General features: G+C 69.9%; 53 protein-coding genes and 1 tRNA gene (1 of these 54 only partly in view). 23 read left to right on the top strand and 31 right to left on the bottom strand.

Features of this window, described 5'->3' with window-relative positions; translation table 11 throughout:
* Nucleotides 1-1,068 carry the 3' portion of a hydroxysqualene dehydroxylase HpnE gene (gene hpnE, locus VEC03_RS12590; RefSeq protein ID WP_324915691.1) on the top strand. It extends 258 nt beyond the left edge of the window, so the window shows 1,068 of its 1,326 coding nt (coding positions 259-1,326); the start codon falls outside the window, past its left edge; the stop codon is at nt 1,066-1,068.
* On the opposite strand, the gene VEC03_RS12585 is transcribed toward hpnE, so the two are convergent.
* Nucleotides 1,031-1,723 carry an HAD family hydrolase gene (locus VEC03_RS12585; RefSeq protein WP_324915689.1) on the bottom strand — a complete coding sequence of 231 codons (693 nt, stop codon included), beginning with the start codon at nt 1,721-1,723 and terminating at the stop codon, nt 1,031-1,033. The two genes, hpnE and VEC03_RS12585, sit on opposite strands and share 38 nt — an antisense overlap.
* A gap of 18 nt (nt 1,724-1,741) precedes the next feature.
* On the opposite strand from VEC03_RS12585, the gene hemH reads away from it, so the two are divergent.
* Complete coding sequence (gene hemH / locus VEC03_RS12580; RefSeq protein ID WP_324915688.1) at nt 1,742-2,878, top strand: ferrochelatase; 1,137 nt, start codon at nt 1,742-1,744, stop codon at nt 2,876-2,878.
* Between the two features lie 29 nt (nt 2,879-2,907).
* On the opposite strand, the gene VEC03_RS12575 is transcribed toward hemH, so the two are convergent.
* The 7 genes from VEC03_RS12575 to VEC03_RS12545 form a co-directional block, all read right to left on the bottom strand.
* Nucleotides 2,908-3,807 (bottom strand): alpha/beta hydrolase, encoded by a 900-nt coding sequence (locus tag VEC03_RS12575; RefSeq protein ID WP_324915716.1) that lies wholly within the window; start codon nt 3,805-3,807, stop codon nt 2,908-2,910.
* A gap of 76 nt (nt 3,808-3,883) precedes the next feature.
* Complete coding sequence (locus VEC03_RS12570; RefSeq protein WP_324915686.1) at nt 3,884-5,005, bottom strand: branched-chain amino acid ABC transporter permease; 1,122 nt, start codon at nt 5,003-5,005, stop codon at nt 3,884-3,886.
* Between the two features lie 3 nt (nt 5,006-5,008).
* Nucleotides 5,009-5,989, bottom strand: coding sequence for a branched-chain amino acid ABC transporter permease (locus VEC03_RS12565; RefSeq protein WP_324915684.1), 981 nt, complete (start codon nt 5,987-5,989; stop codon nt 5,009-5,011).
* Nucleotides 5,986-6,711, bottom strand: a complete 726-nt coding sequence (locus tag VEC03_RS12560; protein ID WP_324915682.1) for an ABC transporter ATP-binding protein — start codon at nt 6,709-6,711, stop codon at nt 5,986-5,988. Before VEC03_RS12560 ends, VEC03_RS12565 begins: the two co-directional genes overlap by 4 nt.
* Nucleotides 6,712-6,823: 112 nt before the next feature.
* Nucleotides 6,824-7,597, bottom strand: a complete 774-nt coding sequence (locus VEC03_RS12555; protein ID WP_414708493.1) for an ABC transporter ATP-binding protein — start codon at nt 7,595-7,597, stop codon at nt 6,824-6,826.
* A 103-nt stretch (nt 7,598-7,700) separates the two neighbouring features.
* Nucleotides 7,701-8,903 carry a substrate-binding domain-containing protein gene (locus VEC03_RS12550; RefSeq protein ID WP_324915680.1) on the bottom strand — a complete coding sequence of 401 codons (1,203 nt, stop codon included), beginning with the start codon at nt 8,901-8,903 and terminating at the stop codon, nt 7,701-7,703.
* 151 nt (nt 8,904-9,054) lie between these two features.
* The gene (locus VEC03_RS12545) at nt 9,055-10,533 is read right to left on the bottom strand and encodes a sigma-54 interaction domain-containing protein (RefSeq protein WP_324915678.1); all 1,479 of its coding nucleotides are present in this window, start codon (nt 10,531-10,533) and stop codon (nt 9,055-9,057) included.
* Between the two features lie 75 nt (nt 10,534-10,608).
* Between VEC03_RS12545 and VEC03_RS12540 the strand changes: the two genes are divergently transcribed.
* Nucleotides 10,609-11,031, top strand: coding sequence for an RNA-binding S4 domain-containing protein (locus tag VEC03_RS12540; RefSeq protein ID WP_324915676.1), 423 nt, complete (start codon nt 10,609-10,611; stop codon nt 11,029-11,031).
* Between the two features lie 6 nt (nt 11,032-11,037).
* Here the strand turns inward: VEC03_RS12540 and VEC03_RS12535 are convergent, their stop codons facing one another.
* The 10 genes from VEC03_RS12535 to cysS all read right to left on the bottom strand — a co-directional run bounded on the left by VEC03_RS12535 (nt 11,038) and on the right by cysS (nt 22,284).
* Complete coding sequence (locus VEC03_RS12535; RefSeq protein ID WP_324915674.1) at nt 11,038-11,679, bottom strand: aspartate/glutamate racemase family protein; 642 nt, start codon at nt 11,677-11,679, stop codon at nt 11,038-11,040.
* Nucleotides 11,676-14,255 (bottom strand): TRAP transporter permease, encoded by a 2,580-nt coding sequence (locus VEC03_RS12530; RefSeq protein ID WP_324915672.1) that lies wholly within the window; start codon nt 14,253-14,255, stop codon nt 11,676-11,678. Before VEC03_RS12530 ends, VEC03_RS12535 begins: the two co-directional genes overlap by 4 nt.
* A gap of 70 nt (nt 14,256-14,325) precedes the next feature.
* On the bottom strand, nt 14,326-15,306 hold the full coding sequence (locus tag VEC03_RS12525) for a TAXI family TRAP transporter solute-binding subunit (RefSeq protein WP_324915670.1): 981 nt from the start codon (nt 15,304-15,306) through the stop codon (nt 14,326-14,328).
* A gap of 25 nt (nt 15,307-15,331) precedes the next feature.
* A complete protein-coding gene (locus VEC03_RS12520; protein ID WP_324915669.1) occupies nt 15,332-16,666 on the bottom strand; it encodes an aspartate aminotransferase family protein in 1,335 nt (444 codons plus the stop codon).
* A gap of 75 nt (nt 16,667-16,741) precedes the next feature.
* Nucleotides 16,742-16,834 (bottom strand) — tRNA-Ser (locus tag VEC03_RS12515).
* A 76-nt stretch (nt 16,835-16,910) separates the two neighbouring features.
* Nucleotides 16,911-18,179 (bottom strand): aspartate kinase, encoded by a 1,269-nt coding sequence (locus VEC03_RS12510; protein ID WP_324915667.1) that lies wholly within the window; start codon nt 18,177-18,179, stop codon nt 16,911-16,913.
* A 71-nt stretch (nt 18,180-18,250) separates the two neighbouring features.
* Entirely contained in the window at nt 18,251-19,285 is a 1,035-nt protein-coding gene (gene tilS, locus VEC03_RS12505; RefSeq protein WP_324915665.1) for a tRNA lysidine(34) synthetase TilS, read from the bottom strand.
* Nucleotides 19,248-20,225: an acetyl-CoA carboxylase carboxyltransferase subunit alpha gene (locus tag VEC03_RS12500; RefSeq protein ID WP_324915663.1), complete on the bottom strand. Its 978-nt coding sequence runs from the start codon at nt 20,223-20,225 to the stop codon at nt 19,248-19,250. Before VEC03_RS12500 ends, tilS begins: the two co-directional genes overlap by 38 nt.
* Before the next feature lie 35 nt (nt 20,226-20,260).
* Entirely contained in the window at nt 20,261-20,911 is a 651-nt protein-coding gene (locus tag VEC03_RS12495; protein WP_324915661.1) for a DNA-3-methyladenine glycosylase 2 family protein, read from the bottom strand.
* Nucleotides 20,908-22,284 carry a cysteine--tRNA ligase gene (cysS, locus tag VEC03_RS12490; protein WP_324915659.1) on the bottom strand — a complete coding sequence of 459 codons (1,377 nt, stop codon included), beginning with the start codon at nt 22,282-22,284 and terminating at the stop codon, nt 20,908-20,910. Before cysS ends, VEC03_RS12495 begins: the two co-directional genes overlap by 4 nt.
* A 152-nt stretch (nt 22,285-22,436) precedes the next feature.
* Between cysS and VEC03_RS12485 the strand changes: the two genes are divergently transcribed.
* Genes VEC03_RS12485 through VEC03_RS12460 form a run of 6 tightly spaced genes read left to right on the top strand, consistent with a single transcriptional unit; the run spans nt 22,437 to nt 27,463 of the window.
* Nucleotides 22,437-23,495: a tetratricopeptide repeat protein gene (locus VEC03_RS12485; RefSeq protein WP_324915657.1), complete on the top strand. Its 1,059-nt coding sequence runs from the start codon at nt 22,437-22,439 to the stop codon at nt 23,493-23,495.
* A gap of 41 nt (nt 23,496-23,536) precedes the next feature.
* On the top strand, nt 23,537-24,811 hold the full coding sequence (locus VEC03_RS12480; RefSeq protein ID WP_324915655.1) for a L,D-transpeptidase: 1,275 nt from the start codon (nt 23,537-23,539) through the stop codon (nt 24,809-24,811).
* Nucleotides 24,811-25,386 carry a peptidylprolyl isomerase gene (locus VEC03_RS12475; RefSeq protein WP_414708494.1) on the top strand — a complete coding sequence of 192 codons (576 nt, stop codon included), beginning with the start codon at nt 24,811-24,813 and terminating at the stop codon, nt 25,384-25,386. The genes VEC03_RS12480 and VEC03_RS12475 overlap by 1 nt, the downstream gene beginning before the upstream one ends.
* Before the next feature lie 17 nt (nt 25,387-25,403).
* Entirely contained in the window at nt 25,404-25,910 is a 507-nt protein-coding gene (locus VEC03_RS12470; RefSeq protein WP_324915651.1) for a peptidylprolyl isomerase, read from the top strand.
* Between the two features lie 12 nt (nt 25,911-25,922).
* Nucleotides 25,923-26,690 (top strand): UDP-2,3-diacylglucosamine diphosphatase, encoded by a 768-nt coding sequence (locus VEC03_RS12465; RefSeq protein WP_324915649.1) that lies wholly within the window; start codon nt 25,923-25,925, stop codon nt 26,688-26,690.
* The gene (locus VEC03_RS12460; RefSeq protein WP_324915647.1) at nt 26,690-27,463 is read left to right on the top strand and encodes a M90 family metallopeptidase; all 774 of its coding nucleotides are present in this window, start codon (nt 26,690-26,692) and stop codon (nt 27,461-27,463) included. Before VEC03_RS12465 ends, VEC03_RS12460 begins: the two co-directional genes overlap by 1 nt.
* Nucleotides 27,464-27,477: 14 nt before the next feature.
* Here VEC03_RS12460 and VEC03_RS12455 read toward each other — a convergent pair whose 3' ends face one another.
* A complete protein-coding gene (locus VEC03_RS12455; protein ID WP_324915645.1) occupies nt 27,478-30,354 on the bottom strand; it encodes a DUF349 domain-containing protein in 2,877 nt (958 codons plus the stop codon).
* A gap of 716 nt (nt 30,355-31,070) precedes the next feature.
* On the opposite strand from VEC03_RS12455, the gene VEC03_RS12450 reads away from it, so the two are divergent.
* The 3 genes from VEC03_RS12450 (at nt 31,071) to nrdR (ending at nt 33,864) form a co-directional block, all read left to right on the top strand.
* Nucleotides 31,071-31,934, top strand: a complete 864-nt coding sequence (locus tag VEC03_RS12450; protein WP_414708492.1) for a lytic transglycosylase domain-containing protein — start codon at nt 31,071-31,073, stop codon at nt 31,932-31,934.
* Between the two features lie 230 nt (nt 31,935-32,164).
* Nucleotides 32,165-33,409 (top strand): serine hydroxymethyltransferase, encoded by a 1,245-nt coding sequence (glyA, locus tag VEC03_RS12445; protein WP_324915641.1) that lies wholly within the window; start codon nt 32,165-32,167, stop codon nt 33,407-33,409.
* 5 nt (nt 33,410-33,414) lie between these two features.
* Nucleotides 33,415-33,864, top strand: coding sequence for a transcriptional regulator NrdR (gene nrdR, locus VEC03_RS12440; RefSeq protein ID WP_324915639.1), 450 nt, complete (start codon nt 33,415-33,417; stop codon nt 33,862-33,864).
* Between the two features lie 3 nt (nt 33,865-33,867).
* Here the strand turns inward: nrdR and VEC03_RS12435 are convergent, their stop codons facing one another.
* The 7 genes from VEC03_RS12435 to VEC03_RS12405 form a co-directional block, all read right to left on the bottom strand.
* The gene (locus VEC03_RS12435) at nt 33,868-34,299 is read right to left on the bottom strand and encodes a GspH/FimT family protein (RefSeq protein ID WP_324915637.1); all 432 of its coding nucleotides are present in this window, start codon (nt 34,297-34,299) and stop codon (nt 33,868-33,870) included.
* A 231-nt stretch (nt 34,300-34,530) separates the two neighbouring features.
* Nucleotides 34,531-35,088 (bottom strand): GspH/FimT family pseudopilin, encoded by a 558-nt coding sequence (locus VEC03_RS12430; RefSeq protein ID WP_324915635.1) that lies wholly within the window; start codon nt 35,086-35,088, stop codon nt 34,531-34,533.
* The gene (locus VEC03_RS12425; RefSeq protein ID WP_324915633.1) at nt 35,088-38,159 is read right to left on the bottom strand and encodes a pilus assembly protein; all 3,072 of its coding nucleotides are present in this window, start codon (nt 38,157-38,159) and stop codon (nt 35,088-35,090) included. Before VEC03_RS12425 ends, VEC03_RS12430 begins: the two co-directional genes overlap by 1 nt.
* Before the next feature lie 28 nt (nt 38,160-38,187).
* The gene (locus tag VEC03_RS12420) at nt 38,188-38,673 is read right to left on the bottom strand and encodes a hypothetical protein (RefSeq protein WP_324915631.1); all 486 of its coding nucleotides are present in this window, start codon (nt 38,671-38,673) and stop codon (nt 38,188-38,190) included.
* Nucleotides 38,670-39,860: a PilW family protein gene (locus VEC03_RS12415; protein ID WP_324915629.1), complete on the bottom strand. Its 1,191-nt coding sequence runs from the start codon at nt 39,858-39,860 to the stop codon at nt 38,670-38,672. The genes VEC03_RS12420 and VEC03_RS12415 overlap by 4 nt, the downstream gene beginning before the upstream one ends.
* On the bottom strand, nt 39,857-40,402 hold the full coding sequence (gene pilV, locus VEC03_RS12410) for a type IV pilus modification protein PilV (protein WP_324915627.1): 546 nt from the start codon (nt 40,400-40,402) through the stop codon (nt 39,857-39,859). Before pilV ends, VEC03_RS12415 begins: the two co-directional genes overlap by 4 nt.
* Complete coding sequence (locus tag VEC03_RS12405) at nt 40,399-40,806, bottom strand: type IV pilin protein (RefSeq protein WP_324915625.1); 408 nt, start codon at nt 40,804-40,806, stop codon at nt 40,399-40,401. The genes pilV and VEC03_RS12405 overlap by 4 nt, the downstream gene beginning before the upstream one ends.
* 163 nt (nt 40,807-40,969) lie before the next feature.
* Between VEC03_RS12405 and ribD the strand changes: the two genes are divergently transcribed.
* Genes ribD through tolA form a run of 10 tightly spaced genes read left to right on the top strand, consistent with a single transcriptional unit; the run spans nt 40,970 to nt 48,470 of the window.
* Nucleotides 40,970-42,073: a bifunctional diaminohydroxyphosphoribosylaminopyrimidine deaminase/5-amino-6-(5-phosphoribosylamino)uracil reductase RibD gene (gene ribD, locus VEC03_RS12400; protein ID WP_324915623.1), complete on the top strand. Its 1,104-nt coding sequence runs from the start codon at nt 40,970-40,972 to the stop codon at nt 42,071-42,073.
* A 24-nt stretch (nt 42,074-42,097) separates the two neighbouring features.
* A complete protein-coding gene (locus tag VEC03_RS12395; protein WP_324915621.1) occupies nt 42,098-42,739 on the top strand; it encodes a riboflavin synthase in 642 nt (213 codons plus the stop codon).
* On the top strand, nt 42,736-43,857 hold the full coding sequence (ribBA, locus tag VEC03_RS12390; RefSeq protein ID WP_324915619.1) for a bifunctional 3,4-dihydroxy-2-butanone-4-phosphate synthase/GTP cyclohydrolase II: 1,122 nt from the start codon (nt 42,736-42,738) through the stop codon (nt 43,855-43,857). The genes VEC03_RS12395 and ribBA overlap by 4 nt, the downstream gene beginning before the upstream one ends.
* 9 nt (nt 43,858-43,866) lie before the next feature.
* Nucleotides 43,867-44,328 (top strand): 6,7-dimethyl-8-ribityllumazine synthase, encoded by a 462-nt coding sequence (gene ribH / locus VEC03_RS12385; protein ID WP_324915617.1) that lies wholly within the window; start codon nt 43,867-43,869, stop codon nt 44,326-44,328.
* A complete protein-coding gene (gene nusB / locus VEC03_RS12380; protein WP_324915615.1) occupies nt 44,328-44,834 on the top strand; it encodes a transcription antitermination factor NusB in 507 nt (168 codons plus the stop codon). Before ribH ends, nusB begins: the two co-directional genes overlap by 1 nt.
* Before the next feature lie 2 nt (nt 44,835-44,836).
* Entirely contained in the window at nt 44,837-46,021 is a 1,185-nt protein-coding gene (locus tag VEC03_RS12375; RefSeq protein WP_324915711.1) for a pyridoxal phosphate-dependent aminotransferase, read from the top strand.
* Entirely contained in the window at nt 46,021-46,428 is a 408-nt protein-coding gene (ybgC, locus tag VEC03_RS12370; protein WP_324915613.1) for a tol-pal system-associated acyl-CoA thioesterase, read from the top strand. The genes VEC03_RS12375 and ybgC overlap by 1 nt, the downstream gene beginning before the upstream one ends.
* Nucleotides 46,425-47,117, top strand: coding sequence for a protein TolQ (gene tolQ / locus VEC03_RS12365; protein ID WP_324915611.1), 693 nt, complete (start codon nt 46,425-46,427; stop codon nt 47,115-47,117). Before ybgC ends, tolQ begins: the two co-directional genes overlap by 4 nt.
* The gene (locus VEC03_RS12360; protein WP_324915609.1) at nt 47,117-47,542 is read left to right on the top strand and encodes a biopolymer transporter ExbD; all 426 of its coding nucleotides are present in this window, start codon (nt 47,117-47,119) and stop codon (nt 47,540-47,542) included. The genes tolQ and VEC03_RS12360 overlap by 1 nt, the downstream gene beginning before the upstream one ends.
* Before the next feature lie 4 nt (nt 47,543-47,546).
* On the top strand, nt 47,547-48,470 hold the full coding sequence (gene tolA, locus VEC03_RS12355; RefSeq protein ID WP_324915607.1) for a cell envelope integrity protein TolA: 924 nt from the start codon (nt 47,547-47,549) through the stop codon (nt 48,468-48,470).
* 61 nt (nt 48,471-48,531) lie between these two features.
* Here tolA and dnaE read toward each other — a convergent pair whose 3' ends face one another.
* The 5 genes from dnaE to VEC03_RS12330 all read right to left on the bottom strand — a co-directional run bounded on the left by dnaE (nt 48,532) and on the right by VEC03_RS12330 (nt 54,847).
* Nucleotides 48,532-52,047, bottom strand: a complete 3,516-nt coding sequence (dnaE, locus tag VEC03_RS12350) for a DNA polymerase III subunit alpha (protein WP_324915605.1) — start codon at nt 52,045-52,047, stop codon at nt 48,532-48,534.
* 24 nt (nt 52,048-52,071) lie between these two features.
* Entirely contained in the window at nt 52,072-52,974 is a 903-nt protein-coding gene (locus VEC03_RS12345; RefSeq protein WP_324915603.1) for a pirin family protein, read from the bottom strand.
* Nucleotides 52,974-53,537, bottom strand: coding sequence for a flavodoxin family protein (locus VEC03_RS12340; RefSeq protein ID WP_324915601.1), 564 nt, complete (start codon nt 53,535-53,537; stop codon nt 52,974-52,976). Before VEC03_RS12340 ends, VEC03_RS12345 begins: the two co-directional genes overlap by 1 nt.
* A gap of 36 nt (nt 53,538-53,573) precedes the next feature.
* A complete protein-coding gene (locus tag VEC03_RS12335) occupies nt 53,574-54,023 on the bottom strand; it encodes a DoxX family protein (protein ID WP_414708491.1) in 450 nt (149 codons plus the stop codon).
* A gap of 122 nt (nt 54,024-54,145) precedes the next feature.
* A complete protein-coding gene (locus VEC03_RS12330; RefSeq protein WP_324915599.1) occupies nt 54,146-54,847 on the bottom strand; it encodes a pirin family protein in 702 nt (233 codons plus the stop codon).
* A gap of 90 nt (nt 54,848-54,937) precedes the next feature.
* Here VEC03_RS12330 and VEC03_RS12325 point away from each other — a divergent pair.
* Nucleotides 54,938-55,812 (top strand): LysR family transcriptional regulator (locus VEC03_RS12325; protein WP_324915597.1); only part of this gene is annotated, 875 nt, incomplete at its 3' end.

The following is a 55,812-nucleotide window of genomic DNA, read 5'->3' as shown; positions in this document are numbered from 1 at the left end:
GTGCTGCACCGACTGCCGCTGACCCTGCAACGCCCCGACGGCCAGGGCTTGTCCCTGCCGGCCTGGCCGGCGCCGCTCGATGCGGCCTGGGGCATCCTGCGCGCACGCGGCTGGACCACGGGCGACAAGCTGTCGCTGCTGTCGCACGCCACGCGCTGGCGGCTGCGCGGGTTCCAGTGCCCGGCCGACTGGACGGTGCTGCGCCTGTGCCAAGGGCTGAGCCCCAGGGTGCTGCGCGACTTGGTCGAGCCCCTGTGCGTGGCCGCCCTCAACCTGCCCGCCGCCCGCGCCGATGCCCGCGTGTTCCTGCGCGTCGTGCGCGACGGCCTGTTCGGCCCGCCGCAGCAGGGCTGGGGGGCTTCCAACCTGCTGATCCCGTGCGCAGACCTGGGCCAGGTGTTTCCCGACGCCGCGGGGCGCTGGCTGGCGCAGGCCGGCGCCGAGCTGCGGCTGGGCGCCCGCGTGCAGTCGCTGCGGGCGCAGGACGGACGCTGGCAGGTCGATGGCGAGCCGTTCGATGCGGTGGTGCTGGCCTGCCCGGGCTGGGAAGCCCGGCGGCTGGTCGCGACCAGCGGCGTGCCGGCCGCCGACTGGCTGACGGCCGCGCAGGGGCTGGGCCACGAGCCGATCGCCACCGTCTATGCCACGGGCGGGCCGCGGCTGCCCCTGCCCATGCTGGCGCTGGAGACGCGTGTGGACCAGCCGGCGCAGTTCGTCTTCGATCGTTCGCAACTGGGCGGCCCTGCGGGCGTGCTGGCCTTCGTGGTCAGCGCCAGCGAGGCCGATGCGCGCGAGGTGGAACGCCAGGTGCTGGCGCAGGCCCTCGCGCTCGGCTGGCCGGTCCGGCCGCTCAAGACCGTGGTGGAGAAGCGCGCGACCTTCGCCTGCGTGCCGGCCCTGCGGCGGCCCGGCATGGCCATCGCACCCGGCCTGCTGGCCTGCGGCGACTACGTGGACGGGCCCTACCCGGCCACCCTGGAAGGCGCGGTCCGCTCGGCGCTCGAGGCCATCGAGGCGCTGGACGCCGGCCTCAGGCCAGCAGGTCGCACAGCTGCGACAGCGTGCTGACGGTCGCGTGCGGCTGCTGCTCGTGCGGCCAGGGGTTGTCGGCGCGATTGACCCACACCGCCTGCATGCCGGCGTTGAGCGCGCCCACCACGTCCAGCGTGGCGTCGTCGCCCACGTGCAGGACCTCGCCGGGCTGCACGTCGACCGCACCCGCGGCCGCATGGAAGATGCGCGGATCGGGCTTGCCGACGCCGAACTCGCGCGCCGTCACCGCCGCGCGGAAGTACTCCGAGAGGCCGATGCGCCGCAGGTCGGCGTTGCCGTTGGACAGGCTGACCAGCGGATAGCGCCGCGACAGCTCCGCCAGCGCCGGGAGCACGTCGCCGAACAGCTCCACCTGCTGGCGCGCGTCGAAGAAGGCCGCGAAGGCGGCATCGGCCAGCAGCGGGTCCTCGCCGGCCCGGTACAGCGCCAGCCGGATCGATTCGCGCCGCAGGGAGCTGAGGTCGTGCCGCAGCTCGGGGCGCTGCTCCGCCACCCGCTGGCGGATCTCGGTGATGGCGGCCGGGCTGGAGAACAGGGCGGCGGCCATCGGCGCATGCTCCACCATCCACTGGTGCAGCACCTTCTCGGCACGCTCAATCGTGGGCCAGATCGGCCACAGGGTGTCATCGAGGTCCAGGCTGATCGCCCGGACCCTTCGGGTATCCAGCATGCAGGCGAGAATAACCGGATGCCCCTTTCTTCGCGCTTTCGCACCGAGCCCCCGGCCATGCCGGGCGGCGCGTCCGGCACCGGGGTGCTGCTGTGCAACCTGGGGACGCCGGAGCAGCCGACCGCCGCGGCCGTGCGCAGCTACCTGCGCGAGTTCCTGTCCGATCCCCGGGTGGTCGAGATCCCCCGCGCGGCGTGGCTGCCCTTGCTGTATGGCGTGATCCTGCCGCTGCGGCCGGCGAAGTCGGCGGCCAAGTACGCCAGCATCTGGACCAACGAGGGATCGCCCCTGAAGGTGTGGACCGAACGCCAGGCCAGGCTGCTGCAAGGCTGGCTGGGCGAAGCGGGGCATGCGGTGAAGGTGCGCTACGCCATGCGCTATGGGCGCCCGTCCATCGCTGCGCAGCTCGATGCCCTCAAGGCCGAGGGCGTCGGCCGCATCCTGGTGCTGTGCGCCTATCCGCAGTATTCGGGCACCACCACCGCCAGCGTGCTGGACGCGGTCGGCGGGTGGGCGGCGCGCACGCGCCACGTGCCCGAACTGCGCTTCGTGACGCGCTTCTTCGACGATGCGGGCTACATCGATGCGCTGGCGGCGCGCATCCAGGCCTACTGGCGCGAGAACGGCAAGCCGAACCACTTCGTCATGAGCTTCCACGGCGTGCCCGAGCGGACGATCCGGCTCGGCGATCCCTACGCTGCCGAGTGCCGGCAGACGGCGCGGCTGCTGGCGCGCCGCCTGGGGCTGGCCGAGGCGGCCTACACCGTCAGCTTCCAGTCCCGGTTCGGGCGTGCCCGATGGCTGGAGCCCTACACCGAACCGACCCTGCGCGCGCTGGGACGCAAGGGCGTGGAGCGGGTGGACGTCGCCTGCCCCGGCTTCGTCGCCGATTGCCTGGAGACGCTGGAGGAGATCGCGCAGGAGGGCCGCCACGCCTTCCTGGGCTCGGGCGGCAAGGCCTTCCACTACATCCCCTGCCTCGATGCGCAGCCGGAATGGATCCGGGCGCTGGGGGAACTCACGGCGCGACACCTGGCCGGCTGGCCGACCTTGCGCGCGCCCTCGACGGTTTCGGCGGCCTCTACGTCCCCGACGGTATCCCCGCATGTTCCCTCGTCATCCCCCGCGAAGGCGGGGGATCCGGCGGACGCCTAGCTTCGCCCGAGGGAGCCCGGCGGCGGGCCCTACGCCGGCGCCAACTGGGCCGACTGGGCCGCGCGCTCGGCCTCGTCGATGAAGCCGGCCACCAGTTCCAGCTGCTCCGGCACGTTCAGCGCCGGCGCGTGGCCGCAGCCCGGCACTTCGACCACGCGCAGTTGCCCGCGCACGCCGGGCCCGCGGCGCTGCATCTCCTCGACGGCATCGGGCAGCACCAGGTCGGACTCCGCGCCGCGCAGGCACAGCACCGGCGCCTCGATCGCATCCCAGTGGGACCAGGTCTCGTAGTCGTTCGGGTGGTCGATGAACTGGCGCACCATGGCCGGGTCGTAGTGCGGCGTCACCCGCCCGTCCGGCAGCCGGCGGGTGGAGGTTTCGGTCAGGCGCCGCCACTGGGCGTCGCTCAGCCAGCCGTAGGGCTTGTAGACCTGCCGGAAGAAGGCCTCCAGTTCCGCCATCGTGCCGAACGACGGCGGGTTGCCGGCGTACTGCTTGATCCGCTCCAGCGCCGCCGGCGCCAGCCGCGGCGCGTTGTCGTTGAGGACCAGGCTGCGGATGCGCCCCTTCATGCTGGGCAGCACCAGGCCGCCGGCGCAGACGGTGCCGATCGCGCCGCCCATGGAGGTGCCGACCCAGTGGGCGGCAGCGATGTCCAGTTGCCTGAACAGGTCGCCCGCCAGCTGCGCGTAGAAGGCCAGCGTGTACTCCGACTGCGGGTGCGGGCTCCATTGCGAGAACCCGCGGCCCAGGGTGTCCGGGCAGATCACGCGGTAGCGCGTCGCCAGGTGCTCGGCCAGTTCGTCCATGTCGCGCCCGGTGCGCGCCAGCCCATGCCAGGCAATGACGGTGCTGCCGTGCTGCGAGCCCCACTCCATGTAGTGGATCTCGCGACCGGCGCAGGTGACGTAGTTCGAGCTCGGGCCCATGTCGGCGACGCCTTTCATGCGTGAAGGAATTGGTTGGGGACAGGGCACTCGCTGCGCTCGTGGTCAGTCCCCAAGGTCATTGATCAAGCGCGGGGGTCTGGCGCGGCTGACCCGTCGGCGGCCGCGGCTGCGGCGGCCGCGGCTTGATCGAGCGCAGCTTGCCCACGATGCCGGTCGGGAAGTAGTAGACCGACAGCACGAACAGCAGGCCCAGCCACAGCAGCCAGCGGTCCGGCGACAGCAGCGCGGACAGCCAGGGCAACCCGGAGGTGGCCTCGCTGGCCAGCCGCAGCAGGTCCTGCAGGTAGCTCTGGGCCACCACGAACAGGGCCGAGCCGATCACGGCGCCGTAGATGGTGCCCATGCCGCCGATCACCACGATCAGCAGCACGTCCAGCATGATCTCGAAGGACAGCGAGGTGTCCGGACCGTTGTAGCGCAGCCAGATCGCCAGCATGGCGCCCGCCAGGGTCGCGAACAGCGCGGAGAGGATGGCCGAGGCGGTGCGGTACACGACCACCCGGTAGCCGATCGCCTCGGCGCGGAACTCGTTCTCGCGAATCGCCTGGGTGACCCGGCCGAACGGCGAGTTCACGATGCGCAGCATGGCCAGTATCAGCACCACGGCGACCACGAACAGCAGGTAGTAGGCCAGCAGGCGGCCGTCGAGGTCGACGCCGAACAGCGGGGTCGAGGACAGCTCGAAGCTGGGCTGCAGCTGCGGCGGCACCTTGAAGGTCAGGCCGTCCTCGCCACCGGTGAACTCCGACAGCTGCGACGCCAGGGTCTGGAAGGCGGCGGCGAAGGCCAGCGTGATCATCGAGAAGAAGATCGCGCGCACCCGCAGCGAGAACAGCCCGATGGCCAGCGCCAGCACGAAGGACAGCACCAGCGCGCAACCGATGCCGACCGCCAGCGCGGTCCAGTTGGCGCCCATGCGCGTCAACGAGATCGCCACCCCGTAGGCGCCGATGCCGAAGAACATGGTGTGGGCGAAGCTGACGATGCCGGTGTACCCCAGCAGCAGGTCGAAGCTGGCGACGAGCACGATGAACACCAGCACCTTGGCAGCCACGTTCAGGGCCTTGACGCCGGGCACCAGGAAGGGCGTGAAGGCCAGGGCCAGCACGATGGCCACCAGCAGCACGGCGAGCACCCGGCTGCGCGGCAGGTCATGGGACAGCAGTCGGTTCAGCATGGCCTACCTGCTCAGCGCGTAGACGCCCTGCGGCCGCCACAGCAGGATGGCCATCATCAGGACGATGTTGGAGAACAGCGCCGCCTTGGGCACCAGGAAGCCGGTGTAGTTGGCCATCAGGCCCACCAGCAGCGCGCCGATCAGCGCGCCGGTGGTGGAACCCAGCCCGCCGATGATCAGCACGATGAAGATCAGCACGTTGACCTGCGCGCCCATCTGCGGGATCACGTTCTGCTGGTACAGGCCCCACATCACGCCGCCCAGCCCGGCCAGTGCGCTGCCGACCACGAACACGCCCACGAACAGGATGCTGATGCGGTAGCCCAGCGACTCCACCATCTCGCGGTCCTGCACGCCGGCGCGGATCAGCAGGCCGATCTTGGTGCGGGTCAGCGTCCACAGCAGCACCGCGAACACCAGCAGGCCGACGATCACCGCCAGCAGCCGGTACTTCTCGACCGCGGCATCGCCCAGGTAGTAGGAGCCGCGCAGGCCCTCGGGCAGCGGCAGCGGGATCTGCAGCGGGCCCCAGATCACCTTGATCAGCTCCTCGCCGATGATCATCCCGCCCATGGTGATCAGGATCTGCTTGAGGTGGTTGCCGTACACCGGGCGCACGATGAAGCGCTCGAAGGCCAGCCCCACCGCGGCCGCCACCAGCATCGCGACCACCATGGCCGGCAGCACCGCCAGCAGGTTGGTCCACAGGCTGCCCGAGGCCGTGTAGTCGGCCATCGCGCCGAGCACGCTGGTGGCGACGAAGGCGCCCAGCGCGATGAACACGCCATGGCCGAAGTTCAGCACGTCCATCAGTCCGAACACCAGCGTCAGTCCGGAGGCGATGATGAAGATGATCATGCCCATCGCCAGCCCGGCCACCGTGAGCGTGACCCAGGTCGACGACGAGCCGATGAAGGGCAGCACCAGCAGCGCCAGCAGCGGCACCAGCGCCAGCGGCTTCCAGTCGAGATCGAGCTTGTTCATAGCGCCAGCCCCAGCAGCGAATGCTGCAGTTCCTCGTCCTCGGCCAGGTCCTTCATGGCCCCGGCGTGGACGATGCGTCCGTTGTCCATCACGGCCACCGTGTCGCCCAGCCGCTTGGCGAAGTTGAAGTTCTGCTCGACCAGCAGGATGGTCACGCCGCTGGCCTTGAGCTGGCCGAAGGCGTCGATCATGTTGTTGATGATGGCCGGCGCCAGGCCCTTGCTGGGCTCGTCGATCACCAGCAGCTCGCGCGGCTCCACGATGGCGCGCGACACCGCCAGCATCTGCTTCTGCCCGCCCGAGAGCTTGCCGGCCGGGTGGTTCCAGAACTTCTCCACCGCCGGGAACAGCGAGAAGATCCACTGCAGCCGGGCGTCGTCGATCTGCGCCGTCGTCTTGGCGCCGCGCGCCGCCAGCAGCATGTTCTCGCGCACCGTCAGGTCGGCGAAGATGCCCATGTTCTCCGGCACGTAGGCCACGCCCAGGCTGGCGATCTGCGGCGTCGGCAGCGCCGTGATGTCGCGCCCGCCCAGCGTGATCTTCCCGGCGGAGGCCTTCCACAGGCCCATGATGGTCCGCAGCGTGGTCGTCTTGCCGGCCCCGTTGCGGCCGAGCAGCATGGTCAGCTGCCCGCGCGGCACGGCGAGGTCCACGCCATGCAGGATGTGGTACGCCCCGATGTGGGTGTGGACGCCTTCGAGGGTGAGCAGGTTGTCGCTCATGGCATTTCTCCTTCCCCCTTTGGGGGAAGGCCGGGATGGGGGCATTCGGAGGCGGGGCGTGCCCCCACCCCAACCCTCCCCCAGAGGGGGAGGGAGCAAGACAGGGTTGGCTTCATGCTGCAGCTTCCTTGCTGACGCCGAGGTAAGCCTCTTGCACCACGGGCGAGGCGATGACTTCGGAAGGCTCGCCATCCGCTACCAGCGTGCCGTTGTGCAGCACGATGATGCGGTCCGCCAGCTCGCGCACCACGTCCATCTTGTGCTCCACCAGCAGGATGGTCTTGCTGCGGTCGGCCTTCAGGCGGCGGATCAGGTCCAGGATCACCGGCGCCTCGGCGTGGTTCATCCCCGCCGTCGGCTCGTCGAACATGTAGACCTGCGGCTCCAGCGCCATCAGCAGCGCCACCTCCAGCTTGCGCTGGTCTCCGTGCGGCAGGCTGGCCACCAGCTCGTGCTCCTTGTCCTTGAGCGCGATGGATTCCAGGATCTCGTCGGCCCGCTGCGTCAGCGCGGCGTGGTCGCTCCACACGCTCCAGAGGTTCAGGCCGCGGCGGTGCTTGCCGTCGCGCGTGGCCTGCACCGCCAGCCGCACGTTCTCCAGCACCGACAGGCGCGGGAACAGGTTGGTGAGCTGGAAGGCGCGGCCGAGTCCGGCGCGGGTGCGCTGCGAGGCCGATTCGCCCGACAGGTCGCGCCCGCCCAGCGTCACCGTGCCGCTGGTGGCCTTGAGCTGGCCGGAGATCAGGTTGAAGTAGGTGGTCTTGCCGGCGCCGTTCGGGCCCACGATGGCGGTCAGCGTGCCCGGCTCGAAGGAGCAGGTGACGCCGTTGACCGCGACGTGGCCGCCGAAGCGCACCGTCAGGTCCTGGGTGGCAAGCAGGCTCATGGTGTTCCGGGTGAGCGAAGCCCCGCCCCGTGCGCGGCCGCCGGGCTTCTCGCGAATCGCTCCAGGGGGTCCGGGCGGCATGCCGCCGCCCGGCGGCAGCCGCTTACTTGGCGTTGCCGTTGCGGATCGGGATGTTCATTTCGGAAGGCTTGATCTCCTTCACGAGCTGCAGCTGCACCTCGGGGCCCGGCTTGGCGTTCGGGTCCACCTTGAAGTGGTACATGGACTGCATGGCCTGGTGGTCCTCCTTGCGGAAGGTCATCGGGCCCTTGGGCGTGTCGAAGGTCATGCCTTCCATCGCCGCGATCAGCTTGTTGGTGTTGGTGTCGCCGCTGGTCTTCTTCAGCGCGCTGACCAGGGCCATGCCGGCGGAGAAGCCACCCGCGGTGAAGAAGTCGGGCGGGCTGTTGAAGCGCTTCTGGTGCTCCTTGACGAGCCAGTCGTTGGCCTCGTTCTTCGGGAACTTGTAGTAGTAGTAGCTGGCGCCTTCCATGCCCGGGAAGTTGTTGTACGCCGCCATGGCCGGCAGGATGTTGCCGCCGGTGGCGATCTCGATGCCGTAGCGCTTGAGGTCCATGTCGGCGATCTTGAACGGGTTGCCGGCGCCGGCCCAGACGATCCAGATCACCTTGCGGCCAGGCTTGTCCTTGAGCGCGTCGATCAGGCGCTGCGCACCGGCGGTGAAGTCGGTGGTGGTGGCCGGCAGGTATTCCTCGTGGACGATCTTGGCGGTCTTGATCGCTTCCTTGAACGCCTTGACGCCGTCGCGGCCGAAGGCGTAGTCCTGCGCCAGGGTGGCGATGGTCACCCCGGGCTTGTCCAGCGCCACGGCGTTGGAGATCGCGTCCTGGGAGCTGTTGCGGCCGGTGCGGAAGATGTACTTGTTCCACTTCTCGCCGGTGATCGCGTCGGCCACGGCGGGCTCGACCAGCAGGATCTTCTTGTATTCCTCGGCCACCGGCAGCAGTGCCAGCGCGACGCCGGAAGAGCTCGGGCCGACGGCGATGTCGGCCTTGTCGTCGGAGTAGGCGGTGGCGAGCAGCGACTTGCCGAGGTCCGGCTTGCCCTGGTCGTCCTTCTCGATCACGGTCAGCTTGCGGCCGTTGACGGCCATGCTGCCCTGGGTGGCGAACTCCAGGCCCATCAGCAGGCCGGCCTGGGTCTGCTTGCCGTAGGCCTCCAGCGGGCCGGTGCGGCTGTAGACGTGGGCGATCTTGATGTCGCCGCCCGACTGCGCCAGCGCCATGGGCGCGGACAGGGTGGTGGCGGCGAGCGCGGCGAGCGCGACCAGGGTACGACGTTGCATGCGTTTGTCTCCTGCGAGGAAAAGGAAGGGAATGGGAACGCGACGGTCCTGCTTGCACATCGCGTGCCAGCGGCAAGTCCTTGATTTGCGGGCCAGTTTAGCCTTTGATGCCGTCGATTGACTGGATATCGTACAAACAATTGTCCGACATTCAGGCAATTGCCTTGTTTTCAGACAGCTGCGCCAGGCGCTCATAGAGCTTGGCCCGGGAGATACCCAGCAAACGGGCGGCGGCCAGCTTGTTGCCGCCGGTGGCCGCCATCGCCGCCGCGATGGCGGCGCGCTCCACCTCCGCCACCTGGTCGGCCAACGGCCGCAGCCGGCGGCTGTCGGGTCCGGGTTGCGGCAACGTGGGCACGGCCACGACAGGCGGCGCCACGATGCTCTCCACGCCTGCGTCGCGCAGCACCTGCTCCAGGTGGGCGGCCTCGATGCGCTGCGACTCGCTGCGCATGGCGGCCTGCTCCAGCACGTTGCGCAGTTCGCGGATGTTGCCGGGCCAGGACTGGGCGGCCAGCAGCGCCATCGCCTCGGCACTGAGCTCCGGCGGCGCCATGCCGTTGCGCAGCGCCATGTCCTCGCCCAGCGCCTCCACCAGCGCCGGCACGTCGGAGCGGCGCTCGCGCAGCGGCGGCACCCGGATCGGCAGCACGTTGAGCCGGTAGTACAGGTCCTCGCGGAACCGGCCCTCGCGCACCAGCGCACCCAGGTCGCGCGAGGTCGCGGCGATCACGCGGGCATCGAAGGGCACCACCTTGTTGGAGCCCAGCGGCTCGATCTCGCCTTCCTGCAGCGCGCGCAGCAGCTTGGGCTGCAGGCTGGGCGGCATGTCGCCGATCTCGTCCAGGAACAGCGTGCCGCCGTCGGCCAGCTTGAACTTGCCGTCGCGGCCCTTGCGGTCGGCACCGGTGTAGGCGCCGGCCGCGACGCCGAAGAACTCGGCCTCCAGCAGCGTGTCGGGCACCGCGGCGATGTTCACGCTGACGAAGGGGCCGTTGGCGCGCGCCGAGCCGGCGTGGATGGCGTGGGCCAGCAGTTCCTTGCCGGTCCCCGTCTCGCCCAGCAGCAGCACCGGGCTGGAGGAACCCGCGGCGCGGCGCGCCTGCCGCTTGACTTCCACCGCCGCGGCACTGGAACCCAGGAAACTGCCCAGGGTGTACTTGGTGCGGCGCTGGGTCGCCAGCTCGCGCCGGGCGTCGTCCAGGTCGCGCTGCAGGTGGGCAAACTTCTGGATCAGCGGCTGCAGCGTGGTCTCGGGGTGGTCGAACAGCACGATCCCCAGCGCGCCGATCACCTGTCCGGCTTCGTCGCGCAGCGGGATGCGGCTGACCACGAAGGTGCCGGCGCGGTTGGACAGCAGGTCGATCAGGATGGGCTTTCCGGTGCGGATCACCCGGTCCATCAGGGTGTTGTGCACCACCTGCGAAACCGGGTGGCCGAGGAAGTCCTCCACCCGCTCGAAGCCCAGCGCCGGCAGGAAGCGCTTGTACTGCTCGTTGATCCAGACCACGCGCTCGTCGCGGTCCACCAGCATCATGCCTTCGCTGGCATTGGCGAACAGGTCGAACATCGACCGCGCCGCCAGCTCCAGGATGCGCTGGCCGTCGAGCGGCAGGGAGTCGTCTTTCATGCGGAGGATGGTAGCTCCGGAGATGGCGGATCCGGCTTCCGTCACGGCCGGGCAGGCGCACCGCACAATGCGCGCATGGACAGGTTGCGGATCGACAAGTGGCTGTGGAGTGCGCGCTTCTACAAGACGCGCTCGCTGGCGGCCGAGGAGATCGGCAAGGGCCGCGTGTCGGTGAACGGGCAGGAGGCCAAGCCGGCGCGCGAGGTGAAGGTGGGCGATACCGTCGCCATGCGCCGGGATGCGGTCACGCGCACCGTGGTGGTCAGGGGGCTGTCCGGCATGCGCGGACCGGCGCCGGTCGCCCAGCAGCTCTACGAGGAAACGCCGGAGAGCCTGCAGGCACGCGAGCAGGCGGCCCAGCAGCGCCGGCTGGCGCGCGAGCCCGCCCTGTCGATCGAGCATGGCCGCCCGACCAAGCGCGGCCGGCGCGAACTGGACGAAGTCCGCCGCGGCGGCTGGGGCGACCGGTGGAGCGCGTCGATCGACGACGACGAGTGAGGGCTGCTAGGCGCCCAGCCGGCGGCGCAGTTCCGCCACCGCGCTGTGCACCGTGGTGAGCACCGGCACGCCGCAGCGCGCCGCCACGGCGTCGCGGGCGCGGGCCAGGCTGAACTGCGCCAGCGCGATGGCCGTGCAGCCCTCCTCGACCAGCTGCTGTGCCGCCGCCGCCACGCGTTCGTCGTGGCGATCGCCCTCGCCCACATCCAGCGCCGCCAGGGCGCCCTCCGCCAGGCGGGTGCGCAGGTCCAGCTGCGGTGGGAACTCCGCCGGCATGGACGCCAGCGTGGGCGCGAAGCTGGCCACCAGGCCGATGCGACCGCCCAGCGCTGCCGCCTCGGCCACCATCGCCTCGTTGGGCTTGAGCACCGGCACCTGCGGGTGCGCGCGCGCCACCGCCTCGATGCACGGACCGAAGGCCGAGCAGGTGAACAGGATGGCATCGCTGCCACAGTCCAGTGCGTACGAGGCCAGGCGGGCGAAGCGCTGGTGCATGGCCGCGTCCAGCGTGCCGGCGCGGGCCAGGTCGGCCGACAGGCTGTCGTCCAGCAGGTTCATGCGCAGTGCCTGCGGCCAGTCACGGGCCAGCGCGTCGTTGATCGGCGCGACCGAATGCGCCAGTGCGTGGATCAGGGCAAGACGGGTCATGCCGGCTGCACCCGTCGCGGCGCCAGCCGCAGCCCCTGCACGAACCACACCAGCGCGACCAGCAGCAGGCCCGGCAGGTAGAACCAGTGCGGCGTCGGCCGGTCCAGCGGCACCTTGACCGCCGACACGTCCCAGCCCTGCTCGATGCCGGCCTTGCGGGCCACCGAGCCGAAGCGCACCGAACCGACCTGCACTTCCTGGCCCAGCGGCACCAGTTGCAGGCCGGCATCGGCCAGCCGCTTGCGCCCGTCCGCGCCGGCGGCGCCGAGCCGCACGGCCACCGTCTTGGTCACGTCGTCGCCCTCCAGCGTGGTGCCCTTGATCACCATCACCAGTCGGCCGTTGTCCGGCAGCCCGCGGGCGACGTCGAACACCTGCCCGGCCGGCACGTCACGGTACTCGGGACTGATCTGGTCCATGAAGAAGTCGGGGCGGAACAGCAGCACCACGGCCAGCGCCAGCAGCAGGTTCTCCCACCAGCGGCTGCGCACCCGGAACCAGTTCATGGTGATGGCCGCGAACACCAGCATGGCCACCGTGCAGGCGACCACGACGCTGAGCAGTTCCCACCAGCCGTCCACGTCGATCAGCAGCAGTTGCGGGTTGAAGATCCAGATGAAGGGCAGGACCACGGTGCGCAGCGCATAGAGCGCGCCCTGCACGCCGGTCTCGATGGCGTCCTCGCCGGAGATGGCGGCCGCGGCGAAGGTGGCCAACCCCACCGGTGGCGTGATGTCGCCCATGATCCCGTAATAGAAGACGAACAGGTGCACGCCGATCAGCGGGATCACCAGCCCGCTCTGGGCCCCCAGTTCCACCACCACCGGCGCCATCAGCGTGGCGACCAGCACGTAGTTGGCGGTGGTGGGCACGCCCAGGCCCAGCACCAGGCAGACGAAGGCGATGAACAGCAGCATCGCGATCACGTTGCCCTGCGACACGAAGTCCACGAACTCGGTCATGCGCAGGCCCAGGCCGGTGAGCGTGATGCCGCCGACGATGATGCCGGCCGTCGCCGTGGCGATGCCGATGCCGATCATGTTGCGGGCGCCGTCGTGGAAGCCTCCGACCACGTCCTGCCAGCCGGCCAGCCACGCGCCGGCCGCGGGCTGCCGGCGCAGCAGCTTGACCAGCGGACGCTGTGTCAGCATCAGCGCGACCAGCACCGTGATCGCCCAGAACGCCGACAGCGATGGCGACATCTGCTCCACCATCAGGCACCAGATCAGGGTGCCGATCGGGATCAGGTAGTGCAGGCCGGCGCGCACCGTGGGCCAGGTGTCCAGCGGCTTCGGGTTGTCGACGTCGATGTCCTCCGGCAGGTCGGGGCAGCGCGCCGCCTCGCGGATGGAATAGAGGTACAGCGCCGCCAGCAGCGCCCCCACGCCCCAGAGCGCGGCGTCACCCAGCAGCGACTGGATGGCGACCATCACGTAGTAGATGGCCGCCACCACGATGATGCTGCCGGACAACCCGATGCCGGTGCGCAGCAGCTTGTCGCGCACCGGCCGCGGCTCGCGACGCACGAGCGGGTTCATGCCCATCTTCAGCGCCTCGAGGTGGACGATGTAGAACAGGCCGATGTAGGACAGCACGGCCGGCAGCAGCGCGTGCTTGACGATGTCGGAATACGGGATGCCGACGTACTCCACCATCAGGAAGGCCGCAGCACCCATCACCGGCGGCATGATCTGGCCGTTGACCGAGCTCATGGTCTCTATGGCGCCGGCCTTGACGCCGCCGTAGCCGGACTTCTTCATTAGCGGGATGGTGAAGATGCCGCCGGACACCACGTTGGACACCGAGGAGCCGGAGATCATCCCGTTCAGCGCCGACGACACCACGGCCACCTTGGCCGGGCCGCCGCGCATGTGGCCCAGCGCCGCGAAGCTCACCTGCATCATGTAGTTGCCGCCGCCGCCCCGGTCGAGCAGCGCGCCGAACAGCACGTACACGAAGATCGCGCTGGTGGACACGCCCAGCGCGATGCCGTACACGCCCTCGGTGGTCAGCCACATGTGCGACATCAGGCGGCTGACCGAGGCGCCCTTGTGCTGCAGCACCTCGGGCATCCACGGCCCGGCCATGGCGTAGCCGATGAACAGCGCCGCCAGCACGGCCATCGGCCAGCCGACCGCGCGCCGCGTGGCCTCCAGCAACAGCACCAGCCCGACGACGGAAGTGACCAGGTCCATCGTCGTCGGTTGCCCCGGGCGGGTGGCCAGCTGGGCATAGAACAGAAGCAGGTAGGCACCGGCGAAGGCCCCGGCCAGCGCCAGCAGCCAGTCGAGCACGGGAACCCGGTTGCGCGGCGAACGGCGCGTGGCCGGCCAGGCCAGGAAGGCCAGGAACATCGAGAAGGCCAGGTGGATGGCGCGGGCCTCGGTGTCGTTCAGCACGCCCCAGCCCAGCGCGAAGGGCAGCGGCGAGGCGTACCAGTACTGGAACACCGCCCACGCCAGCGCCGTGCCGGTGATCACCAGCGCGGTGACGCCGGCGGGCTTGCGCCCGCCGGCGTCGGTGTCCGCCACCAGTTCCTGCAGGGCCTGCGGCGCTTTCTCGATGTCGGTGGCCATGCTCTCGTTCTCCTCGTGCAACAAAAAAGGGCGAAGTGCCCTTCGCCCTTGTCCGCGTGGGGCGCGATCCTTACTGGACCCAGCCCTTTTCCTTGTAGTAGCGCACCGCGCCCTCGTGCAGCGGGGCGGACAGGCCGTCCTTGACCATGTTCTCCGGCTTCAGGTGCGCCAGCGCCGGGTGCAGCTTCTTGAACTCCTCGAAGTTGTCGAACACCGCCTTGACCATCTGGTAGACCGTGTCGGCCGGGGTCTTGGCGGACGCGACCACCGTGGCCAGCACGCCGTAGGTCTGCGTCGGGTCGGGGTTGTTCGGGTACAGGCCGCCCGGGATGGTCGCCTTGGCGTAGTACGGCTTGTCAGCCACCAGCTTGTCGACCGCCGGACCCGTGATCGAGACCAGCTTGGCGCCGCAGGTGGTGGTCGGGTCCTGGATGTTGGCGCTCGGGTGGCCAACGGCATAGAAGAAGCCGTCGATCTTGCCGTCGCACAGGGCCGGGCCGTGCTCGTCGGCCTTGAGTTCGGAGGCGAGCGAAAAGTCGCTCATCTTCCAGCCCATGGCGGCCATCAGCTCCTCCATCGAGGCGCGCGTGCCCGAGCCGGGGTTGCCGACGTTGAAGCGCTTGCCCTTGAGGTCGTTCAGGGTCTTGGCGTTCACTTCCTTGCGCGCCACCACGGTGAACGGCTCCGGGTGCACCGAGAACACCGCGCGCAAGTCGCCGTAGGCGCCCGCATCCTTGAACTGCGTCACGCCCTTGTAGGCGTTGAACTGCACGTCGCTCTGGGCGAAGCCGAGGTCGAGCTCGCCGGCCTTGATGGTGTTGACGTTGAACACCGAGCCGCCGGTGGATTCGACCGAGCAGCGGATGCCGTGCTTGGCGCGGTCCTTGTTGACCAGCCGGCAGATGGCGCCGCCCGCGGCGTAGTACACGCCGGTGACGCCACCGGTGCCGATGGTGACGAACTTCTGCTGCGCGATGGCGGGGGCGCTGAACAGCGCCGCCGTCACGGCCGCGCAGCCGGCCAGTGTCGGGACCAGGTTCTTCAGACGCATGGGGATGGCTCCTTGTGGTTGGTTTTCAGATGGAAGCGATCGCGGCCTCGAGCGCGGCTTGCAGCCGTTGCGCGACGAGACCCAACTCGGATTCACTGGCGATGAAAGGGGGTGCCAGCAAAACGTGATCACCATAGTGGCCGTCCACCGTGCCGCCCATCGGGTAAACCATCAAGCCGTGTGCCATGGCCTGCTTCTTGAGTCGCGCATGCAACTTGAGCGCCGGATCGAACGGTGTCTTGCTGTCGCGTTCGCGCACCAGCTCGACGCCCCAGAACAGGCCCCGGCCGCGGATGTCGCCCACGTGCGGGTGCGCGCCCAAGGTCTCCTGCAGCAGGCCGTGCAGGAACTCGCCGCGACGGCGCACCTGCTCGAGCAACCCGTCGCGTGCGATCACCTGCTGCACGGCCAGCGCGGCCGCGCAAGCCACCGGATGGCCGAGGTAGGTGTGGCCGTGCTGGAAGAAGCCGGAGCCGCCGGACATCGCCTCGACGATGCGCCGCTGGGCCAGCACGGCGCCGATCGGCTGGTAGCCGCCGCCCAGACCCTTGGCAATGGTGATCAGGTCGGGCACCACGCCCTCCTGCTCGCAGGCGTGCAGCGTGCCCGTGCGGCCCATGCCGCACATGACCTCGTCCAGGATCAGCAGCACGCCGTGGCGGTCGCAGACCTCCCGCACGGCCTTGAAGTAGCCGGGCACCGGCGTCAGCACGCCGGCCGTGGCGCCGCCCACCGTCTCGGCAATGAAGGCGATGACCTGGTCCGGGCCGATGCGCAGGATCGCTGCTTCCAGCTCGCGCGCCAGCCGCTGGCCGTACTGCTCGGGCGTCTCGCCGGCCTGCAGCTCGCGATACGGATAGCACGGCGACACGTGCGTGGCCGGCATCAGGATGGGGGCGAAGGGCTCGCGCCGCCAGGCATTGCCGCCCACCGCCAGCGCGCCCAGCGTGTTGCCGTGGTAGCTCTGCCGCCGGGCGATGAAATGGCTGCGCTGCGGCTGCCCGATCTCGAGGAAGTACTGCCGCGCCATCTTCAGCGCCGCCTCGACCGCCTCTGAGCCGCCGCTGACGAAATAGGCATGGCTGGTGCCGGCCGGGGCGGTGCGGACCAGCTCGTGCGCCAGCTCCTCGGCCACGTCGGTGGTGAAGAAGCTGGTGTGCGCATAGGCCAGCTGGTCGGTCTGCGCGTGCATGGCCGCCAGCACGTCGGGATGACCGTGCCCCAGGCAGGACACCGCCGCGCCACCGGAGGCGTCGAGGTAGCGGCGGCCTTCCCGGTCGGTGATCCACACGCCCTGGCCCGAGACGGCGACGGGCGGCAGGTGGTGCAGGTGGCGGTGAAAGACGTGCGTGTCGGCCATGGCGCTTCCGATCGGTCCGGCGCAGCCGGGTGGCTGCCAAAGAGCGAAGCCCGCCAGGGGCGGGCTTGCTGTCGCTGGCGGAGACGGAGGGATTCGAACCCTCGATGCGGCTCTACACCGCATACTCCCTTAGCAGGGGAGCACCTTCGGCCTCTCGGTCACGTCTCCAGCGAGGGGCAATTATGCCCCAAGCATGCACTCTTCCATTGGCGCGCCATGGCCCGTTCAGGCCGGCGGTCCGCGCTCAGGCCGGCGGCGTGTCGAGGTCGAAGGCGCGGTGCAGCGCGCGCACCGCCAGTTCCATGTACTTCTCGTCGATCACCACCGAGGTCTTGATCTCGCTGGTGGAGATCATCTGGATGTTGATGCCTTCCTCGGACAGGGCGCGGAACATCTTGCTGGCCACGCCGACGTGGCTGCGCATGCCGATGCCGACGATGCTCACCTTGCAGATGCGGGTGTCGCCCTCCAGCCGGTCGGTGCCCAGCGTGGGCAGCACCTTGGTCTTGAGCAGGTCCATCGTGCGCGCATAGTCGTTGCGGTTCACGGTGAAGCTGAAGTCGGTCTTGCCGTCCTTGGAGATGTTCTGGATGATGACGTCGACCTCGATGTTGGCGCCCGCCACGGCGCCCAGGATGTTGTAGGCGATGCCCGGCCGGTCGGGCACGCCCAGGATCGACACCTTGGCCTCGTCGCGGTTGAAGGCGATGCCGGAAACGACGGCTTTTTCCATTTGTTCGTCTTCCTCGAAAGTGATCAGGGTGCCGGACTTGGCCTCTTCCTCGAGCGGGATGTCCCAGGGGGTGAAACTCGACAGCACGCGCAGCGGCACCTTGTACTTGCCGGCGAACTCGACCGAGCGGATCTGCAGCACCTTGGAGCCGAGCGACGCCATCTCCAGCATCTCCTCGAAGCTCACGCTGCGCAAGCGGCGCGCCTCCGGCACCACGCGCGGGTCGGTGGTGTAGACGCCGTCGACGTCGGTGTAGATCAGGCATTCGGCGGCCTTCATCGCCGCCGCGATGGCCACCGCCGAGGTATCGCTGCCGCCGCGGCCCAGCGTGGTGATGTTGCCGTCCGGGTCCACGCCCTGGAAGCCGGTGATGATCACCACCTTGCCGGCGTCGAGGTCGGCGCGCACGCGGCGGTCGTCGATCGAGTCGATGCGGGCCTTGGTGTAGGCGTTGCTGGTGCGGATCGGCACCTGCCAGCCGGCATAGCTGACGGCCTGCACGCCTTCGGCCTGCAGCGCGATCGACAGCAGGCCGACCGAGACCTGCTCGCCGGTGGAGCCCAGCATGTCCAGCTCGCGCAGGTAGGCGTCGGTCGGCTGGGCCGGTGCCAGTTCCTTCGCCAGCCCGAGCAGCCGGTTGGTCTCGCCGCTCATGGCGCTGGGCACCACCACCATCTGGTGGCCGGCCCGCGCCCACTTGGCGACCCGCTTCGCGACGTTGCGGATGCGCTCGGTCGAGCCCATCGACGTGCCGCCGTACTTGTGAACGATCAATGCCATGGAAGGTGCGACGAAGGAAGCGGAGCCGCGGGCTGTACGCCGGGTGCGCCGCTTGGGGAAAACCCGGGATTCTAGCGGCGCCGGGTCGGCGGCTCAGCCGCGCCAGCGCTGCCCGCAGGGAGGTCTCCCTGCGGCGAGAGCCGCAGCACGGTGCCGTCGCGCACCACAAAGCCCGTCCCCACCTTGATCCGCAGGCGGTGTCCGCGGGTCGTGCAATCGGCCACCTGGTCGAGCAGTTCCTCCATCTGGGCGGCGCTCGCCGTCGTGCCGTGGCGGCTGCGCAGCCAGTGGCGCAACAGGTTGGCCTGGCGCGCGCGGGAATGCGCCTGCACGCGCGCGATCACCGGCTCGCCGCCCATCGCGGCCAGGTCGGCGGCGGCCACTTCGTCGAGCAGCACCTGGGCCTGCGCGGCATGGCGGGCCGAGCGGGCGAAGGTGTCTCGAAACGACGGGAAGGCCTGCTCCAGCGCCGGCAACAGCTGGTGCCGGATGCGGTTGCGCGTGTAGCCGGTGTCGGCGTTGCTCGGGTCGTCGACGAAGACGGCGCCCTGCCCGCCCAGCCATTCCCGCAGTCGCACGCCCGGCACTTGCAGCCACGGGCGCAGGAACACCATGCCATGGCGCTCGAAGCGCGCCGGCATGGCCGCCAACCCCGGCAGCCCGGCACCGCGCGAGAGCGCCAGCAGCAGGGTCTCGGCCTGGTCGTCGGCATGCTGGGCCAGCAGCACGCAGGCCAGCCCGGCTTCGCGCGCCGCCTCGGCCAGCGCGCGGTAGCGCGCAACCCGCGCGGCGTCCTCGGGGCTGTCCCCGGCCCGGTGGCGCGCATCGACATGCCGCACGTGCAGCGCGACACCAAGCTCGTCGCAGGTGCGCCGGCAGTGCTCGGTGAAGGCGTCCGCGGCCACCTGCAGCCCGTGGTGCACGTGGATGGCCTGCACCTGGCCCGGCCAGCAACGCGCCGCGGCCCGCAGCAAGGCGGACGAATCGGCGCCGCCGCTGTAGGCGACGCCCAGGGGAAGGGGCGGATCCAGCGCGCTTAGCGGCGCCAGGAGGAGCTGGTCGGCCGCCTCAGCGGGAGTCGGCCTTGGTGTCGGTGAAGCGGCCATACCCTTGCAGCCGCTCGTAGCGCCGGTCCAGCAGCTCGCGCGTCTTGAGGTCGGCCACCTGGCGCCAGGCGTCGTTGAGCGCGCGCTTGAGGAACGCGGCCATCTGCTTGTGGTCGCGATGCGCGCCGCCGACCGGCTCGTTGACGATCTTGTCGACCAGCCCCATGGCCTTGAGCCGGTGCGCGGTGATGCCCATGGCGTCCGCCGCCTCCTGGGCCTTCTCCGAGGTCTTCCAGAGGATGGACGCACAGCCTTCCGGGCTGATCACCGAATAGATCGAGTACTGCAGCATCAGCACCTGGTCGGCGACCGCGATCGCGAGCGCGCCGCCGGAGCCGCCCTCGCCGATGATGGTGGTGATGATCGGCACCTCGAGCTGGGCCATCTCGTAGATGTTGCGGCCGATCGCCTCGGACTGGCCGCGCTCCTCGGCGTCGATGCCCGGGAAGGCGCCGGGCGTGTCGACGAAGGTGAACACCGGCAGCTTGAACTTCTCGGCCGTCTTCATCAGCCGCAGGGCCTTGCGGTAGCCCTCCGGCCGGCTCATGCCGAAGTTGCGTGCGGCGCGCTCCTTGGTGTCGCGACCCTTCTGGTGGCCGATCACCATGCAGGCATTGCCGTTGAAGCGCGCCAGCCCGCCGACGATGGACTGGTCGTCGGCGAAGTGGCGGTCGCCGTGCAGTTCGATGAAGCCGGTGAAGATCTCGCCGACGTAGTCCAGCGTGTAGGGACGCTCGGGGTGGCGCGCGATCTTGGTGATCTGCCAGGGGGTGAGCTGGCTGTAGATGTCCTTGGTGAGCTGCTGGCTCTTGCGCGAGAGCTGGTCGATCTCGCCTGAGATGTCGACCGCCGACTCGGTCTGCACGTAGCGCAGCTCGTCGATCTTGCTTTCCAGTTCGGCGATGGGTTGCTCGAAATCCAGGAAGGTTTTCTTGGCCAAGTTCTGGGTCCTGTGTCTCTGCTGTTTGTGGCCCGTCAATATTCCACGGGCAGCGGGTCGAGCGAGCGCCAAATATACCAAGTGGCCACGCTGCAGAAGGGCTCCCAGGCCTGCGCCACCTCGCGTGCGTCGCTGCGGCTGACCGGGTCGCCGGAGAAGTAGTTGCGGCTGATGCCGTTGATCAGGCCGATGTCGTCCAGCGGCAAGACGTTGGGCCGCATCAGGTGGAAGATCAGGAACATCTCCGCCGTCCAGCGGCCGATGCCGCGGATGCCCACCAACTCGGCGATGACGGCGTCGTCGTCCATGGTCTCCCAGGCGCCGACGTGGATGGCCCCGGAGTCGAAATGCAGCGCCAGGTCGACCAGGTACTCGATCTTGCGCGCCGACAGGCCGGCCGCCTGCATGTCGTCCACCTTGAGCTTGAGCACGTTGGCCGCGGTCATGCGCCGGGGCAGCCGGGCGAAGCGGTCCCACACGGTCTGCGCCGCCTTCACCGAGATCTGCTGGCCCACGATGCTGCGAGCCAGCGTGGTGAAGGCATCCCCGCGCGACTGCAGGCAGGCGTCGCCGAACTGCGGGATCAGCCGCTTCATCACCCTGTCCTTGCGCGACAGGTGCTTGCACGCGTCGGCCCAGTAGCCGGGGCGCGCGAATTCGACCGGGGAACCGGTGGCGTCGCTCAACTCGCGGCCTCCCAGGTGGTGCCGGTCGGCGAGTCCTTCAGCACGATGCCCTGCTGCAGCAGGTCGGCCCGGATGCGGTCCGCCTCGGCGAAGTTCTTCGCCTGCTTGGCCGCAGCACGCTCGGCGATGCGCTGGCGGATCGTGTCCTCGTCCAGCGTCGCGCCGCTGCGCAGGAAGGCCTGCGGGTCTCCCTGCAACAGGCCCAGCGTGCCGCCCAGCGCCTTCAGCAAACCCGCCGTCGTCGCCGACTTGCCGCGGTTGACCTCGGCGGCCAGGTCGAACAGCACCGCGACCGCCTCCGGCGTGCCGAAGTCGTTGTCCATGGCCGCCTTGAAGCGGGCAGCGTGCGGCTCCGACCAGTCGATGGCCGCCGGCACCTGCGCCGGCACCGAGGCCAGCGCGGTGTACAGGCGCCGCAGCGCGCCGCGCGCGTCATCCAGGTGGACGTCGCTGTAGTTCAGCGGACTGCGGTAGTGCGCCCGCACGATGAAGAAGCGCACCGTCTCGGGGTCGAACTTCTTCAGCACGTCGCGGATGGTGAAGAAGTTGCCCAGCGACTTGGACATCTTCTCGTTGTCGATGTTGACGAAGCCGTTGTGCATCCAGAAGCGGGCCAGCGGCTTGCCGTTCGCGCCCTCGCTCTGGGCGATCTCGTTCTCGTGGTGCGGGAACTGCAGGTCGGCGCCGCCGCCGTGGATGTCGAAGGTCTCGCCCAGCAGCGCGCAGGACATGGCGGAGCACTCGATGTGCCAGCCCGGCCGCCCGCGGCCGTAGTCGCTGTCCCACTGCGCGTCGGCCGGCTCGGACGGCTTGGCGGCCTTCCACAAGGCGAAGTCCAGCGGGTCCTCCTTGCCCTCCGCCACGGCCACGCGTTCGCCGGCATGCAGTTCGTCCAGCGACTTGCCCGAAAGCTTGCCGTAGCCCGGGAAGCGCCGGACCGCGAAGTTCACGTCGCCGCCGCTGCGGTAGGCCAGGCCCTTGCCTTCCAGCGTGCGCACGATGTCCAGCATCTGCGGCACGTAGTCGGTGGCGCGCGGATCGTGCGTGGGCCGCTCGATGCCCAGCGCGTCGAAGTCGCGGTACATCTCCTCGATCATGCGCGCGGTCAGGTTGCGCACCGGCTCGCCGTTGTCCAGCGCGCGGCGGATGATCTTGTCGTCGATGTCCGTGATGTTGCGCACGAAGGTCACGCGCAGCCCGGACGCCCTGAGCCAGCGCTGCGCCACGTCGAAGGCGACGGCGGAGCGCGCATGCCCCACGTGGCACAGGTCGTAGACGGTGATGCCGCACACGTACATCCGCACATGGCCGGCCTCCAGGGGAGCGAAGTCCTCCAGGGCACGCGTGAGCGTGTTGTAGATGCGCAGGCTCATGGAATGTTCGGGGAAACCTGCTGCGCCGCCGGGCGCAGCGCGAGGTAGTTCGCTATTCGATTGGCCGGGTCTTGCCGTCGAGGTGCCCGGTACAATCGGCCCGCAGTATAGGCCCTGCGCGCGACCCGGTCCGCGCCTTCATCGAACGCTCCATGCCGCACGCCCGCCTTTCCGTTTCGCGCCCGCTGCGCCTGCTGGCCCTGGTGGCCGCACTTGTCGCGCCCGCGCTGGCGCTGGCCGACGACTACGCCGACGTCAACCAGCTGTTGCGCAATGGCCGGCACGCGGACGCGCTGGCCAAGGCCGACCAGTACCTGGCCGCCAAGCCGCGCGATCCGCAGATGCGCTTCCTGCGCGGCGTGGTCCTGACCGAGTCGGGCAGGACACAGGAGGCGATCGCCGCCTTCGTGAAGCTGACCGAGGACTACCCGGAGCTGCCCGAACCGTACAACAACCTGGCCGTGCTCTACGCCGGCAGCAGCCAGTTCGACAAGGCGCGCGCCGCGCTCGAGATGGCGATCCGCACCAACCCCAGCTACGCCACGGCGCACGAGAACCTGGGCGACGTCTACGCCAAGCTGGCCAGCCAGGCCTACAGCAAGGCGCTGCAGCTGGACGCCGGCAACACGGCCGTGCAGCCCAAGCTGGCCCTGATCCGCGAGTTGTTCGCGCCGGCCTCGCGCGGCGTCAAGCCGGAGGCTCCCGGAGCCGCGGCTCCGGCCCCCGCGCCGGCCGTGGTGGCCAAGGCACCGGCCGCAACGCCCGCTCCGGCCGCTGCACCGGCTCCTGCTCCTGCCGCTGCGCCCGCACCGGCTCCGGCCCCCGTGGCCAAGGCTCCCGCGGCGGCACCGGCAGCAGCGGCCCCGGCCACCGATGCGTCGCGGGACGTGGAGAACGCCGTCCAGGCCTGGGCCAAGGCCTGGTCCGCCAAGGACATGCAGGCCTACCTGGCCGCCTACGGCCCCGACTTCGATCCCCCGGGCAAGCAGTCGCGCAAGGCCTGGGAAGAGGAGCGCCGCAGCCGCATCGTCCCGCGCTCGCGCATCTCGGTGCGCCTGTCCGACCTCGACATCGAGGTCGATGGCAGCAAGGCCACCGCGAAGTTCCGCCAGGCCTACAGCGCCGACGGCCTGAACATCAACGGCAACAAGACGCTCGAGTTGCGCAAGGTCGGCGACCGCTGGCTGATCGTGCGGGAAGCGGTCGGCTGATCGCCGGCCGGCCACCTGCCGGGCGAAGGGACGTTGCAGTCTTGAACCTCCGCTCTCCATTCCAGGGTCTACGCGGCCAGCGTGTCGCCGCGCTGTGCGCCGCATGGGCGCTCGCGCTGGCCGGCTCGGCACTGGCCGCGCCGCCCGCCAAGTCCAAGGCCAAGCCCAAGAAGACGCGCGCGGTCGCCGCACGCCCCGCGCCTCGCGACGGCCAGGCCGAAGCGCGCCTGATCGAGGTCTATCGCCTCGTCGGCGCGGGCCAGGCCAGGCAGGCGCTGGCGCGCGCCGAAGCGCTGGTGCGCGAGCACCCCAACTTCCAGCTGGCGCAACTGGTCTACGGCGACCTGCTCGCCTCGCGCACGCGGCCCGTGCGCAGCCTGGGCGACGTGCCGGAAGGCGCCGGGGCGCAGGGCGCGCAACCGCTGGCGGAACTGCGCGAGGAATCGCGGCTGCGCATCCGCGCGCTGCTGGAGCGCCCGCCGGCGGGCACCGTGCCCTCGCAGTTCCTGCAGCTGTCCACGCGCAGCCGCCATGCCATCGCCATCGATACCTCGCGCGCGCGCCTGTACCTGTTCGAGAACACGGCGCAGGGCATGAAGCTGCTGGGCGACTACTACGTCTCGGTCGGCAAGCAGGGCGTCGAGAAGGCCGTCGAAGGCGACCTGCGCACCCCGCTGGGGGTCTACTACATCACCAGCAACCTGGACCCCAAGACCCTCAAGGACTTCTACGGCGCCGGCGCGCTGCCGATCAACTATCCGAATCCCTACGACACGCGGCGCGGCAAGACCGGCAGCGGCATCTGGCTGCACGGCACGCCGCCCGCCCAGTTCGCGCGTCCGCCCCGGGCCAGCGACGGCTGCGTGGTGCTGGCCAACCCCGACCTCGAGCGCCTGCTGCGCACCGTGGAGATCCGCAGCACGCCGGTGGTGATCGCGCCTTCGCTCCAGTGGGTGGCGCCGGCGAAGCTGAAGGCCGAGGCGCGGCCGTTTGCCGAGACGCTGGCGGCCTGGCGCGCGGCCAAGTCCAGCGGCGTGGCCGAGCGCCTGCTGCCGTTCTATGCGAGCGACTTCTCCGCCGACGGCAAGGAGCTGGCGGAGTGGATGCCCCGGTTGCGCACCGAACTCGGCCGCGTCCGCGGCCGCGGCGTGCAGCTCAAGGACCTCTCCTTCCTGCGCTGGACCGACTCGGCCGAGACCATGGTGGTAACCTTCGGCGAGGTGCCCGAGGGCGCCCGCAGCGGCCCCGTCAAGCGCCAGTACTGGATGCGCGTGGGCTCGCAGTGGAAGATCTTCTACGAAGGAGTGATCGGTTGATTCCTGCCCTGACCCGCCGTGCTGCCGCCGGCCTCGTCCTTCTGAGCACGCTGGCTCCCGCGGCCTGGGCCCAGGCCGTCGCCCCGCGAGTGAAATTCACCACCTCGGCCGGCGAATTCGTCCTCGAGCTCTACCCGGACAAGGCGCCGAAGACGGTCGAGAACTTCCTGCAGTACGTGCGCGATGGCCACTACGACAACACGATCTTCCACCGCGTGATCGACGGCTTCATGATCCAGGGCGGCGGCTTCAAGCCGGACATGCAGCAGAAGCCGACCCGCACTCCCATCCCGCTGGAAACGCGCCCGGAACTGAGGAACGACCGCGGGACCATCGCGATGGCCCGAACCGCCAACCCGAACTCCGCCACCGCGCAGTTCTTCATCAACGTCGTCGACAACAAGGGCCTGAATGCGCCCCAGCCGGACGGCTACGGCTACGCGGTGTTCGGCAAGGTGGTCTCCGGCATGGACGTGGTCGACAAGATCAAGGGCGTGCCCACGGGCAGCCGCGCCGGCCACCAGAACGTGCCGACCACGCCCGTCGTCATCCAGTCGGCCACCGTGCTGAAGTAGGAACCAGGAGATATCCCATGCCCAACCCCAAGGTCGACCTTCACATCGCCGGACACGGCGTCATCACCCTCGAACTCGACGAAGCCAAGGCGCCGAAGACGGTGGAGAACTTCCTTTCGTACGTGAGGAAGGGCCACTACGACGGCACCATCTTCCACCGCGTGATCGACGGCTTCATGGTCCAGGGCGGCGGCTTCGCCCCGGGCATGAACCAGAAGCCCACCGACGCGCCGATCCAGAACGAAGCCAACAACGGCCTGAAGAACGACCGCTACACGGTCGCCATGGCGCGCACCAACGACCCGCACTCGGCCAGCGCGCAGTTCTTCATCAACGTCGCCGACAACGACTTCCTCAACCACAAGGCACCCAATCCGCAGGGCTGGGGCTACGCCGTCTTCGGCAAGGTGGTCGCGGGCACCGACGTGGTGGACCGCATCAAGGGCGTGAAGACCGGCCGCAAGGGCTTCCACGACGACGTGCCGCAGCAGGACGTGGTGATCGAGAAGGCGGTCGTCGCCTGAGGGCGCGCGGCGTTGTCGCTGCCGGACATCGCTGAACTCGCGGCCGGTGCCGGCTGGCGCTGCGCCGATTGCATCTCCGACCTGCACCTGCAGCAGGCCGAACCCGGCACCTTCGATGCGTGGCGCCGATACATGGCCTCCACGCCGGCCGACGCCGTGTTCATCCTCGGCGACCTGTTCGAGGCCTGGCCGGGCGACGACGTCGTCGACGAGCCGGGCTTCGAAGCCGACTGTGCCGCCGTCCTGCGGCAAGCCTGCGCACGGCGGCCGGTCTTCTTCCTGCACGGCAATCGCGATTTCCTGGTGGGCAAGGCGTTCGCCGCCAGCACCGGCGTGCGCCTGCTGGCCGATCCCACCGTCCTGTCGTTCGGCGGCGTGCGCTGGCTGCTCAGCCATGGCGACCTGCTTTGCCTGGCGGACGCCGAGTACCTAAGGTTCCGGGCGCAGGTGCGATCGCCCGGCTGGCAGCGCGACTTCCTCGCGCGGCCGCTGGCCGAGCGCCAGGCCGTGGCCCGGGCGCTGCGCGCGCAGAGCGAGGAGCGCAAGCGTTCCGGCACCGCCTATGCCGACGTGGATGCCGAAGCCGCGCGCGCCTGGCTGCGGGCGGCCGGCGCGGATGCGCTGATCCACGGGCACACGCACCGTCCGCGGGAGCACGAGCTCGGCGACGGCCTGCGCCGGATCGTGCTCACCGACTGGGACCTGGCTGCGTCGCCGCAGCGCGCCGAGGTCCTGCGCGTCGCGGCCGATGGTGGCTGGCAGCGCCTGCCTCTGGACTGATGTTCGGCTGGTGGCGCCGGCGCCGGGCGGCGCCTCCGATTCCCGATGCGCTCTGGCAGCAGGTGCTGTCCGCCTACCCGTTTCTCGCCCGGCGGCCCGGCCACGAGGACGCGCGCCTGCGCGAACTGGCATCGCGCTTCCTGCAGGCCAAGGAGTTCCACGGTGCCCAGGGCCTGGCGATCACCGACGAACTCGCGCTGGCCGTGGCCGCGCAGGCGGTACTGCCGGTGCTGCACCTGGGGCTGCACTGGTACGACGACTTCGTCGGCATCGTCGTGCACCCCGACCAGGTGGTGGCCAGGCGCAGCGCGCAGGACGAAGCCGGCGTGGTGCACGAATGGGAGGAGGTGCTGGCCGGCGAGGCCATGGAGCGCGGCCCGGTCATGCTCAGCTGGACCGACGTGCAGGACGCCGGCCGCAGTGCGGACCAGGGCTACAACGTCGTGATCCACGAGTTCATCCACAAGATCGACATGCGCGACGGCCAGCCGGACGGCTGCCCGCCCCTGCCGGCGGAACGGCGGCGGCAGTGGCATGCGGTCTTCGATGCGGAATACGAGCGCTTCCGCGAGAAGGTCGTCATCGCCGAGCGCTTCGGCGGCGAGCCGCCGTGGCTGGACCCGTACGGCGCCGAGAACCCGGGCGAGTTCTTCGCGGTGGCCGGCGAGGCCTACTTCGTCAACCGGAGCCGGTTCGCGCAGGAGTTCCCGGCGCTGGTGACGTTGTTCGACGGCTTCTTCCTCGGGCAATCAGGCGGTCCGGGCGTCGCCTGAAAGCCCTCCCGCCTTCAGCCGCGCAGCAGTACCTTCAGCACGTTCTGCAGCCGCCGCGCCGCACCCGCGTCGTGGGCGGTCGCGAGCACGCGCGCGGCGTCCTCGCCCCAGGTCTGGGTCGGCGAGGGATCGTTGCGGCGCGTGAGCAACTGCAGCTGCAACTGCCGCCGCGCCGCGATCTGGTCGGCGGGGGTCGGCGCCTCGGCCGCGATCTCGAGCCGCAGCAGGGCCTCGCCCGCATCGCCCGAGGGCGCGGCTTGCAGGGCCTTGACCCAGGCGCCGCGGATCGCGGGCGTGACCGCCCGGCCCAGTTCGCTCTGGCTGGGTACCTGCTCGGCGGAACGCTGTTCCCACGCCGCCAGCAGCTGGGTCAGGGCTTCGCCGTGGGCCTGTGCGGCCAGCTTCCTCAGGGCCTGCTGGGCGTGCTCCAGCGCATCGCGCTGGGCGCGGAAGGCCACGTCGCCCAGGCGCGGGCCGCGATCCTCCGCGGCCCGGTCACCGAAGCGCCCGCCGCGACCGCCATCCCGCCCCGGCCGGTCGCCGCCACGATCGCCGAACCGTCCGGCGCCGGGGCCCGATCGCCGGTCCCCGAACTTGCCGCCGCGGCCGGCCGGCTGCGGCTCCGCCCGCTTCATGCCCGGGCGGTCGTCGCCGCGCATGGCAATCACCGGCTTGGGCGCCGGCTTGGGGGGCGCCGCCGGCGCCTCGGCGGGCGCGGCAGCTTCGCCACCTTCCGCCGCTTCGCCAGTGCCCGGCTCGGCAGACGCTGCGCCATCCGTCGTCGCCGGTTGGGTCGGGGCCGCTTGCGCGCCCTCGCCCGCCGCGGCATCCGCCGCCTGCACCCGGGCCTGGTCGGCCCGCGCCTGCGCCTGGCCCTTCAGGGCCGCTTCCAGCGCCGCCATCGCGGAGCGGATCCGGTTCGCGTCGCCGCTGGCGTTGGCGGCCTCCAGCGCCTTCGACGCCTCGAGCACGGCGCGGTCGCGCTCGCTGAGCGCAGCGGCCGCGCGTTCGCGCTCCTCGGACTTGCGGTTGAAGGCGTCGTCGATCGGCTTGCGGAACGCATCCCAGAGCTTCTGCTCCTGCTTGCGATCCAGCGGCACGGCCTGCGCCTCGGCCTGCCAGCGCTGCTGCAGCGACTTGACGGCGTCGATGCGCAACTGCGGTGCGGCACCGAGCTCCCGGGCCTCCTCGATCATGGCGTGGCGCCGCTCCACGCTCTGCTTCTGTGCGCCGGCCAGCGGCGCCTGGGCCGCCTGGATCGCCTGCTTCCACTGGGGTTGCAGCTCGGCGAAGGCCTTCTCGCTCAGGTGGCCGGCCTCGCGCCAGCGCGCCTCGAACTGGTGGATGGCTCGGTTGAAGCCCTTCCAGTCGTTGTTCGCCGCGGTCGTGTTCTGCCCGGCCCAGGCCTGCAGTTCCTGGATCAGCGCGAGGCGCTGCGCCCGGTTCTCGGCCGCTTCGGTCTTGATCTTGTCCAGCCAGGCTTCGACCACCTTGTAGGCTTCGTTGCAGGCTTCGTCGAAGCGCTTCCACAGCGCGTGGTTGGGCGGGCCGCCCTGGTCGACCTGCTTCCACTGCTCGCGCAGGGCGCGCAGCTGCTCCTGCATCTTGCGACCGCCATAGCGGGGCTTGCGTTGAGGCGTTGCCGCCGCGGCCGCCGCGGGCTGGGCGGCGGCATCCGCCGCCGGCGCAGCCGGGGCATCCGCAGGGACACCTTCTGTCGTCGGCGTCGCCGCGGCGCCTTCCGCCTCACCGGCTTCCACCGGCTCCGCCCCGGTTTTCGGCGGCGCCTCGGCGGGCGCCTTGGCGGGGACCACTGGCTCGAACAGGGCTTCGGCCTTGGCCACCAGTTCCTGGCGCAACTGGTCGGCGCGCCAGCGCTGCCAGCCTTCCAGCTCGCCGGCCGAAGCCAGCAGCGCATGCGCCTGGTTCTCCAGCTTGTCGTCGACCAGCCGGGCATGCTCCTTTAGCGCGGCGCGGAGCGCCGCCGCCGCCCCGGCGGTTCCCTTGCCGTGGCCCTGCGCGATCTCCTGCTCCAGCTTGGCGATCGCGGCCGTGACCGCCTCGTTGGCCTTGGCCTTGAGCTCCGGATCCACCCGGGGCTTGGCCGCGACAGGGGCGGCCTCCACCGGCAGGCCGCGGGCGGCGCGCAGTTCGTCGGCCCACACCGGCACCGGCGGCAGGGGGGCGGCCGGATCGGCGTCGGCGGCGACCGCCTGTGCCAGCGCCGCCTGGAACGCATCCCAGACCACCTGCAGTTGGGCGCGCGACGCGTCGAGCAGGGGCGGGAAGCGCGAATCCACGCTCGGCCAGTTGGCATCGCCCACCAGGGCGTCGGCCTGGGCCTGCCACTCGGGTACGTCCGCGCGCAGCGCGTCGACAGCGACCTGGGCATCGCGCCAGGGCTTGGTGGACAGCACCTCGATGCGCTGGGCCAGCAGCACGGCGGCCTCGCGCTGCACCTGCACCCGGTGCTGCAGGTCCTCGATGCCCTTGACCCGGTCGGCCAGCTGCGTCTTCAGTGCGGCCAGCGGTTCGCGGCTCAGGGGCGCACCGGCCCGGGCAGCGTCGCGCTGCCAGGCCATGGCGTCGGCGATGTTCAGGCGAGGCTGGCCCAGCAGGGCCTGGGCCTTCTGCGCCCACTCGGCCGCGATCGCCTCCTGGCCGCGGGCGCGCTTGATCTCGTCCAGCCGCTCGCGCAGCACGCGGGCCGCGCCCTTGTCGCGGGCGCTCATCTCGCGGAACACTTCCTGCATCTGCTCGGCGCCGGGGTTGGCGGCGAGCCATTCGCGCAGGCGCGCGGCGCGCTCGCCCGAGGTGGGCGCGGAAAAGGCACCGCCGGTCAGCGCGTCGAGCGCCTGGGTGTCTTGGGTTCGGAGGCTGGCTTGGGTCACTTCGGTCGGTCTGGAAAAAAACACGCCCTCGCATGCGCGGGGGCCGGCTGTATTCTCGCCGCGATTCGCCCGGGCCCCTTGCGGGCCCGCAAAACAGGAAAGCCCGGCAGCGACCTGGGGCCATCTGCCGGGCTTGACGGCGGCGCAAGTCCATCCGTCGGGCGTGCCGGGGGAGGTCAATGGTCCCGGCGGCACAGGGAGCAAGAGATTGCCCCCAGGATTGACCGGAACCTGCGCACGAGGCGGGGAAGTCCCGGTTCAAGGGCCCGATTGCTCGGGTGCCTTGAACTTAGAGGGGTCTCCCGCCGAAATCAAGCGCACCTTTTCAATGGCGCCCTCCCGCGTGATTGCGGCTGCCGCATTGACAGCCGGCCCCTCTCCCGTCCGAGCGCGTCCGACGCGAGACACAGTTCACGTCCGACGCGACTCAGCGGGACTTCGGGCGTAAATGCATGATTCGATTTGCAAGAATACGCATAAATGTTAACTCTTTTATTCTTGACTAGTTATTTGGGCGACTCCTAGAATCCGCCGTCCCCGCCGTTGAGCTAGGGACAAACCCGAATCGCTGCCGAACCCGGCGAAGTCGGGGCGAGCACGGCAGGCTTGGAAGGAGCCCCGTTCGACCCGATGGCGTACCAATCCAAACGAGGAGCCCGGTGGCCCGCCGCTCGCCCGAGCCGCCCACCGCCGGCCCCCGCGTAGAAAGGAGTGCTATGACAGCGTCAGGAAAAGTGGCCCGCGCCACGCGGGCAAAAGCAGCCCGCGCCTTGCGGACCTTCGCCGCGGACGTCGCGCAGGGCTTTTTCGAGATCACCCACAACGGCCTGGCGGTCGTCGGCGTCGCGGTCGTCATCGCCCTGGCGGCCCTGGCGACCCGCCCGGAACTGAGGCATGCCGGCGAGACGCGCCTGATGAGCTGGCTGCAGGAGCGGCAAGTCGCCGCGCTGGGCATGGTGCCCGACCTGGGCGCCATCGACCGCGCCACGGCAGCCAATCCCAAGGAGCTGCCCAAGCAGCAGGCGGCGGTGGCCTACTGGCTGTCGCGCAAGTACCGGGTCGCCCCGGAGCCGCTCAGCGCCCTGGTGGCCGAGGCCTGGGAGGCCGGCACCCGCGCCAAGCTCGACCCGACCCTGATCCTGGCGGTGATGGCCGTCGAGTCCGGCTTCAACCCCTTCGCCCAGAGCTCGGTGGGCGCCCAGGGCCTGATGCAGGTGATGACCCGCGTGCACACCGACAAGTACGAGGTGTTCGGCGGCAAGCTGGCCGCCTTCGACCCGGTGACCAACCTGCGGGTGGGCGTCAAGGTGCTGCAGGAATGCATCCAGCGCGCCGGCTCGCTGCAGGCCGGCCTCAAGTTCTACGTGGGCGCGGCCCACCTGCCCGACGATGGCGGCTACGCCGACAAGGTCCTGGCCGAGCATGCGCGCCTGCAGCAGGTGGCCGCTGGGCGCGCAGTGCCCGTGTTCACCCCCCCGCCCGTGGCACCCCTGCGTACCGTGGCGCCCGCGCTGGGTGCCAAGCCAGACCTGGCGGCCGATTCCGAGGCCGAGAAGGTCGCCGCCCTGTCGGGCTTCTGAGCCGGCGCTCGGCTACACTTTCCCCCGCACGCGACTGGCGATAGGCGCGGCGCCCGAAAACGGGTCGCCCGCGCTGACGTGGGCCACCACCGGGGAGCGTGCCGCGGGAAGCCGGTCGTCCCGTGCCGCGCGCCATGTGCCGCGGCCTCGAACCGCCTCCTTTCCGCGATCCGCCGTTCGCCTGGGCAGCCCTCGTGTACCACAGGGACCATGTCTGTAAGGACTGCCGCATGTACCACCGCAACATCCTCATCGAGCAAACCGACCCCGAGCTCTGGACCGCGATCGTCGCCGAGAACCGCCGCCAGGAAGAGCACATCGAGCTGATCGCCAGCGAGAACTACGCATCCCCGGCCGTGATGGCCGCCCAGGGTACCCAGCTCACCAACAAGTACGCCGAGGGCTACCCCGGCAAGCGCTACTACGGCGGCTGCGAACACGTCGACGTCGCCGAGCAGCTGGCGATCGACCGCGCCAAGCAGCTCTTCGGCGCCGACGCGGCCAACGTCCAACCGCACTCCGGTGCCCAGGCCAACGAGGCGGTGTTCCTCGCCTTCCTGAAGCCCGGCGACACCATCATGGGCATGAGCCTGGCCGAAGGCGGCCACCTCACCCACGGCATGGCGCTGAACATGAGCGGCAAGTGGTTCAACGTGGTGAGCTACGGCCTGGACGCGCAGGAAGCGATCGACTACGAGGCCATGGAGCGCAAGGCGCGCGAGACCCGGCCCAAGCTGATCATCGCCGGCGCCTCGGCCTACGCGCTGCGCATCGACTTCGAGCGCTTCGCGCGCATCGCCCGCGAGATCGGCGCCATCTTCATGGTGGACATGGCGCACTACGCCGGCCTGATCGCCGCCGGCATCTACCCGAACCCGGTGCCGCATGCCGACGTGGTGACCACCACCACCCACAAGAGCCTGCGCGGCCCGCGCGGCGGCCTGATCCTGATGAAGGCCGAACACGAGAAGGCGATCAACAGCGCCATCTTCCCCGGCCTGCAGGGCGGCCCGCTGATGCACGTGATCGCGGCCAAGGCGGTGGCCCTCAAGGAGGCCCTGTCGCCCGAGTTCAAGGCCTACCAGGAGCAGGTGGCGAAGAACGCGCGGGTGGTGGCCGAGACGCTGGTCGAGCGAGGCCTGCGCATCGTCAGCGGGCGCACCGAAAGCCACGTCATGCTGGTGGACCTGCGCGCCAAGGGCATCACCGGCAAGGAAGCCGAGGCGGTGCTGGGCCAGGCCCACATGACCATCAACAAGAACGCGATTCCCAACGACCCGGAAAAGCCCATGGTCACCAGCGGCGTGCGCATCGGCACGCCGGCCATGACCACCCGCGGGTTCCGGGAGGAGGAGGCGCGCCAGACCGCCCACCTGATCGCCGACGTGCTGGACAACCCGCGCGACCCGGCGAACATCGCAGCGGTGCGCGAGAAGGTGAGCGCCCTCACCCGCCGCTTCCCGGTCTACGGCTGACCGCCATGAGGTGCCCCTTCTGCGGCAACGTCGACACCCAGGTGGTGGAGACGCGCGTGTCCGAGGAGGGGGACTTCATCCGGCGCCGGCGCCAGTGCGCGCACTGCGAGAAGCGCTTCACCACCTACGAGCGGCCGGAGGTGAGCTTCCCGGCCGTGGTCAAGAAGGACGGCCGCCGCATCGAGTACGACAGCGGCAAGCTGCGGGCCTCCATGAACCTGGCGCTGCGCAAGCGCCCGGTGAGCACCGAGCAGGTCGACGCCGCCGTCGAGCGCATCGAGGAGAAGCTGCTCAACCTCGGCCTGCGCGAGATCCCCAGTGCCCGCCTCGGCGAACTGGTGATGCGCGAACTCAAGAAGCTCGACAAGGTGGGCTACGTGCGCTTCGCCAGCGTCTACCGCAGCTTCGAGGACATCGACGAGTTCAAGACGGTCGTCGACGAGATCCGGCGCTGATCCTCAGCAGCTCGCGAGCGAGGTCTTGCGGATCTTGGGCCGGCCCAGCGCGTTGATGGCAATCTCGCGCGCTTCGGCCGGCGCGTCGCCTTCGCGGCACAGGGTGAAGGTACCGGCCTGGAAGGCGCCGGACGTGGTCTTCGACGTGCCGGTGCCCGTGTACGAGAGGTAGGAAGCCACCGGCGTGTTCCCGCTGAAGCGATAGCCGTCCGGCAGCGCCCCAAAGCTGCCGATCACCCGTTCGCCCGTGTCGGCCGCGCCATTGTTGTTGGCGTCGTGGAACACGATCCAACCCTGGGCCCAGTTGCCCCCTGTCTCGCAGCTCGTGCCCTGCCCCGACTTGCACAGCACGACCCGGGCATTGCGCTTGATCGCCTCCGAGCGGGCCAGGTGCACGTGGGCGGAAAAGCTGTTGGCGACCGAAGTGAGCTTCATCGAGTGCGTGGCCGACCGCCAGGACGGCACGGCAATGCTCGCCAGCGTGCCGCAGATGCAGACCGTGACCAGGGTTTCGGTCAGAGAAAAGCCGCGCGACGCGCGCCGGCTCGAAGTGCTCAGGGAGTGGGGGCGGTGCGGCGGGAACATCCGCCGCAAGGTAGGCCGCCGAGCGGCCGCGATCTGTGCGCGGCTGCCCGCCCCGGGTGTGACTTATTCGCGACCGGTCGGTCAGGGGCAGGTCGTCGCGCTCTCGGAGGCCACCTTGGCGCGGCCCGTCACGTCGATGGAGAGGGTCCGCTTCTTCGAACCCGGCTCGGGCGTTGCCCGGCACAGCGTCAGGTCCAGTTGCGCCGCCAGGCTCGTCATGCCGGAGCCCAGGAACTTGAGCGCCGTGGGCGGCGTGCTCCCCTCGCCCAGCAGGTAGTCGCCGCCGAGCGCCGGCTCCTGCAGGAAGCGGGTCTCTCCGCTGTCCAGCACGCCGTCGTCGTCGGTGTCCTGGAACACGATCCAGCCCTGCTGCCAGTCACCGGTACTGGCGCAGTTGGTGCCATCGGACGAGGCACACATCTTCACCGGGGCGTTGCGCTTGATCGCCTCCGAGCGGGCCATCCTCAGGCTGGCGGAGAAGGTGTTGGCGTACGAGGTCAGCTTGCTGTTCATCGCCGCCTCGTTGAACGCCGGCACCGCGACCATGGCCAGGATCGCCAGGATGGCGATGCCGATCATCAGCTCGACCAGCGTGAAGCCGGCTTGCCGGTGAGGCGAATGGGGCAAGCGGCGCGCCATCACTTCTGGATGTACCAGTACAGCCGGGACTTGGGCCGGGTGGATCCGCCGCCCCCGCTCTTCTGCACCACTTCCAGCGGCGAGTCGGGGCTGCAGCCGATGCAGAACGGCACCGTCTGGCCGTTGTCCAGCGTGACCTGGCCCGCAACCGCCGAGGGCGGCAGGCCGTCACCCGCCACGTCCTGGTAGAGGTTGTTGGTGCCGTTCTCCGAGCCGGCGTTCTTGTAGTTGACGTTGTAGACGCGGGTGGTGCCCAGGTTGGCCCTGCAGGTCTCCGAAGCGGAGGCGGCCGTCGCGGGCTGGTGGGTGCTGAACGTGACCACGCCGAAGATCGTGACCGCCGAGGTCACCACCTGCTCGGTCGGGTCCAGGTTGATGTACCAGCCCTTCTTGGAAGCCAGGGTCGCCGCCGACGGCGGGTTGTTGCCGGTGATCCCCACCAGCGAGTTCAGGCAGATGAGGTTGGCCCCGCATTCCGCGGTTCCCGGCCAGGCCCCGTCCGTCGGCTTGTCGGTGAACGAGAAGAACAGGTTGGAGACGTCCTTGGCCGCGGCATAGCTGGCAACCGGCTTCTCGCGGTCGCCCGACCCGATGAAAAGCGTGTAGCTGCCGTCCGTGTTCTGGATCACGCTGGGCTCGAACATGAACTTGCGGTTGGCCGTGCAGGAGGCTGTCGTATCGCAGCCCAGCGAGGCGATCTTCGTCATGGTCCAGGCCGCAGGCGCGCCCTGGAAATTGACGCGATAGACATTGCCGCCGAGGTCGGCCGTATACGCGTACTGCGCATGGCCGGTGCCGTCCGGCACGATCAGCACGTCGGCGATGACGCCTCGCGTCCCGCCCGTGTCGAAGCGGGCCACATAGGCGCCGGTATCGCCATCGACCACGTAGACGTAGTGGCCCTTGGAGCTCGACGTGCAGTTGTGATTGGCTCCGCTGGCGCCGCCGTCGAAGTCCTCGCAGGCGTCGTAGCCGCCGCCGAAGATCAGCAGGGGGCTGCTGCCGCTGTTGTAGTTGGCGTGCGTGAACGTCTTCACCGACGACCAGGTCTGGCCGATGCCGGACAGCTCGGAGGGCGAGCAGTCGCCACTGGCGCTGCACCCGATGCGCCATTTGAAGGTGGGCGACCTCGGCGTGCTGGCCGAGTTGGTCACGTCGAAGGCATAGATCGAGCGGCCGCCGCGCCGCATGGTGGCGTAGATGAAGGTCTTGGTGGTCCCCGAGACGTTGCCGTTGAAGGCGGTGATCGCCCCGTCCATGCCGTACTCCTTGGCGGTCGCCGAGGCGATCATCGACCCGGGATACTTGATCGAGGGATCGTTGTTGTACAGCCGCTTGATCTTGCCGACGAACTCATTGGGCATGAAGGCCCAGGCCTCCTCGCCGGCGCTGACCACCTGGCCGGTGGTGCCGATGCTGGTGCTGCGGTTCCCGTTCACCGCACGCAGGTAGCCGTCGTTGGCACCGTAGAACACCATCACGCTGGGCGAGCCGTCGGTGCCGAAGTTGACGGCCACCGGCCGGGAGTGCACGACGTCGCCGTGCATGGACAGGCGCCGGCCATTCGAATTCAGGACGTCGGTATCCGTCGCATTGCCGGTCGCGGTACCCAGCGCCCAGTTCCTCAGCGCGGTCGCCTCCGTCGAGGAGCTTGCGCCCAGCATGGACTGCGTCACGTTGGTGGCATCGAACGTGACCATGCTGGAGCAGGTGCTGTTGTTGCAGGTCAGCACGGTCCGGGTGCTGCTGCTTCGCAGCTTGTAGGCCTGTGCGCCCTTCTCCACCACGTTGCCGTCGGGGTAGTTGGACTGCCGGGAGTCGGCGATCGTCAGGCAGTCGCCCTTGGGCGCGCTGGCCCACTCCGTATCCACCGCGCCCGGGGTCCAGAAGCTGCGGGCGCACTCGGTGATGAAGCCGGTGAGGTTGTTGATCGCCGGGTTGCTGTCGGCGTCCTGCAGCTTGAGCGAACCGCTGCTCAGGCCGACCTTGTACTGCTTGAGGTTGCCGGCCCAGCGCGGGTAGGAATCCTGGTCGGGACGGAACATGCCCACGTACACCTGGTTCAGGAAGGTACCCTGCGTGTTCACCGAGATGGGCAGCGACACCGAGGCGAACACGCTGTTGACCGACTGGATTTCCGAGAAGATGTTGTTCAGGGTGTCCAGGATCTGGGAGCCATCGCTGGTGATGTCGAAGTACTTGCCCGACGACTGGGTGGCCATGCTCTTGAGCAGCGCGGTCCAGCCCGGGCCCTGGCCGGTTGTTTCCTTGTTGATGTCGATCGTGTAGACCGTGGCGGCCAGCGAGCTCTGCTTCATCCAGCGGGCCCATTCGTCCGCCACGTTCTCCTGCGATCCCGCCGGGTTCAGTTGGATCTCCGCCGTGGAGCCACCGGCGGCGGCGAGTGCATTGCGGGCCGCGGTCAGGTCGCTGTTGTTGTCCTGCGCCGGTCCGTTGCTGATGTAGATGATGTAGTTCTTGGCGCAGCTGTCGGCGTCGATCGGGCTGACGTACTGCGTGGCCGACTTGCTGGTCAGCGCGTTGCCGGCCAGCGCATGGACCGCGTCGTCGACGGCCGAACCCTCCGTGTTGCCGGCGTAGTCGGTCTTCGCCTTGCCGTTGCCGGCGTGCGGCTCCAGCCCCTTGAGGTACTGGTAGGCCTCCCACATGGCCTTCGCGCCCTTGCCGCCATTCGACTTGTCGCCGTTCTTGTCGAAGCCCGCGATCATGGCGGCGTACTTCGCCTTGGTGCCGCTGTCCAGCAGGCGGACCGCCGCACGCACGTAGCCGCCGGCTTCGCCGCTGTTGCTGCCGCCCGTCTCCGTGAACATCATGATCCCGACCCGGAACTTGTCGGCCGGCAGGCTGTTGAACAGCGACGACAGCGCCGCCATCTCGTTGGTGAAGGCGTTGTTCCAGTTGGCCGTGTTGTCCAGGATGATCAGCACGTTCGGCGCATCCGTGGACGCCGTGTTGTTCCCCATGAAGAGGTCGATGTCCTCGGCGGCAGCGGCCACGGGCAGGACCAGGGCCAGCAGCGCCAGGAGCCAGGTGGTCAGGTGTCTTTTCATGTTGTTGCCTCGCCTCCCATCCACTCGTTCACGGGCACACCGCCGTCTTCTCGGCGTCCGTCAGCAGCACGCGCACGCCTTGGCGCACGCGCACCCTGGAGCCCGTGGCCGCGTCGTTGACGGTGGCATCGATGTCCCAGTCCGTGTGCCAGGTGGTGGCGGCGCCACCGCCCATGGACAAGCCGATGGAGCTCGGGGCGCCACTGGAAGCGATGGCCGCCTTTACGCAGGTCGGTGCCGCCACGTTCACCGTGTAGTCCTTGTTGCCGTCGCTGTCGATGTCGACGTCGACCTCCTGCGCGGTCGGTGCCGCGGTGAAGGCCGAGCCCATCACCAGTTCGGCCGCCCGGTTGCCGGCAGCGACCGCCTCCTCCCGCACCTGCATGTTGCCGACCGCCTTCAGGTTGGAGTTGCTCAAGGTGAAGCCGCCGATCACCACCAGGGTGATGATGGCCAGCATGATGAGAGCGACGACCAGCGTCGCGCCGCGCTGCGACGTCAGGGCGCGCTTCATGGCGTCTCCCTCCGTCCCGAGACGTTGGTCAGCCGGATCGTCTGCGTGAACAGCTGGCGCCGGTAACCGTCGTTGGCGGCGCCCAGCGACAGCTTGTCGCCGGACGTTCCCAACACGTAGGTGTTGCCGTCGGTGTGGCCGGACGTGGGCTCGTCGCTGCGCACCAGCACGTACAGCTTGGCCGTCACGGCGTTCATCAGTTGCGCCGGCGTGCAGGGCGTCGCACTGGTGCAGCGCACGTAGGTATCGGGATTGCCGTCGCCCCGGTTGGTGGGGGAAGTGAAGCCGGTGCCGGCCCAGTTGACCGCGGCCGTGAAGTCGACCGCGGCGCCGCTGTCGCTGACCGTGTCGAGGCCGAACTCGACGACGAAGGCTTCCACGTTCTCGATCAGGGCTTGCGCCGTTCCCTGCGTGCCGCCGTTGATCCTGGACATCATCAGCGTGGGCGTGCCGCCCACCAGCTTGACGTAGTAGATCGTGGAGGCGTACTTGTAGACCGGCGCCTGGGCCGCGCAGGCGGTGCCCGTGACGGTGTCGCGCTGGGTCAGCGTGAAGGTGGCGGTGCCGGTCGGCGCCGTCTGCATCATGTAGCGGGCGGGGTCGGTCGAGCAGCGCGAGGCCTGGAAATAGATCTCGCCCGACGGATTCGGGATCGCCGCGCACTCCTCGGTGCCGTCGCCGGCCGCGCAGGGCTCGGCGTGCCGCACCACCAGCACGTCGGTCGCGGGCACCGGATTCTTGACGATCGCGACGGGACTACCGCACACCGGCGCAGTGCCCGCAGTGGTACGGCTGAAGGCGCCCGGCACCTCGTAGGAAGCAATCGGCACGCCCACCACATTGGCCACGTACTCGGCACTGCTCCAGTCTGGGCTGCACGGGTCCGGCACCGCGGTCGGCACCTCGCCGCCCAGGTTCGCGGCCGCCGGCGCGGCGGAGGAGGTCAGGTCGTCGAACTGCGGCAGGTAGCCGCCCCAGAACCCCGCGTGCGCGATGTCGCCCTGCAGCAGCATCATGCTGAGCCGCCCGTTCTCGATCATACGGTTGCTCTTGGACAGCTCGCTGTTGCCGCGGCTCACGTTGGCCAGCAGGGCCAGCAGGGCGATCAGGATGAACAGGCCGAGCGCCATGCCGACCATGAGCTCGACGAGCGTGAAGCCCGCCTGGCGAAGGCTGCGCGGCGTCATAGCGTGGCGATCCGCACCAGCGTGGTGACCACGCGGCGGCACTTGTCGCCGCTGCATTGCGCACCGTCGTACTGGTTGGCGCCGCAGGTCACCGACGCCGGCGGTGCGCTGATCGGGGCCATCCCCTGCCACGCGACCGTCACCATGTATTCGCTGCTGCTCAACTGGGCCACGCAGCCGCGTGCGCCGACCATGGCGCCCACGCTGGCGCCGCCCTTCTTCACGTTGTCACCCTGCAGGGCCCTGCACCACTCGCCGATGTCGATGTCGGCCGTGGTGGACGTGCTCGTGGGGCAGGTGGCGCCGGTGCCCGTGGTCGTGACGTAGGACGACGCATGGTTGCGGTTGGCGGCCAGCCGGTTGGCCATGTCGCCCAGCAGCATCAGCGCCTGGCTGCGCTGGTAGGACTCCAGTTCCGACACCTGCATGCGAACCTGCAGGCCGGCCATGCCGAGCAGGCCGAAGGCGATGATGACCATGGTCACCAGGACCTCGATCAGGGTGGCGCCGCGCTCGCGGCGCAGCGGGGCGCGGCGCTTCACCACTTGTCTACAGGCGCCTTCTCGCCGTTGCTGTTGAGCGTCAGTGAGCCATCCGGGGCCTGGGCGCCGCCGCTGATGGGCGCCAGGGTGAGGGTGAACGCCGGCACCGAGGTGGCCGGCGACACCGTGGTGTTGGTGTCGATCGAGAGGGTGTACCTGCCGGACACCTCCGATGGCAAGCTGTAGCCCAGGTCGGAAGCGCTGGTCGCATAGGCCCGGTTGGCCAGCAGGTATTGCTGCTGCCGATTGGCGATCTCCATCATCTGCGCCTGGGCCGCCCGGCGGGCACCCTTGCGAGTGTGCTCGGTGTAGGCGGGGTAGGCGACGGCCGCGAGGATGGCGATGATCGCCACGGTGATCATCAGTTCGATCAGGGTGAAACCGCGGGCTTTCTTCTTGGTCATGGGCCGCTCTCCTCCGCTCACAGCTTTCGGGCAGGCAGGAACATAGCGCGGCACCCCTCCCCTGCCACCCGCAACCCGACAGTCGGTCAATGACACCAGCCAAGTGGCTCGCCGTCGGCGCCACCGCGACCGGGGGCCGGCCGGCGTGGCCGACAATCCGGGCATGGCACCCACCGACCCGATGCAGCAAGCGCTGGCCCTGGCCCACCGCTCGGTGGGCCTGTCCGAGCCCAATCCGCGCGTCGGTTGCGTGCTGGTGGCGCCCGACGGCTCGATCCTGGGCCAAGGCCATACCCGGGAGGCCGGTGGCCCGCACGCCGAGATCGTGGCCTTGCGCGACGCGGCAGCGGCCGGTCGCGATGTCCGGGGCGCGACGGCCTACGTGACGCTGGAGCCCTGCTCGCACCACGGCCGCACCGGCCCCTGCTGCGACGCCCTGATCGCGTCCGGCATCGCCCGGGTCGTCGCGTCGGTGGTGGATCCGAACCCCCAGGTCGGCGGCCAGGGCCTGGAGCGCCTGCGCGCCGCCGGCATCCAGGTGGAAGTGGGCCCGGGGGCCGAGCAGAGCCGCGAGCTGAACCCCGGCTTCTTCCATCGCATGCAGCACGGCGTGCCCTGGGTGCGGCTGAAGGTGGCGGCCTCGCTGGACGGCCGCACCGCGCTGGAGGACGGCCGCAGCCAGTGGATCACGGCGCAGGCGGCGCGCGCCGACGGCCACGCCTGGCGGGCCCGTGCCGGCGCGGTGCTCACCGGCATCGGCACGGTGCTGCAGGACGACCCGCTGCTGGACGTGCGGCTGGCGCCCACGACCCGCCAGCCGGCGCTGGCGCTGGTGGACAGCCGGCTGGAGGTGCCGCTCACGGCGCGCCTGTTCGGCCCCTCGCGCAAGCTCTGGATCTACACCGCCCAGCCGCCCTCCCCGCGCTGGCTGGAGCTGCAGGAGCGTGGCGCCGAGGTGATCTCGCGCCCGGGGCCCGGCGGCAAGGTCGACCTGGCCGCCATGCTGCGGGACCTGGCGGCGCGCGAGGTGAACGAGCTGCACGTCGAGGCCGGGCACAAGCTCAATGGCTCGCTGCTGCGCGAAGGCCTGGTGGACGAGCTGCTGGTCTACCTGGCGCCCAGGCTGATCGGTGCGGGCCAGCCGATGGCGAACCTGGGGCCCCTGGGGGAGCTGTCGGACGCGCTGCCGCTGCAGTTCACCTCGGTGGAGCGGATCGGGGCCGACCTGCGGGTGCTGGCGCGAGTGACCGGGCGCGACAGGGCCTGATCCATTCCCTGCGAAAATGCCGGGATGTTCACCGGAATCATCACCGGCGTGGGGCGCATCGCCGCCGTCCACGACCTCGGCGCCAGCCCGGAGCACGGCAAGCGCATCACCGTCGAGGCGCCCGCCGGCTACCTGGAGGACGTGTCGGCCGGCGACAGCATCGCCCTCAACGGCGCCTGCATGACCGTCACCACCCTGGCCGCCGACCGCCGGGCCTTCACCGTCGACGTCTCGGCCGAGTCGCTGGACAAGACCAGCGGCCTGGACCAGGCCGGCCCCGTCAACCTGGAAAAGGCCCTGCGCGCGCACGACCGCCTCGGCGGGCATATCGTGTCGGGCCACGTGGACGGCATCGGTTCGGTCACCCGGTTCGAGCCGGTCGGCGAAAGCCATGAACTGCGCATCCTCGCGCCCGCCGGGCTCGGCAAGTACCTGGCCTACAAGGGTTCGGTGGCCGTCAACGGCGTCAGCCTCACCGTCAATTCGGTGCAGGACGGCGAACAGGGCTGCGAACTCAGCATCAACCTCATTCCCCACACCGTGCAGAACACCGCCTTGCATGCGCTGCGACCCGGCAGCCGCGTCAACCTCGAGATCGACCTGATCGCCCGCTACGTCGAACGCATGCTGGGCGCCGGCGCGCAGGCGCAGAAGGTGCCCGCATGACAACCAGTGCCGCGATTGCACCGGTCGAGGAGATCGTCGCCGAACTCAAGGCCGGCCGCATGGTCATCCTGGTCGACGAGGAGGACCGCGAGAACGAGGGCGACCTGGTCCTGGCCGCCGACCACGTCACGCCCGAGGCGGTCAACTTCATGGCCCGCTACGGCCGCGGGCTGGTCTGCCTGACCCTCACGCGGGAGCGCTGCGAGCGCCTGCGCCTGCCGCCCATGGTGGCGCGCAACGGCACCAAGATGGGCACGGCCTTCACCGTCTCGATCGAGGCGGCCGAGGGCGTGACCACCGGCATTTCCGCCGCCGACCGCGCCCGCACCGTGCAGGCGGCCGTCGCGCGCGATGCCCTCCCCGAGCACCTGGTGCAGCCGGGCCACATCTTCCCGCTGCAGGCGGTGGACGGCGGCGTGCTCATGCGAGCCGGCCACACCGAGGCGGGCTGCGACCTCGCCGGCATGGCCGGCCTGACGCCCGCCGCCGTGATCTGCGAGATCATGAAGGACGACGGCACCATGGCGCGCCTGCCCGACCTGCAGCTGTTCGCCGCCGAGCACGGGCTGAAGATCGGCACCATCGCCGACCTGATCGAACACCGCAGCCGCACCGAATCGCTGGTGCGCCGGGTCGGCTCGCGGCCGCTGCAGACGGCCTGGGGCCGCTTCGTCGCCCATGCCTGGCAGGACCTGCCCAGCCAGGGCCTGCACCTGGCGCTGGTGCTCGGCGAGTGGTCGCCCGAGGAAGCGATCCCGGTGCGGGTGCACGAGCCGCTGTCGGTGCTGGACGCGCTGGAAACCGGGCGCGCCATGCACTCCTGGAGCCTGGACGCCAGCCTGCAGCACATCGCGCGCGCCGGCAAGGGCGTGGCCGTGCTGCTCAACTGCGGCGAATCGGCCGAGCAGCTGCTGGCGCAGTTCGAAGGCACGGCGCGCTCGGCGCAGGCGCCCGAGCGCGGCGGCCGCATGGACCTGCGCACCTACGGCATCGGCGCCCAGATCCTGCGCGATTGCGGCGTGCAGCGCATGACGCTGCTGGGCAAGCCGCGCCGCCTGCCCAGCATGGCCGGCTACGGACTCGAAATCACCGGGCACCTGGCCCCGGAACCCCGATAAGGACCCTTCATGTTTGGCGCTGACAAAGGCAAGGCCGACCGGCTGGACGGCAAGGGCCTGTGCATAGGCATCGTGCAGGCCCGCTTCAACGAGAGCATCACCAACGCCCTGGCCGAGGCCTGCAAGGGCGAGCTGGGCCGGCTGGGCGTGGAGCCCGGCGACATCGACCACTTCTTCGTGCCGGGCGCCCTCGAGGTCCCGGTCGCGCTGCAGGCGTTGGCCGAGAAGGGCCGCTACGACGCGCTGGTCGCGCTGGGTTGCGTGATCCGCGGCGAGACCTACCACTTCGAGCTGGTGGCCAACGAATCGGCCGCCGGCGTGAGCCGCGTGGCGCTGGACTACCAGCTGCCGGTCGCCAATGCCGTCCTCACCACCGAGAACCTCGAGCAGGCCGTGGCGCGCCAGACCGAGAAGGGCATAGACGCCGCCCGGGTGGCGGTGGAGATGGCCAACCTGCTGGACGCGATCTGATGGCCGGTGAACGCAAGGCCCCCGCCCGCACCGCCACCGGCGCACGCAAGGCATCGGCCAAGTCGACGCGCAGCCGCGCCCGCGAGTTCGCGCTGCAGGCGCTGTACCAGCACCTGGTCGGCCGCAACGACGCCGCCTCGGTCGACCAGTTCACGCGCGGGCTGGCGGGCTTCCACAAGGCCGACTCGGTGCACTACGACGCGCTGCTGCACGGCTGCATCGAGCAGGCGCCGGCGCTGGACGCGCTGATCGAACCCCTGCTGGACCGCAAGCTGGCCGAGATCTCGCCGATCGAGCACGCGGTGATGTGGATCGGCACCTGGGAGTTCCAGCATGCGGTGGATGTGCCCTGGCGCGTGGTGATCAACGAGTGCATCGAGCTGGCCAAGGAGTTCGGCGGCACCGACGGCCACAAGTACGTGAACGCGGTGCTCAACGGACTGGCGCCCACCCTGCGCGCCACCGAGGTCGAGCACGACCGCGCCAGCGGGAAGGCGCGCCCGTGAGCATCCGCATCGCGCGCCGCGCCGAGCGCATCGAGCCCTTCTACGTGATGGAGGTGGCCAAGGCCGCCTCGCAGATGGCGCGCGAAGTCGCGCGCAGCGACCGGCCCATGGTGTTCCTCAACATCGGCGAGCCCGACTTCACCGCGCCGCCGCTGGTGCAGGAGGCCGCGCAGCGGGCGATCCGCGCCGGGGCCACCCAGTACACGCATGCGACCGGCCTGGACAAGCTGCGCGAGCGCATCAGCGGCTGGTACCACCAGCGCTTCGGGCTGGACGTGCCGCCCTCGCGCATCGTGGTCACGGCCGGCGCCTCGGCCGCCCTGCAGCTGGCCTGCCTGGCCCTGATCGAGGCCGGCGACCAGGTGCTGATGCCGGACCCCAGCTACCCCTGCAACCGGCACTTCGTCAGCGCCGCGGAGGGCGAGGCGGTGCTGGTGCCGACCACGGCCGCCGAGCGCTTCCAGCTCTCGGCCGCCGCGGTGGAGGCGAACTGGAACGAGCACACCCGCGGCGTGCTGCTGGCCTCGCCGTCCAACCCGACCGGCACCTCCATCGAACGGGATGAGCTGCGCCGCATCCACGACGTGGTGCGCTCGCGCGGCGGCATCACGCTGGTCGACGAGATCTACCTGGGCCTGAGCTACGAGGAGCGCTTCGGCCACTCGGCGCTGGCGCTGGGCGAGGACGTGGTCAGCGTCAACAGCTTCTCCAAGTACTTCAACATGACCGGCTGGCGCCTTGGCTGGCTGGTCGCGCCGCAGGAGCTGGTGCCGGTGCTCGAGCGGCTGGCGCAGAACCTGTTCATCTGCCCCAGCACGGTGGCGCAGCACGCGGCACTGGCCTGCTTCGAGCCGGACAGCATCGCGGAATACGAACGCCGGCGGGCGGAGTTCAAGGCCCGTCGCGACTGGTTCATCCCGGCGCTGGATGACCTCGGGCTCACGGTGCCGGTGGTGCCGGACGGCGCCTTCTACGCCTGGGCCGATTGCTCCGCCTGGTGCCGGGCGCTGGGCGTATCCGGCAGCTGGGACCTGGCGTTCCGGATCATGGAACGCGCCCATGTGGCCGTCACGCCGGGGCGCGATTTCGGCAGCGCCGGCACGCAGCGCTTCATCCGCTTCTCCACCGCCAGCAGCATGGAGCACCTGCAGGAGGCGGCGCAGCGCTTGCGGGAGATGGCGCCCTGATGGCGGTACCGTTCACCTGGCCGATCCGCGTCTATTGGGAAGACACCGACGCCGGCGGCATCGTCTTCTACGCCAACTACCTGAAGTTCTTCGAGCGCGCCCGCACCGAGTGGCTGCGCTCGCTGGGCATCGAGCAGGCCCGCCTGCGCGAGCAGACCGGCGGGATGTTCATCGTCTCGGGAACGGCGGTGCGCTACCTGCGCCCGGCGCGGCTGGACGATGAACTTCGCGTCACGGCCGAGCTCTCAGAAGCAGGCCGCGCCTCCATGACCCTGCGCCAGCAAGCTCTTCAACACCGCGGCGGGCTGCTCGCCGAAGGAACCATCCGCATCGGCTGGGTTGACGCAGCCACGCTTCGGCCTGCCAGAATCCCGGCGGTGATCCTGGACGCACTGAATACACAATGAATCAAGACCTTTCGATCCTGCAACTGGTGCTGGGAGCCAGCTGGGTCGTCCAGCTCGTGATGCTGCTGCTCGTGGTGGTGTCCGTGGCGAGCTGGGCGGCCATCTTCGGCAAGCTGTTCTCCCTGCGCCGGGTCAAGACGCTCAACGAGGACTTCGAGCGCGACTTCTGGTCCGGCACCAGCCTCAACGAGCTGTTCGCCAACGCCGCCCAGAACGCGCGCCGCGCCGGGCCGATGGAGCGCATCTTCGCCAGCGGCATGCGCGAATACCAGAAGCTGCGCGAGCGCCGCATCCAGGACCCCGGCACGGTGCTCGACGGCGCGCGGCGCGCCATGCGGGCCAGCTTCCAGCGCGAGGTCGATGCGGTCGAATCGCACCTGTCCTTCCTGGCATCGGTCGGCTCGGTCTCGCCCTACGTCGGCCTGTTCGGCACCGTGTGGGGGATCATGCATGCGTTCACCGGGCTGGCCAGCCTGCAGCAGGTGACGCTGGCCACCGTGGCCCCCGGCATCGCCGAGGCGCTGGTGGCCACGGCCATCGGCCTGTTCGCCGCGATCCCGGCCGTGGTGGCCTACAACCGCTTCGCCCGCGACATCGACCGGGTGGCGATCCGGCTGGAGACCTTCATCGAGGAGTTCTCCAACATCCTGCAACGCAACCTGGGTGCCGCCGCGGCGGCCGCGCACTGATGCCCGGTGTCGTGAGCCGCGGCCGGGGCCGCCGCACGATCAACGAGATCAACATGGTCCCGTTCATCGACGTCATGCTGGTGCTGCTGATCATCTTCATGGTCACGGCGCCGCTGATCACGCCCAGCGTGATCGACCTGCCCACCGTGGGCAAGGCCAACCGCAGCCCGGACCGCAAGCTGGAAGTGGTGGTCGGCAAGGACGAGAAGCTGGTGCTCAAGTCGGGCGACCAGTCGCGCGCGCTCTCGCTGGCGGAGCTGGCCGCGTCCGTGGTGGCCGCGCAGGCCGGGCAGCCCCAGGGTTCGGTCGCCGTGGTGATCAGCGCCGACCGCAGCGTGAAGTACGAAACCGTGGTCCTCGTGATGGACACCCTGCAGCGCGCCGGGGTCCAGCGCGTGGGCCTGTCCGTGCAGATGGTGCGTTAGGACGATGCAGGCGACGACCACCGAAGGCCCCGAGTTCACGCCGCCGCAGGACGACCGCATGCTGCGCCCGGTGGCGCTGGCGGTGCTGGCGCACGTGGTGCTGGTGCTGGCGCTCAGCTGGGGCGTGCAGTGGAAGCACGACGACCGGACCCTCGCGGTCGAGGCCGAGCTGTGGGCCAGCACGCCGCAGCAGGCCGCGCCCAAGCCGGTGGAAGCACCGCCGGCCCCACCTCCGCCGCAACCCGCTCCGCCCCCGCCGGCACCGGCTCCCGCGCCGGCGCCGCGCGAGGCCGACATCGCCTTGCAGCAGGAAAAGGAACGGCAGGAGCGCGAAAAGGCGAAGCAGGAGGCCGAGGCCGAGCGCCAGCGCCAGCTCGCGGCCGAGAAGCGCGAGGCGGAGAAGCTGGCGGCCGAGAAGCGAGAGGCCGAGGAACGGCGCAAGCAGGAGGCCCGCAAGCAGGAGCAGGAGCGCCAGCTGGCCGAGAAGCGCAAGCGCGAGGCCGAGGAGAAGCGCAAGGAAGAACAGGCCAAGGCCCGCGCCAAGCTGGAAGAGGAGCGGCTGGCCAAGCTGCGCAAGGAGAACATGGAGCGTATCCAGGGCCTGGCCGGCGCCACCGGTCCGCGCGACGCGACCGGGACGGCCCAGCGCAGCGCCGGGCCGTCGAGCAGCTACGCGGGCCGCATCCGGGCCCGGGTGAAGCCGAACATCGTGTTCACCGACGATGTGCCGGGCAATCCGACGGCCGTGGTCGAAGTGCGGCTGGCGCCCGACGGCACCATCGTCGGCAAACGCATCGTCAAGGCCAGCGGCGAGAAGTCCTGGGACGAGGCCGTGCTGCGCGCCCTGGACCGCACCGAGGTGCTGCCGCGCGACGTCGACGGCCGCGTGATCACGCCCATGGAACTGGTGTTCCGGCCCAAGGATTGATCGGACATCCGCCCTCCCCAGGGGGAGGGCGAAAAACCGGGCCTCGTCCAGCGGACGCGGCCTACTCGTACACCACCTGCGCCTTGCCCTCGTCCGCCTGCGCGACCAGGCTGGCCAGGGCGGCGTCGCTGGGGAAGAACTTGCGGTCGTCCAGCCGGACCTTGTCCTCGGCGGTGAAGCCGGGATAGACCAGCGACAGCCGCAGCCCCAGGCCGCGGTGCAGGGTGTCGCCCTCTTCCGTCACTTCCTTGTGCGGCGGGAACTGCGCCAGCAGCCGCTCCACCTGCGGCGGCGCCGTGCCGTTCCGGCGGTCCACCTGCACGCGCACGAACTTGCCGAAGCGGCAGCGCGCCGCCGGCAGGTCCCAGACCTGCTGCACCGACAGGCGAAAGCCGCCGGAGAAGCGGTCCGGCTGCAGCCGGGCCTGCACGATCACCAGCTCGTCGTCCTTGAGCAGGCCGCGGCTGGCGTTGATCACGCCTTCGTCGGCGGTCGCCTCGATCGTGCCGCTCTTGTCGTCGAGCTTGAACAGCGCCAGCTTCCCGCGCTGGCCGTTGATCACCCGCAGGTCGCTGACGATGCCGGCCAGCAGCTGCGGCTCGCGGCTGTCGATCAGGTCGCCGATCGGCGTGCGGGCGAAGCGCCGCACTTCCAGCGCGACCTCGTCGAACAGGTGGCCCGAGAAGTAGAAGCCGATCGCCGTCTTCTCGAGCGACAGCCGTTCGCGCACGCCCCAGGGCGTGGCCTCGACCAGGTCCGGCTCCTCGGTGCTGGCGCCGTACCCGTCGCCCATGTCGAACAGGCCACCCTGGTTGGCATTGGCCTCGGTGGCCGCGGCGAACTCGAAGGCACGGTCGATCGACGCGACCAGCGTCGCGCGGTTCAGTTGCAGGGAATCGAACGCCCCGGCCTTGATGAGCGCTTCCACCGTACGCTTGTTGATGCGCGTGCGGTCGACCCGCACGCAGAAGTCGTACAGGCTCCTGAACGGCCCGCCCTCCTCGCGCGCCCGCACGATGGCCTCGATCGCGTGCTGGCCGGTCCCCTTGACGGCGCCCAGGCCATAGCGGATCACCTTGTCCGAGATCGGCTCGAAGCGGTAGTTGCCGCGGTTCACGTCGGGCGGCTCGAAGGTGAGACCGAAGTTCTTCACCGCGTCCTCGAACAGCACCTTGAGCTTGTCGGTGTTGTCCATTTCCACGGTCATGTTGGCGCAGAAGAACTCCGCCGTGTAGTGCACCTTCAGCCAGCCGGTGTGGTAGGCGAGCAGCGAGTAGGCGGCGGCGTGCGACTTGTTGAAGCCGTAGCCGGCGAACTTCTCCATCAGGTCGAAGATCTCGTCGGCCTTGTCCTGCGAGATGCCGTTCCTGGCGGCGCCGGCGCGGAAGATCTCGCGGTGCTGCGCCATCTCCTCGGCCTTCTTCTTGCCCATGGCGCGGCGCAGCAGGTCGGCGCCGCCCAGCGTGTAGCCGCCCAGGATCTGCGCCGTCTGCATCACCTGCTCCTGGTAGACCATGATCCCGTAGGTCTCGGAGAGCATGTCGGCCACCAGCGGGTGCGGGTACTGGACGTCCTCGCGGCCGTGCTTGCGCGCCACGAAGCTGGGGATCAGGTCCATCGGGCCCGGCCGGTACAACGCGTTCAGGGCGATCAGGTCCTCCAGCCGGGTCGGCCGGGCATCGCGCAGCATGCCCTGCATGCCGCGCGATTCGAACTGGAACACCGCCTCGGTCTTGCCGTCGGCGAACAGCCGGTAGGTGGCCGCGTCGTCCAGCGGCACCTTCTCGAACGCGAAGTCCTCCTGCCCCTTGTGCCGCGCCCGGATGAACTCCTTGGCGATCTCCAGGATGGTCAGCGTGGCCAGCCCCAGGAAGTCGAACTTCACCAGGCCGGCGGCCTCGACGTCGTCCTTGTCGTACTGGCTGACCGCCGATTCGCTGCCGGGCTGCTGGTACAGCGGCGTGAAATCGGTCAGCTTGCCCGGCGCGATCAGCACGCCGCCGGCGTGCATGCCGATGTTGCGCGTCATGCCCTCGAGCTTCTGCGCCAGTTCCACCAGCGTGCGCACGTCTTCCTCCTTGCGGATGCGCTCGGCCAGCAGCGGCTCCATCTCGATGGCGTAGTTGTTCTTGTCGCCCTCGCGCTTGGGCTCCGGCGGGTACTGCAGCGTCACCGACATGCCCGGCTTGTTCGGGATCAGCTTGCTGATGCCGTCGCAGAAGGTGTAGCTCATGTCCAGCACCCGGCCGACGTCGCGGATGGCCGCGCGGGCGGCCATGGTGCCGAAGGTGGCGATCTGGCTGACCGCCTCGCGCCCGTACTTGTCCTTGACGTACTCGATGACGCGGTCGCGGTTGCTCTGGCAGAAGTCGATGTCGAAGTCGGGCATGGACACCCGCTCGGGGTTGAGGAAGCGCTCGAACAGCAGCTTGTACTGCAGCGGGTCCAGGTCGGTGATCTTGAGCGCGTAGGCCACGAGCGAACCGGCGCCCGAGCCGCGGCCGGGGCCCACCGGGCAGCCGTTGTTCTTGGCCCAGTTGATGAAGTCGCCCACGATCAGGAAGTAGCCGGGGAACCCCATCTTCAGGATGGTGCCGATCTCGAACTCCAGCCGCTCGACGTAGCGCGGGGTCTCCTGCTCGCGGCGCGCCGGGTCCGGGTACAGCTGCTGCAGCCGATCCTTCAGGCCCTCGTGCGAGGCGATCCGGAAGTACTCCTCGATCGGCATGTTGCCGGGCGTCGGGAAGTTCGGCAGCCGCGGCTTGCCCAGTTCCAGCACCAGGTTGCAGCGGCGGGCGATCTCCAGGGTGTTGGCGACGGCCGAGGGCACGTCGGCGAACAGCGCCTCCATCGCTTCGGCGCCCTTGAAATACTGCTCGCGCGTGAACTTGCGCACGCGCCGCGGGTTGGCCAGGATCTCGCCCTCGGCGATGCACACGCGCGCCTCGTGCGCCTCATAGTCGTCGGGCTCGGTGAACTGCACCGGGTGGGTGGCGACCACCGGCAGGTGCAGGTTGGCGGCCAGTTGCACCGCGGCGGCCACCTGCGCCTCGTCGTCGGCGCGGCCGGCGCGCTGCAGTTCCAGGTAGAAGCGGTGCGGGAAGATCGAGGCCAGCTCCAGCGCCGCCTGGCTGGCGCGGTCGGTGTCGCCCTGCACCAGTGCCTGGCCCACCGGCCCGGCCTGTGCGCCCGACAGCACGATCAGGCCCTCGCCCAGCTCGCGCAGCCACTCCAGCCTGCACACGCCCTGCGCGCGCACCACGTTCTGCGTCCAGGCGCGCGCCAGCAGCTCGCACAGGTTCAGGTAGCCGGCGCGGTTCTGCACCAGCACCAGCAGCCGCGACAGCGCGCTGGCATCGCTGGACAGCCCCTGCACGAACAGCTCGGCACCCACCAGCGGCTTGACGCCGGCGCCGCGCGCGGCCTTGTAGAACTTGATCGCCCCGAACAGGTTGTTCAGGTCGGTGATGGCCAGCGCCGGCTGCCCGTCGGCCGCTGCGGCCTTGACGATGTCGTCGATGCGGTTGGTGCCGTCGACGACGGAGAATTCGGTGTGCAGGCGCAGGTGGACGAACATGCGCCGATTGTAGGAAAGGGCCTCCTACGACATCGGCTCCGCCGGCGCGAACCGCGTAGTCGGCAACGGGATGAATTCGGTCTCGCCGGGCACGGGGGCGAAGCGCTGCGCGGCCCAGTCGTCGCTGGCCTGCAGGATGCGCTCCCGGCGGCTGGACACGAAGTTCCAGTACATGAACCGGTGCCCCAGCGGCTCGCCGCCGATCGCGACCAGCCGCGCCGGGCCGGCCGCCTCGACCCGCACCGCGCGCCCCGGTTGGAGGACGAGCAGCGCGTGCGGCGCCATCGGTTCGCCGTCCACGCGCAGCGCGCCTTCGATCGGGTAGACCGCCAGTTCGGCGGCCAGCGGCGGCAGTTCGAACGTGCCGCCGGCCGGCAGGTCGATGTCGAGATAGAGCGTGGGCGACAGCGCCGCCACCGGCGAGCGTTGGCCGAAGCCCTCGCCCACCAGCACGCGCACGCGGGCCGGGCCGATCTCGGCCTGCGGGATCGCGCCGGCCGGCGTATGCGTGAACGCGGGCGCCGACTCCTCCTGGTCCGCCGGCAGGCCGACCCAGAGCTGCAGGCCGTGGTTGACGAAGGCCTGCTGCTGCAGGTGTCCGGGCTTGCGCTCGGAATGCACGATGCCGCGGCCGGCGGTCATCCAGTTGACGGCGCCCGGTTCGATCAGTTGCACGCTGCCCAGGCTGTCGCGATGCATCATCGCGCCCTCGAACAGGTAGGTGACCGTGGCCAGCCCGATGTGCGGATGCGGCCGCACGTCGTGGTCCTCGCCCGGCTGCACGGTGACCGGGCCGAAATGGTCGAAGAAGACGAAGGGCCCGACGCTGCGCCGGCGGAAGTCCGGCAGCAGCCGGCGCACCTTGAAGCCGCCCCCCAGGTCGTGTTCGCGGCCGGCGATCGTCATCGGTAACGGGTGGTCGTCCATCACTTGGCTCCTGCTGCCCAGCGCCGGGCCACCTCGGCGACCCGCTGGCCGAAGGCGAATGCGAAGTTCAGGTCGCCCTCGCTCATCTCGGCTGCCGACGCATCCATCGGCGACACGGACGTGGCGCCGCTCCACACGCCGGCCCAGTTCAGGTCCTCGCGCCGGGCCGCCTTGGTGTTGGCCGGCTGCATGCCCGTGCCGACCCAGACGCCGCCGTGCTGCATGGCCAGCGTCATGAAGTAGTTCAGCGTGGCGGTCTTGTCGCCGATCACGCTGGCGCTGTTGGTGAAGCCCGCGAACAGCTTGTCGCGCCAGGCCGAGGCGAACCAGGCCTTGGACGTGGCGTCGGCGAACTTCTTGAACTGCCAGCTCGGCCCGCCCATGTAGGTGGGCGAGCCGAACACGATGGCATCGGCCGCCTGTAGTTCCTCCCACGCCCCCTCGGGCAGGTTGCCGTCGGCATCGATCGCGATCAGCCGGGCTTGCGCCCCATCGGCCACGGCTTTCGCCTGCCGCTGGGTGTGGCCGTAGCCGGAGTGATAGATGACCACGATCTCGGGCATGGGTCTCCTTGTCGTTCCCGCAGCGGCCGATGCCGGTCAGTCGCGGCGGCGCCCTTCGAAGCTGAAGCGCCCCGGGCCGAAGGCGAAGAACGCCAGCAGGCCGCCGGTGATGGCCATGTTCTTGCCGAACATGAGCTGCTGCATCATCTGCTGGTCTGCCGGCAGCGCCCAGTAATTGTGGAAGAAGAAGGCCGCGACGGCGGTGAAGATCGCCAGCGCCAGTGCGGCCCAGCGGGTGCCGAAACCCACCAGCAGCATCAGGCCGCCGATCAGTTCGATGACCAAGGCGATGGCAACACCGATTTCCGGCAGCGGCAGGCCCGCCGAGGTGGCATAGCTCACCGTCCCGCCGAAGCCGCCGATCTTGCCCCAGCCGGCCGGCACGAACATCCAGGCCAGCAGGATGCGCCCCAGCAGCGCGGCGCTGTCGTAGACGGGGTTCTGGACGAGGGCGGCGCTGCGCCCGTCATGGGTCATGGTGGCCATGATGATTTCCTTTCATGCAGGTTGAACGAGTGGGCAACCCGCCCACGACAGGCTGGGGTACGGCGCCGCCGCATCCCAGTTTCTTGATGGAAGGCAGCGTCATGGCTGCCTCCGGCAATCCCTTACGGCGCGAGGTCGAAGACCAGCACCTCGGCCTGGCGGCCATGGCGCAGCTGCACGGACGGCTCCCCGTCCAGCATGAGCGCATCGCCCGCCCGGAGCGGGTGGCCGTTGGCCTCGATCTCGCCGCGCACCACGTGCACGTAGCCCTTGCGACCGGCCGCGAGGGCCAGTTCTGCCGCTTCGTCGCCGTCGAACAGGCCGGCCCGCACGCGCGCGTCAGCATGGATCTTCACGGAGCCCTCGGCCGCGTCGGGCGAGGCGACCAGCCGCAGCCGGCCGCGCTTGTCGGCCTCCGGAAAGGTCTTCTGCTCGTAGCTCGGCTCGATGCCGGTGACGCTGGGCTCGATCCAGATCTGCAGGAAATGCGTGACCTGCTGCGGCGCATGGTTGAACTCGCTGTGCATCACGCCGGTCCCGGCGCTCATGCGCTGCACGTCGCCCGGCGGGATGCCCTTGACGTTGCCCATGCTGTCCATGTGCGCGAGGTTGCCCTCGAGCACGTAGCTGATGATCTCCATGTCGCGGTGGCCGTGGGTGCCGAAGCCGGTGCCCGGGGCGATGCGGTCTTCGTTGATCACCCGCAGGTTGCCGAAGCCCATGTGCTCCGGGTCGTAGTAGCCGGCGAACGAGAAGCTGTGGAAGGACTTCAGCCAGCCGTGGTCGGCATAGCCGCGGTCCTGGGACTTGCGGACGGTCAGCATGGTCAATTCCTTTGAACGGAGCCACTGTACGTCCGCCCGCACGCCGCGTGGGGCCTCGTTCTTTGATGGCATCATTCAAAAAAATCGAACATGAACACCGCTCGCGACGTCCTCACCCCCGACGCCCTGGCCCTGCTGCAGGCGGTGTCGGACCACGGCAGCTTCGCCGCCGCCGCCCGCCAGCTCGGCCTGGTGCCCAGCGCCGTCACCTACCGCATCCGCCAGATCGAGGATGCGCTGGACGTGCTGCTGTTCGACCGCAGCTCCCGCCAGGCGCGGCTCACCGCCGCCGGCAACGAGCTGTTGTGCGCCGGCCAGCAGCTGCTGCAGGAGATCGACTCGGTCGCCCACCGGGTCCGGCGGGTCGCCACCGGCTGGGAAGCCGAGTTCACGATCGCGGTGGACTGCGTGCTGTCGCACTCGACCGTGATGGAACTGGCCGAGGCTTTCTACGCCCTCGCCCCGACGACCCGGCTGCGGCTGCGCGAGGAGGCGCTGGCCGGCACGCACGACGCGCTGGTGTCCGGCCGCGCCGACCTGGCGCTGGGCGTGGTGCTCGACCCGGGCACCACCGCCGGCGTGTTCAGCGAGCTGCTGGGCGACCTCGATTTCGTTTACGCGGTGGCGCCGCACCATCCGCTCGCGCAGGCCGCCGAACCCATCAGCGACGAAATACTGCTCAAGCACCGGGCCGTGGCCGTGGCCGATTCGGTGCTGCGCGGCAACCCGCTCACGCTCGGGCTGCTGGCGGGCCAGGACGTGCTGACGGTGAGTTCGATGCGGGCCAAGCTCGATGCGCAGATCCGCGGCCTCGGCGGCGGCTTCCTGCCCGAGCCGCTGGCGCGGCCCTACCTCGAAAGCGGGCGCCTGGTGGCCAAGGACGTGCAGCGCAGCGGCCGCGCGGTGCGGCTGCACTACGCCTGGCGCTCGCCCGGCAACCTGGGGCCGGGCCGCGCCCAGCAGTG

The sequence above is a fragment of the Ramlibacter sp. genome, assembly GCF_035627355.1.
Lineage (GTDB): Bacteria > Pseudomonadota > Gammaproteobacteria > Burkholderiales > Burkholderiaceae_C > Ramlibacter.
The sequence above is the reverse complement of the archived record's forward strand: the minus strand, read 5'-3'. Positions and strand labels throughout refer to the sequence as shown.

Bases quoted from the DNA above. Each gene is read 5' to 3' on its own strand.
- nrdR (WP_324915639.1), top strand. From the start codon at position 33,415: ATGAGGTGCCCCTTCTGCGGCAACGTCGACACCCAGGTGGTGGAGACG.
- VEC03_RS12520 (WP_324915669.1), bottom strand. From the start codon at position 16,666: ATGGCCGACACGCACGTCTTTCACCGCCACCTGCACCACCTGCCGCCC.
- VEC03_RS12405 (WP_324915625.1), bottom strand. From the start codon at position 40,806: ATGACCAAGAAGAAAGCCCGCGGTTTCACCCTGATCGAACTGATGATC.
- VEC03_RS12545 (WP_324915678.1), bottom strand. From the start codon at position 10,533: ATGAAAGACGACTCCCTGCCGCTCGACGGCCAGCGCATCCTGGAGCTG.
- VEC03_RS12450 (WP_414708492.1), top strand. From the start codon at position 31,071: ATGACAGCGTCAGGAAAAGTGGCCCGCGCCACGCGGGCAAAAGCAGCC.
- glyA (WP_324915641.1), top strand. From the start codon at position 32,165: ATGTACCACCGCAACATCCTCATCGAGCAAACCGACCCCGAGCTCTGG.
- VEC03_RS12560 (WP_324915682.1), bottom strand. From the start codon at position 6,711: ATGAGCGACAACCTGCTCACCCTCGAAGGCGTCCACACCCACATCGGG.
- tilS (WP_324915665.1), bottom strand. From the start codon at position 19,285: ATGGCCGCTTCACCGACACCAAGGCCGACTCCCGCTGAGGCGGCCGAC.
- ribH (WP_324915617.1), top strand. From the start codon at position 43,867: ATGTTTGGCGCTGACAAAGGCAAGGCCGACCGGCTGGACGGCAAGGGC.
- VEC03_RS12435 (WP_324915637.1), bottom strand. From the start codon at position 34,299: ATGAAGCTCACTTCGGTCGCCAACAGCTTTTCCGCCCACGTGCACCTG.
- VEC03_RS12535 (WP_324915674.1), bottom strand. From the start codon at position 11,679: ATGACCCGTCTTGCCCTGATCCACGCACTGGCGCATTCGGTCGCGCCG.
- VEC03_RS12345 (WP_324915603.1), bottom strand. From the start codon at position 52,974: ATGGACGACCACCCGTTACCGATGACGATCGCCGGCCGCGAACACGAC.
- nusB (WP_324915615.1), top strand. From the start codon at position 44,328: ATGGCCGGTGAACGCAAGGCCCCCGCCCGCACCGCCACCGGCGCACGC.
- VEC03_RS12540 (WP_324915676.1), top strand. From the start codon at position 10,609: ATGGACAGGTTGCGGATCGACAAGTGGCTGTGGAGTGCGCGCTTCTAC.
- tolQ (WP_324915611.1), top strand. From the start codon at position 46,425: ATGAATCAAGACCTTTCGATCCTGCAACTGGTGCTGGGAGCCAGCTGG.
- VEC03_RS12395 (WP_324915621.1), top strand. From the start codon at position 42,098: ATGTTCACCGGAATCATCACCGGCGTGGGGCGCATCGCCGCCGTCCAC.
- VEC03_RS12430 (WP_324915635.1), bottom strand. From the start codon at position 35,088: ATGGCGCGCCGCTTGCCCCATTCGCCTCACCGGCAAGCCGGCTTCACG.
- VEC03_RS12360 (WP_324915609.1), top strand. From the start codon at position 47,117: ATGCCCGGTGTCGTGAGCCGCGGCCGGGGCCGCCGCACGATCAACGAG.
- ribBA (WP_324915619.1), top strand. From the start codon at position 42,736: ATGACAACCAGTGCCGCGATTGCACCGGTCGAGGAGATCGTCGCCGAA.
- cysS (WP_324915659.1), bottom strand. From the start codon at position 22,284: ATGAGCCTGCGCATCTACAACACGCTCACGCGTGCCCTGGAGGACTTC.
- hemH (WP_324915688.1), top strand. From the start codon at position 1,742: ATGCCCCTTTCTTCGCGCTTTCGCACCGAGCCCCCGGCCATGCCGGGC.
- VEC03_RS12335 (WP_414708491.1), bottom strand. From the start codon at position 54,023: ATGGCCACCATGACCCATGACGGGCGCAGCGCCGCCCTCGTCCAGAAC.
- VEC03_RS12425 (WP_324915633.1), bottom strand. From the start codon at position 38,159: ATGAAAAGACACCTGACCACCTGGCTCCTGGCGCTGCTGGCCCTGGTC.
- VEC03_RS12555 (WP_414708493.1), bottom strand. From the start codon at position 7,597: ATGAGCCTGCTTGCCACCCAGGACCTGACGGTGCGCTTCGGCGGCCAC.
- VEC03_RS12485 (WP_324915657.1), top strand. From the start codon at position 22,437: ATGCCGCACGCCCGCCTTTCCGTTTCGCGCCCGCTGCGCCTGCTGGCC.
- tolA (WP_324915607.1), top strand. From the start codon at position 47,547: ATGCAGGCGACGACCACCGAAGGCCCCGAGTTCACGCCGCCGCAGGAC.
- ribD (WP_324915623.1), top strand. From the start codon at position 40,970: ATGGCACCCACCGACCCGATGCAGCAAGCGCTGGCCCTGGCCCACCGC.
- VEC03_RS12570 (WP_324915686.1), bottom strand. From the start codon at position 5,005: ATGCTGAACCGACTGCTGTCCCATGACCTGCCGCGCAGCCGGGTGCTC.
- VEC03_RS12585 (WP_324915689.1), bottom strand. From the start codon at position 1,723: ATGCTGGATACCCGAAGGGTCCGGGCGATCAGCCTGGACCTCGATGAC.
- VEC03_RS12565 (WP_324915684.1), bottom strand. From the start codon at position 5,989: ATGAACAAGCTCGATCTCGACTGGAAGCCGCTGGCGCTGGTGCCGCTG.
- VEC03_RS12330 (WP_324915599.1), bottom strand. From the start codon at position 54,847: ATGCTGACCGTCCGCAAGTCCCAGGACCGCGGCTATGCCGACCACGGC.
- ybgC (WP_324915613.1), top strand. From the start codon at position 46,021: ATGGCGGTACCGTTCACCTGGCCGATCCGCGTCTATTGGGAAGACACC.
- dnaE (WP_324915605.1), bottom strand. From the start codon at position 52,047: ATGTTCGTCCACCTGCGCCTGCACACCGAATTCTCCGTCGTCGACGGC.
- VEC03_RS12575 (WP_324915716.1), bottom strand. From the start codon at position 3,807: ATGGGCCCGAGCTCGAACTACGTCACCTGCGCCGGTCGCGAGATCCAC.
- VEC03_RS12550 (WP_324915680.1), bottom strand. From the start codon at position 8,903: ATGCAACGTCGTACCCTGGTCGCGCTCGCCGCGCTCGCCGCCACCACC.
- VEC03_RS12530 (WP_324915672.1), bottom strand. From the start codon at position 14,255: ATGGCCACCGACATCGAGAAAGCGCCGCAGGCCCTGCAGGAACTGGTG.
- VEC03_RS12420 (WP_324915631.1), bottom strand. From the start codon at position 38,673: ATGAAGCGCGCCCTGACGTCGCAGCGCGGCGCGACGCTGGTCGTCGCT.
- VEC03_RS12470 (WP_324915651.1), top strand. From the start codon at position 25,404: ATGCCCAACCCCAAGGTCGACCTTCACATCGCCGGACACGGCGTCATC.
- VEC03_RS12415 (WP_324915629.1), bottom strand. From the start codon at position 39,860: ATGACGCCGCGCAGCCTTCGCCAGGCGGGCTTCACGCTCGTCGAGCTC.
- VEC03_RS12460 (WP_324915647.1), top strand. From the start codon at position 26,690: ATGTTCGGCTGGTGGCGCCGGCGCCGGGCGGCGCCTCCGATTCCCGAT.
- VEC03_RS12525 (WP_324915670.1), bottom strand. From the start codon at position 15,306: ATGCGTCTGAAGAACCTGGTCCCGACACTGGCCGGCTGCGCGGCCGTG.
- VEC03_RS12340 (WP_324915601.1), bottom strand. From the start codon at position 53,537: ATGCCCGAGATCGTGGTCATCTATCACTCCGGCTACGGCCACACCCAG.
- VEC03_RS12510 (WP_324915667.1), bottom strand. From the start codon at position 18,179: ATGGCATTGATCGTTCACAAGTACGGCGGCACGTCGATGGGCTCGACC.